Origin of the sequence: Bacillus sp. AFS041924, from assembly GCF_002577195.1 — a bacterium.
Taxonomy (GTDB): Bacteria; Bacillota; Bacilli; order Bacillales; family Bacillaceae_G; genus Gottfriedia.
This window is the reverse complement of record NZ_NULG01000025.1, coordinates 115,343-173,013: the sequence shown is the minus strand read 5'-3', so window position 1 is coordinate 173,013 and position 57,671 is coordinate 115,343. Positions and strand designations below refer to the sequence as shown.

The following is a 57,671-nucleotide window of genomic DNA, read 5'->3' as shown; positions in this document are numbered from 1 at the left end:
CCTACGATCAACAGATTTTACATGGGAACGTAAAGGTAACGAAATCATCATCACTACAAGAGGATTTGGCCATGGAGTAGGAATGAGTCAGTACGGAGCAAATGAACTTGCAAAGCAAGGAAAAACATTCGATGAGATCGTTAAGTATTATTACAAGGGAGTTGACATAAAAAAGCTTAGTAAGAAGGATTATGACACATTAGAGAAGCTATGACTAAAAAACGGACCTCAGGGGGTCTGTTTTTATTTGTATAAGATATAAGAAAATAACTTAAAAACCACTCTAAATTGAACTGAAAATAGTCCATCTTAGAGTGGTTTCTTATTAAATAGAATCACTTATTTGCATTTTCGCTTTATTTAATTGCTGTATTGAAGGTTTATATTGCAGCTCCACTAATTTAATTGCAGTACGAATCTGCAGTTATTCAAGTTAATTTGCAGACGATACAAAAAGATTACTCTGCATTTTCAAACTTCAAATCCTATACTTACTGCTTTTGAGCATACTTATAATAAAAATAACCAACAAATGGACGTACTTTAATGTTTTTTACACTTGGCTTTTGTAAGTACACATATCCAGCTTGGTAGACTGGAGCGATGGCAGCATCATTTAGTAACAGGTCTTCTGCATTATGAAGGAGCAGAGTGCGTTCTGATTCATTTTGTAAGCTAATTGTATTTGCCTTTTTTAAGAATTCGTCATATTGTTTATTTTTAAAGTTTAATACATTTAAAGCTGAATTTGATGTGAATAGTTCTAAGTAAGTCGTTGGGTCTGGATAATCTGCACCCCATGTATCTAAAGAAAGATCATAATTTCCTTGCTGACGTAGTTCAAATTTTTGTTGTGCAGGTTGTACGATAATATTAACCGTTAAGCCTTTTAAGTTTGTTTCTAATTGTGATTTAAGGTATTCACCGATTTTACGTGAAGTATTGCTATCGCTAACTAGTAATGAGATTGTAGCTTTTGATTTGCCACTCTCCGTTAAAGCCTCTTTAAATAGTGTTTCAGCTTCTTCTAGACTTACTGTAGAAGGATGAGTTGTTGATTTAACAAAATCTACACCTTTAGAGTTTTTTACTAATCCTTTTGGAATGATTCGATCAGTAGGGAGAGATCCATCGTTTAAAAGTGTCGTACTAATATCTTCTTTATTAAAGCCATTTGCAATCGCCTTGCGCATTTTTTTGTTTGCTAATAATGGATTCTTTTGATTAAAGCTAATGTAAGACACTATTGGCATGGCTAATTTATTTAATTCTTTATTTCCTTTAAAGCGATCAATCACACTTGAATCAATAATAGCTTGATCAAGTTCGCCAGTTTCAAAGAGATTAACAGCAGTTGTAGTTTCCTTCATTATTTTAACGTCAATTTTATTCACATGTACGTTCTTTTTGTCATAGTATTGTGGATTTTTAGTCATTGTGAAGCCAGCTTCATGATTCCATTTGCTTACAACATAAGGACCGTTATATAAAGTAGTGTTAGCTTCTAAACCATATTTGCGACCTTGTTCTTTAACGAATTTTTCATTTAATGGGAAGTACATTGGTAGACTTGTAAGTTGAATGAAATAGGGTATAGGACGTTCAAGTTTAATTTGTAATGTTTTATCATCTAATGCAGTTACCCCCAATTTATCCACAGCTAGCTTTCCTTGGTTAATTTCTTTTGCATTTTCAATATCATATAAATCGTATGCAAACTGGGCTTTTGTATTTGGATTAACTGCTCGTTTCATTGCAAAAACAAAATCTTTAGCAGTTACTGGATCTCCGTTTGAATATTTAGCATCTCTTAAAGTAAATATGTAAACCTTACCATCAGCACTAACTTTATGTGATAAAGCGGCTGCAGGAACATATTCTCCTTTTTCATTAGGCATATACAGACCTTCCATAACACTATTAAGAGCGTTTAAAGATGGTCCATCTAAAGCTAGTGAACTATCAAGACTTACGATATCTGAAGTATCCATTAAATGTAGGGTATGATCATCTGATTTTCCAGAGGCTTGATTAGATTGTTGTCCACATCCTGCTAGGGCCAATGTAAGTAATATAGTCATTGATACGAATTTTTTCTTAGTAAAAAGCATTCTATTTTCTCTCCTTATTTTTGGGTACAAAAAAAGAGTCCCCGCCTTATAAAAAGGACGAGGACTCCCGTGGTGCCACCTTAATTAGTCTAAAACCGTTTAGACTCACTTTGCAGTATCAAAACAAATGAATTGAACTACCTTGTGACAAAAAGCAGTATCGAAACATTAGTTTGAATACCTGTCTCTTTTATCGGTGAGACGTCCGCCAAAGCCTACTGCATTTTATAAATGGTTCGGTTCGGGTGCTCAGAAGCCCATTCAAAAATATGTCCGTACTGACTTGCACCTACCGTCAGCTCTCTGAAACTTTCATATAATCTACTCTTCTTCATCATCGCAAAAAATATATAATAACCTGAAATAATTTTTTAAGTTTAAGTTTTTAATACATCGTACAAGCTTGTAGTGTGATTATATTTTGTATAAAAGAAAAATGCAAGAAAAATAATTTTTTAAATTCATTAATGGATATATTAACTTATCCACAAATATTGTGTATAAACTTTGTGGAATTGTGGATAAATCGCTTTCATTTGTTAATATTTATCTAGTTTTTTGTGGATTAATGTGAATTTGTTTGAAATTGTGTGGAAAAATAAGAATTTTGTCGAACTAAAATTTTCTAAATTGCGTATATAATTTCCAAAATCTGTTGACAATGATTGCAGAGGTGATAAGGATGAGAGAGGAACAAAACAAAAAAACTTCTCAAAAAGTTATTAAAATGTTAAGAAAGCGTTGGGTAGTACCAGCAATTTATTTAGTGAGTGCAGCGGTAATATTAACAGGTGCGTTATGGTATCAATACAGTAATGCTCCAACTCCAACAAAAACTGGAACTACAGTTGATACGACAAGAGAGCCAGATGCAATTCCAGCTTCACAGCCTGAAGAAAAATTAACATACCCTGTTTCAAAGGATGTAACAGTTCAAGTTAAGAGTCATTATTATGATGATTCAGCTTCAAAAGATGAGCAACAAGCATCTTTAATTCAAACGGATAGTAATACTTTCACGATCAACACTGGAATGGATTTAGTTGATAAAAGTGGAAAAGAATTTGATGTAACAGCTGCTTTAAGTGGTACTGTAACAAAAGCTCAAAAAGATGCTGAGTTAGGTTATGTTGTTGTAGTAGAAAGTGGGAACGGTTTAGTTTCATACTATCAAAGCTTAAAATCAGTAAGTGTTGACCCTGGAACAAAAGTTTCACAAGGACAAGTTCTTGGTACAGCTGGAACGGCTTTAATTGGCAAAGAAAATGGCATTCATGTTCACTACGAATTACGTAAAGATGGTGTAGCAATTAATCCAGAGAAATACCAAGGACAAGAAGTTTCATCGATTATTAGCTCTGTAAATACTAAGAGCGAAACAAAAGAATCTAACACTATGAATACTTCTGGAAGTGTATCAGATGATAACGAAGAGGATTCATCTAATAGTGATACAGATGGAAATAAAATTCAGCAATAATAAATAAGCATTTCACAAAGTGCCCAACACGCGGGATTCATACCCCATATGTGTTGGGCACTTGTTTTTTTCTGATAATTGTGCATAGTTAGAAACTTTCTCTAATACAATGTTATAAACCCATCAAAGAGGTGTTTGAGGTGAGGGATCGTGGATTTTCTACCTAGTCAAAATAAATGTAACTCAGCAGGTCAGTCAGAGCAGGAAAAAAAGCAGCTAAGTCAGTCAAAACGAGTCTCATTTCACGCTTCTCACATCCATTTAGAGGAGGAGAGTAGTGTGCACGATTACATCAAAGAGAGAACGATCAAGATTGGGAAATATATCGTGGAGACGAAGAAAACAGTACGCGTAATAGCTAAAGAGTTTGGAGTATCAAAAAGTACAGTACACAAAGATTTAACAGAACGCCTTCCGGAAATAAATCCAGATTTGGCAAATGAAGTGAAAGAAATATTGGATTATCACAAATCAATTCGTCACTTACGCGGTGGAGAGGCTACAAAGCAAAAGTATCAAAAAGAAGACGTTGAAAAAGTAACGAAATAATGTTTCTGAGCCTTGAAAACAAAATTAGAAATATTTAACCTCCTATTCACAAATAATTAATTACTAAAAGCAGTTGTTTATGGTAAAATTATATTTTGGTATGGAACGTATTCGGGGAACTGCTCATGAGTATAGTGAATAAGGAGGAGCCAAAAGGAATGTTTTCTAAGGATATCGGAATAGATCTTGGTACAGCCAATGTATTAATACATGTTAAAGGTAAGGGAATCGTATTAAACGAGCCTTCTGTAGTTGCAATAGAGCGTAGTAGCGGTAAAGTTTTAGCAGTAGGGGAAGAAGCAAGCCGCATGGTAGGTCGTACACCTGGTAATATCGTTGCAATTCGCCCATTAAAAGATGGTGTAATTGCTGACTTTGATATTACTGAAGCAATGCTACGTCATTTTATAAATAAATTAGATGTAAAAGGTTTTATGTCAAAACCGCGTATTTTGATTTGTTGTCCAACAAACATCACATCTGTTGAACAAAAAGCAATTCGTGAAGCTGCTGAAAAGAGCGGTGGTAAACAAGTTTATCTTGAAGAAGAGCCAAAGGTTGCTGCAATTGGAGCTGGAATGGATATATTCCAACCAAGTGGTAACATGGTAATTGATATTGGCGGTGGGACAACCGATGTCGCAGTCTTATCGATGGGAGATATCGTCACCGCCTCTTCAATTAAAATGGCAGGGGACAAGTTTGATATGGAGATTTTAAACTATATCAAGCGTGAATACAAATTGCTTATTGGAGAACGTACTGCAGAGCAAATTAAAATTGAAGTAGGTACTGTTTTCCCTGGTGCTAGAAATGAATCAATCGATATCCGTGGACGTGATATGGTAACTGGATTACCTCGCACAATTACTGTACAATCTGATGAAGTTCAAAGAGCATTAAATGAACCAGTTTACTTAATTGTACAAGCTGCAAAAACAGTACTAGAACGTACACCACCTGAATTATCAGCTGATATTATTGATCGTGGAGTTATTCTAACTGGGGGCGGAGCGTTACTTCATGGAATAGATACTTTACTTGCAGAAGAGTTAAAAGTACCTGTATTTATCGCTGAAGACCCAATGCAATGTGTTGCAGTTGGTACTGGGATCATGTTAGAAAACATTGATAAGATTCCGAGCCGTTATTTAAAATAAAAATCTAAATCTCAAGCGTAAAGCTTGGGATTTTTTTTTGTCTCTGTATTATTCTTTGAAAGTAAATGTTTAAGTTTTGTAAAGTCACTATTACTCAATCGGTCGAAAGCCAGTAAATCAAATTCCTCAGCTTATTAGTAAATCCTAATAATAAGTTGAAAATTAGATGAACCAAAATTCTGAAACTCTTTTGACGGAAGTATTTAAAAGTTATGAGGACTAACACCCCTTCCACCATAGGCAAAGTACCTAGAGTGTAAACTAAAATATGCTTATATTAAAAGTGAAATTAGGCGTCTTTATAAGACAGCTTTTTTTTTGTTTCATAAAACACTTAGAAAACAATACATTAAATGAAATATTTTGGAAAAAGTATAAGAATATTAAGCCATGATTATGGGGTGGTGGTAAAAGTGTTTAACTACAAAGAAACCAATAGTGCAGCTACAAATAAAAAAATACCATTTCAAAGTAATATATCACGTTCTCTAAGTAAGGATATCTTAGATAATATAAAAAGAATTAAAGATGATTTTGGTGATAGTTCGGATCTTATCATTCGTCATGAAACACTTGGGGAAGGCATGGAGTATTCCTTTGCGACGATTCATATTGACGGAATTTCAAATGAGAAATTAGTCAATGATGGAATCATTTCCAAAATCCTTCAAATTAATGAAGAAAAAAATACAACACTGTCATTGACAGATTTAGAGAATGGACTAAAAAGCGTAATTGCTGTCTCAAGTTTAAAATCACAATCAAGCTATACAAATCTATTATCAGGTTTACTAATTGGAGATACGATTGTCCTTTTAGACCATGATAGTAATTTCTTAGTTGCATGTACAAAAATGGTGCAATCTAGAAGTATTTCAGAGCCCTCAACACAAACCGTAATTAGAGGTCCAAAGGATAGCTTCACAGAAAGCTTACGTACGAATACTTCACTAATCCGTAATAGAATTCAGCATCCAGCGTTACGAATTGAGTCAATGAAAATAGGCGAAGTAACGAGAACTGATGTAGAAATAATGTATATAAAAGGCATTGTAGATGAGGAGCTACTAAAAGAAGTAAAACATCGTTTAGAAGCCATTAATGCTGATGAAATTTTAGAATCGAGCTATATCGAAAACTATATTCAAAACGATCAAAAGACAATTTTCCCTACAATGATTAATTCAGAGAGACCAGATGCTGTAGTAGGTAATTTACTGGAAGGTCGGGTTGCAATTTTCACAGCTGGAACACCATTTGTTTTGATTTTACCAGCTACATTTACGCAGTTCTTTCAATCTCCAGAGGATTATTATCAGAGCTCTTATATTGGTACTTTTTTAAGAATGCTTCGTTATATGTCCTTTTGGACCGCTTTATTTGCACCTGGGATTTTCATTGCGATTACTTCATTTCATCAGGCTGTTATTCCAACGGTATTATTAGTGAGTTTGGCTTCCCAACGTGAAGGTGTACCTTTACCAGCGATTGTTGAAGCTATTGGAATGGAACTAGCTTTCGAGGTATTACGCGAGGCCGGAATTCGAATGCCAAGGGCGGTTGGACAGGCGCTTTCAATTGTAGGAGCCTTAATCTTAGGGCAAGCAGCGGTACAAGCAGGATTTGTATCGTCATCAATGGTAATCATCGTATCAATTACAGCGATTGCTAGCTTTACAATCCCTTATTACAACATGTCAATTTCTGCTAGGATCCTTAGATTTTCCTTATTAATAGCAGCAGCTTATATTGGCTTATTTGGATTGTTGATTGGTGGTTTAATTATTTTATTACATATGTGTAGCTTGCGTTCTTTTGGTGAGCCATACTTTGCACCATTTGCTCCATTCCGTTTAAAAAGTCAGAAAGATACTATTCTAGTTGTACCTAGTCAAGGAAATACAAAAAGCATTAAAGAACAAACTAGTGGGGAATGAGTATGAAAAGAAAATGTATAATCTTAATTCTTATTACAAATTTACTTTTAGTGGGATGTTCAAATTATAAAGAATTAAACAGTTTATCGATTGTGGTGGCAATGGGCGTCGATTATTTACCTGATGAAAATCAATACAATATGATCCTTCAAATCATCAATCCAAGTGCAATTGCTAGCATGACTGGTTCAATAGGTACGCCAATTATTTCTCTAGAAGATAAAGGAAGAACAATTTCAGAGGCAGCTCGAAATGTTACAAAAAAAGTGTCTCGATCAAATATTTACTCTCATGTGGCGCTCGTTGTTATTGGTGAAAACTTAGCAAGAGATAAATCAATGAACTATATATTTGATGTATTTGAGAGGGATTCCAAAATACGCGTTAATATTCCAGTCATTATTGCAAGGGACGATAGTGTCTATAAAATAATGAATAATTTACCGGCACTTGATAAAATACCAGCTAAGTCGATCGTAGGGAAAATTAACAATACGTCCTCTCTTTTAGGAGAAAATCAAGAAATCCAAATGCGACAAGTAATCTCAGCCCTTTCAAGTAGTGGTAGAGAGCCTGTCATTAATGGTGCTACTTTAGAACAATACAGTGAAATATCTGAAACACTTGATAATTTTTCAAAAGTGAAATCGTCTTATAACATGATTAACGGACTAGGTGTTATAAAAAAAGGAAAGCTAGTTGGGTGGTTAGATGGTGCGCCAGCTAAATCGGTACAAATAGTTGATAACGTAATTAAGGAAACAAATGTACAAGTAAAATGCAACAACAAAAACGAATTTGATTCGATGGAACTCACTAGGGTGAAAACAGACACGAAGATTAAAATGAAAAATAAAGTACCAATTATTCACTTAAATGTAAAAGCGATTGGAATTATTGATGAAGTACTTTGCAATGATAATTTCGATAAAGCAAAAACATTAAAAAAATATGAAAAACTAAGTGAGAAAGAAATAAAGAGTACGCTAGAAAAAGGAATTAAAAAAGCACAAGGATACGGGGCAGATATTTTTGGATTCGGCGAAAAATTACATTTATCAGATCCAAAGGTATTTAAAAAATATGAGAAAAATTGGAATAAACAATTTGCAAAAGCAAAAGTGAAAATTGATGTTGATGTCCAAATAAATAATGTAGGTATGAGGAAAAAAGCCTATCCATTTTAGAAAAGAAGGGAATGCTAATGAATCGAAAATTATCAATTGGTGCCTTCCAATTCTTTAGTATCATATTTTTATTTGAGATGGGGAGTGCTACGTTAGTAGGACTTGCATCTGGAGCAATGCAGGATGCATGGATTAGTGTATTAATAGCATTGGCCACTGGATGCCTATTATTTTGTGTTTATATAAAATTATTTGAACTGTATCCAGAATTACCACTTACAAAATATGCTCAGTCTATTTTAGGAAAGTTCATGGGCAAAATACTAGCTATGATTTATATAGTCTATTTTATTTATATTGCAGCACGAGTTCTTAGAGACTTTGAAGAATTAATGGTGATTACACTTTACAATGCCTCTTCTCTTATCTCGATCGGTATTTTATTTATGTTTTTAGTTATGTATGCAATTTTTAAAGGCTATGAAGTATTCGGTAGAGTATGTGAGTTTCTGTTTATCGTAATCATCATGATTATCACAACGATTATAGGTTTTGAAGTAATAGGAGATCTAATAAAAACTGATAATCTAAGACCTGTACTAGAGTCGGGCTGGAAAACTGTCCTAAAAGAAGCTTATCCTTTGACTGTTACATTTCCCTTTGGTGAAATGGTAACATTCACAATGCTATTGCCTTATTTAAAGAAAGCAGAATATGCTTGGAAGGTAGGCATTCCGGGATTAATCTTTGCAGGTTTGGTTTTAACGGTGATCACAATGATAAATATTTGTATTTTAGGCGCAGATACGATGGAAAGATCTACTTATCCTGTGTTAACCTCTATTAGTTATATAAATATTGCCGATTTTATTCAAAGACTTGATTCAATCATTGTTATTGTAATCGCTGTAGGAGGATTTATTAAGATAACGGTTTTTTTCACTTGTGCTATTGTTGGAGCGGGAGAACTATTTGATGTAAAAAAATCTGATACACTTACGTATCCAATTGCTGCGATTATATTAATTAGTTCCGTTTGGATGGCACCTGACTATTTAGAACATTATAAAGAAGGATTAGACATTGTACCTTATTTTTTACACATACCTCTCCAAATCGTCATTCCTCTTGTTCTGTTAGTCATCGCATTGATACAAAAAAAAGTAAAAACAAAAGAGAATGCAGCTTAGAAATTCTGCATTCTCTTTTGTCTTAATTAGAAGTATTTTGCCCTGCATTTTGTTCCTGATTTCGTTTCTTTTTAAGGTTTTCCATATATTGTAAGCCGATTTTTGCAACGCCGAATGGTACTGTAAATAAGAATATCAAAACATAATCTTCGCCTACAAGTTCTGTTTTGCTAAGTTTTATATTCATTAGTAAGTGAGGAAAATGATCTCCATTATATAGATCAATCCCTTCCAGTAAACACATTTCTAGTATAAATAAACAAAGAAATACCAAAAACACCTTCAATGCCAGCACCCCATTTATTATGATTAAGTACAATTATTTTGGTATATGATGGCGGTGATTATGCAAAAAATTAGAGAAATTTCAAAAAATTTCTTTAAGATTTCTCAGGGAAACTAAGTAACGAATAGTCAATTCTTTAGCAATCGATGAACGAATTCCCTGAAACTGACTATTGAAACTATTTTATAGTAACACTGGTACATCAAATGAGCGGTTTCACTAAGGGTTTGCGTTAACTTACAAAATAAGATAGTATTATCTTTATAGAGCATAGAAGCTGGTCTTAAGACTTGCTTCTTTTTTATTAGCATAATGAATTTAACAAATTAGGAGGTCTACATAATATGTTAGATATTAAAGCAATTAAAGAAATTCTTCCTCATCGCTATCCATTTTTGTTAGTTGATCGTATCATCGAGCATGAAGAAGGTAAACGTGCGATTGGCATTAAAAACGTAACGGCTAACGAAGAGTTTTTTAATGGTCACTTCCCTGACTACCCTGTAATGCCGGGAGTACTAATTGTAGAAGCACTAGCACAAGTTGGAGGAGTTGCAGCTTTAAGCCTAGAGCAAAATAAAGGAAAACTAGCATTATTTGCAGGTATCGATAATTGCCGTTTCAAAAGACAAGTAGTACCTGGTGACCAGCTAAGACTAGAAGTTGAACTAGTGAAAATGCGTGGACCAATTGGAAAAGGTAAAGCAGTAGCAACAGTTGACGGACAAATTGCTTGTGAAGCTGAACTTACATTTGCACTTAAATAAACATAGTCTGTAAAAATCCTATTTTAAAAATAGGATTTTTTTATGAAGATTATGAAATTACTTTGGATGGTGAAAGTGCAATTAAATGTGTATTTGTGGACTAAATAATGACCCCAAATCAACCTTGCTCAATTTATTTCATACCTAAATGATAGTAATCTTTATTTACTTTTCTCCACTCAATTGCTTTGCGTTCTACTTCCTTCACAAAAGCATCTTTTCCATCCATATATCCATTAATATCTGTTGGGAATTTTTCTGCTAGCTGGGCTTTTAATTCTCCATATGCTTTCATCTCGTTCTCATGCGCTCTTAAATAAGCTGGAACTGCTAGATGTCTTTCAATTTCCTTTTTATTATCAAACTGATACATATGCATTTGGTGGGTACGATTTTCTCCACCTTTTCGGAAGTATCTTCTACCTGGAAGACCATACTCCCCAAGACCCTCAAAACCAATCTCAGCCAATTTATCGTTATACTTGTCTATATTTTCGATGTTTTTAACAACCGGTAACATATCGATAATCGGTTTAGCTTTTAAATTTGGCACGGATGTACTTCCGATGTGATAAATCTCTACGAGTTCGTCTTTTAAGATTTCTCGTATACTGTTAGCTTCATTTTGAAATAAAATTTCCCAATTTACATCATGGTTTTTAACAATTACGTTCATTCCACTCATATTCTAACCCCCAAAATAAATAGTAAATGGGATTATTCTTACATAATCCCATTTACAATGCATATTAAACACCCAACAACTCAACAAGTTCATCCATCGATAATTCAGTAATCCATTGTTCGCTCGTAATAATTGTATCGTTAAGTGATTGTTTCCGTTGAAGCATTTCATCTATTTTTTCCTCTAGCGTTCCAATCGTAACAAATTTATGAACTTGTACGAACTTGGTTTGTCCGATTCTATATGCTCGGTCAGTTGCTTGATTTTCAACAGCCGGGTTCCACCAGCGGTCAAAGTGCATAACGTGATTTGCTGCTGTTAAGTTTAATCCTGTACCTCCGGCTTTGAGTGAAAGAATAAATACTTTTACATCACCGTTTTGAAAGCGAGAAATCATGTTATCGCGAGCATTTTTAGGAACACTACCGTTTAAAAATAAAACTTCTTCACCAAATTTTGCTTGGATTGCTTCTTTTAGCATATCACCCATTCGAACATATTGAGTAAAGATTAGACAGCTTTCCTTTTGTTCAAGTATTGGGTCTATTAACTCGAATAGTCGTTCAACCTTACTTGAGCGGTCTTCGAATTCAACAAGCTGTGATTCCTTTAAGAATAAAGAAGGATGATCACAAATTTGTTTTAATTTATTTAACATCCACAGGATACGGCCACGACGTTCAATACCTGATAGTGTATCGATCTGTTTTAAGCTGTCTTGAACAACTTGTTCGTATAATGCAGCTTGTTCAACTGATAAAGGACAAAGCATTTTTTGTTCTTGCTTTGGTGGAAGGTTTAATGCGACATCTTCGTCTTGCTTTGTCCGTCTTAGTAAGAATGGTGAAATTAGACGATGGACAGCATTTATTTTTTCTTCATCTCGATCCTTCTCAATAGGGTTTACATAATTACTAGCAAAACGGTTCAGCGAGCCAAGATATCCTCTATTAATGAAATCAAATATAGTCCAAAGCTCTGTTAAGCGGTTTTCCATTGGTGTACCTGTAAGAGCAATACGGTGCTCCGCTTTCAATCCTCGAACGGCGCGAGATTGCTTTGTTGTTGGATTTTTAATGTTTTGAGCTTCATCTAGGATGATACTTTTCCAAACATATTGCTTGAGGTCTTCATAGTCTAACACGCTTAAAGCATAGGAAGTTATGACTATATCGACATCTCTTACTACTGAAAATAAATCTTCTCCTTTTAAGCGATTCCCCCCATAGTGAACATGGACAGTTAAGTCGGGATAAAATAACTCAATTTCTCGCTTCCAGTTGTTGATAACAGAAGTAGGGCAGACAATCAATGATGCTCCAGGCTTTTCTTCATTTTCTTTACGATAAGCCAAGTAACAGATTGATTGAATTGTTTTTCCAAGTCCCATATCGTCAGCAAGTAATGCACCAAACCCCATATTTTTTAAATGAACTAACCATTCAAATCCTTTTTGCTGATATGCACGTAAAGTTGCTTGTAAACCGTGAGGGGCGTTAAGCTCGGGAACTTCTGAAATGGATGTTAATCGTTTTGTTAATTCTCGGAACACATCGTCAACTTCAATTTCAACCTCAGCAAATGGTGAGTGTTCATCCTCAGGTTTTTCAGATCCTTGTAGTAGTTCATGTTGAAGAACTTCATGAAATCTAAGTCCTTGTTTTTCAGCCTTTGCCATCATTTTCTTCATACGTGCAATAAAAGCAGGATCTAATGCAATCCACTGACCATTAAATTGAATTAAACGTCTTTGATTTTCAACGAATTGTTGGAATTGTTGTTCGGATAACTCCATTCCATTTGTAGATATTCGCCAATTGAAATCAACTAATGTTTCCATATTAAAAAATGAAGTACCAGCAGGCTTACCTTTTACACTTGCCTTTAAGGTCATTTTATTTTGTTTTAAAGCTTGCCACCAGCTTGGTAAAAGAACCTGGATATTTGCAGAAAGTACTTTTTCACTATCCTCTGTTAGAAATGTCCAAGCTTCTTGTTCACTTAATACTTGCCTTGGCTTATCATCGTCGATTAAATTTGGTACTAGTAATCCAACACCTTGAAATGTTCGATCCAAATACTCAGCATATGAAGTATGCTTCTTTTGTAGTGATTCATGTCCGGTATATTCGTAAGGTTTTATCGTTTTTCGCTCATCAATTAAATATGTACGTAAATGCCAATCATCATGTTCACTCATCGGTTCTTCAAGTACTAGTCTAATTGAGAACGGAACATCATCATCTCTAAGTCCTATTTTCACATGCCAATCGTCTTCATCAATACTATGTGTGAGTTGCTGTTTTATGTAACTTGGATTGTGATACAAGCCCCTAGCAATATCCCAACGTTTAGAATGAAATGTGTCAATTTCAAACTGCTGCTTGATTGCAGAAGAAACCAATTCCTGTACGGTTGGTTCTAATTGGTCAAATCCATCAATTTTCCATAACTCTTCTCCATTCTGATAATGAGCAAAACTTGGAGAAACATGACCTTCTTTAAAATCTTCATATAACCTTGAGATGATCGCATGAAACTCATTTGCTTCATCTAAATACGTAATTTCTACTAATGAATTTTCTTGATGTTCTTTAAAAAAAGTAAGTGCTTCGATTGGAGTTAAAAGAATTCCTTCAATCTGGCCGACACGGGTCGGTTGCAATAATGTCCCATAATATGAAGGTTCATGCCATTGAAACACTAGATGCTTCCATGCACTTACCGGTAAAATGACACCGTGACTTTGCATTCCATAAATGAGCAATCCTCTTCGCTCTACCCATTTTACGGCAATACTAAGATTTGCTAGTCGCTTCATTGACTAATTTTCCTTTCTTTAATTCCTCTTGAAGTGCACGTAAACGAATAAACTGAGCTTCAATATACTGAATATAATCTTCCCACTCATTTATACGTTTTAATTTTTTATAATTTGTTCTTAGTTTCTTTAAATAACGAACAGCTATTTTATAGTTTACTCGACCTTTTAGTTCGATGTAATAAAGTACTAGGTGATGGTAAATAGGTAATACAGATTGGGGTGAATGCTTATGTACTTCTTGAAGATCATGCTTATCAATATAATCAGGATTGTATGAATATAAGTACATTTGCAATTCGGCCCATCGTTTGTATTCTCGATTATGTATTAAATAGTCGGTGTATTGGGTCACACTATATGGAAGCAATGTTTGATAAACTACCTCCAGCCCCGCTGTTTGATTAGTGTAAAAACTATTGTACTCATAATTAGTAAGGAAATGTTTCGCAAAAGTAGTTTTTGCATATTCATCATCACCATTTTTTAAAAAGTATAAAAGCATTTCATAATAAAAAGGCAAAAATGCTGTCAAACGATCAGTTTCATTGTTTTTTCGAAGACCTTCAATCCAGTAAGTGAAGCTATACAGAGTACGCTCATTAATGCTGTATTGCTTAATAATAGACAGCATTGCTTCATCTTCTTTCAATAAGAAATATAGATGAGCCCTTCCTAGATCTGCGTAATAATTATCTTCTCCTTTTGATAAAGTTTCCAAATCCTTATATAAAATCTTTGGATTATTTAATAGCTCTTTATAAACATGTCGAAAAGAGTTATATCGAGGAATTAAACAAAGGTTTCTCTCTAATAACAAAGCTTGTAACTGCTCACGAAGAACTTCTTCATACTGAGTAGAAACTGAGCCACCAGTCAGATTATGTAATTGCCTACTAACTGCTTCAATTTGATTTTCTAGCATTGTCATTTCACGCGGTAAATGCGCATTGTCATAAACTGTGCTTTGAATCTCTATTTGCCCAACCATTTTATTCATTGTAAAAATTGAGGCAAGTAACTGGTACTGTAGCTTTTCTTTTTCTTGACGAGGTTGTTGATTCAATAATCCATGATAGAACCGTTCATATAATGGATAAACAAAATAAACATCTTGATAAAATGAAGTTCGTTGTTGTTCAATATACTCTTTATACTTTTGCTCAAATAAAGCAACTGTCTCTCTTGGTAAGTCTTGTTCAAACAAATTCATTTGATCAAGTAATTGACGACCAGTCATGATATTCGGGATCTTTTTTAAAGATGACTGTTTAAACTTCCTCATAATATCTCCAACCAAAGAAAATGAAGCGGCAGCATAACACAATAGTGCAATTTGATGCTGGCAAGGAGGAGCCTCGTAGCAATCACATCCATTTTGATCATGGTTTTCAATATGTAAAATCGGCAAATGAATTTGGTCGCCCTCTTCTACAACACCAACAAGCCGACCCTCACGAACCGAGACGTTATATACTTGACCTAGTCTATATAATTGTAGACCTGCTTCAACAAGCTCCGCATCCCTTGAATTTTGGGGAGAAAGCTTTGAAAAAAGTGAATATGATAATTCATAAATAATATCTTTATTTAAATCACGCTGAAGCATTCGCTGCCTCCTAACTCGAAACATTCTTATTGGTAATTATACCCTAAACAAATAAGATACACATAGCCGAAAAGGGAAAAAATGAAAGTTAATAGAGATTATTACTCATAGGTCATCATTAAGATTTTGAATAAATAAAAACAGGCAAATTTTATTTATCCAACAAATTAATTGTATTTATATGTAAAATCCTCATAGTATCAACCAAAATCTATAAAAACATACCTATATTTAAAAGTAAAAAACACAACAGGAATGGGTAAGTGTGTAATACAAATTTAATATGCAAAAAAAGGTTAATATAATAAAATATTAATATACTAGACAATTAAAATAAGCTCCCTTTAAGGGGGCTTTTCGTCTGTTATGAAATTTTTCAATAATAGGAAAACAATTAATTACATATATACAATTGTTTTTAACTAACTGGAGAGGTGAAAGATTTGAAAAAAAGTTTTACTAGTTTAATTGTTTTAGTACTAATGTTTAGTATCTTTAAAGATGTATTTGCAGAAACAACTACACAAGCACAAACGGAAAAATGGGTTGTAACGCTTGGACCTACAGATTTGACGATTCAGAATCCTGAAACCGGCGGAACAACAACTGATGGAACAACCGAGGGGACAACAGATGGAACAACCGAGGGAACAACAGATGGAACAACCGAGGGAACAACAGGTGGAGCAACAGAGGGAACAACAGGTGGAACAACCGAGGGAACAACAGAGGGAATAACAGGTGGAACAACCAAGGAAACAACAGTTGGAGCAACTGGGAGAACAACAGTTGGAACAACTGACGAAAAAACTATCAGAACAGCTGACGGTACAACCGGCGGAACAACTACAATAACAATTCCAGCAAATGTAAAGCTAAAAGTAGAGAAAGAAGAGAATGAACTTTACTATGTTACCTATAAAGAAAATGCAGGAACTATTTTGAAAAGTAAAGTTAGGGATGCAACTCCTTGGGAGATAAACCCTACAGCGACGGTTTTTAAAGTCACTAAAGATACACCTCTATTATTAAATGAAAGTGGAAAATTAGTTAATAGAGGAACAGTAAAGGCAAATACAATTTTTAGTAAAAGTGGTGAAAAGGGTCAGAATTTAATGATCCAATACTCTAATCAAACTGCTTATATCGATAAAAGTAAAACACTTCCTTTATCAAAAGATAAAATGCCAGTGACTAACATTGCAACTAAACCTGTAAAAATTACAGCGAGCGTAGCAGTGCGAAATACTAAAATTGTTTTTCCAAATACTTCAAAAACGACGATGGTTAACGTTCCTGCCAAACAGAAATTAGTGATTGATTCAATCTATTCCACTTATTATGTAGTAAAAATCGGGGGAATTAAGGGACTAATTCCAAAAGCTGATCTTTCACTAAAGATTAATAACTATGTTAACCCAAGTGGCAATTATTCATATGACAAGTTAACTTTGGATTTACAAGAGTTAAATGCTTGGTATCCTGGTTTTACGAAGGTAGAAACGATTGGTAAATCAGTAGATGGTAGAAATTTATATGCTATTAAGTTAGGGACCGGAAAATCAGAAATTAGTATTAACGGTTCGCATCACGCACGTGAGCACATGACGACAAATGTTATTATGGAAATGCTTGATCAATATGCAAGTGCATATGAAAAAAATACGAAAATAAACGGCTTTGATGTTAGAAAGACATTATCACAAACGTCTATCTATTTTGTGCCGATGGTTAATCCCGATGGTGTAATGCTGGTACAAAAAGGTGCAAGTAGTGCGAAAAATCCAAGTCAAGTTATTAAATTGAATAAAGGAAGCAAAAATTTTACAGCTTGGAAGGCGAATGTACGTGGCGTGGATTTAAACCGTCAATATCCAGCAGGCTGGAGCACAATTCCTGGTAATAAATCAAAGCCTGGACCAGATAACTATAAGGGTACAAAGGCTCTAAGTGAACCAGAAGCAAAAGCTCTATATGATTTTACTAATAAACATTCATTCAAAAATACTGTTGCATATCACTCATCTGGAAACATTATTTTCTGGCATTATAATCAAACAGGCAGTCAATTTACTAGAGACAAAGCTATTGCTACAAAATTATCAAAACAAACAGGATATAGTTTGGTTGCTCCCGCAAAAGGCGGAGGCGGAGGATATAAAGACTGGTATGTTGCTGCTAAAAAGAGACCAGGATTTACAATTGAAATTTCTCCTTATGTAGGGAACAAACCAGTTCCAAATAGTTACTTTAATAGCATTATGAAAAAAAACTTACCAGTTGGACTAATATTAGCTAACGAAAAGTAAAAAAATTAATGTAATAATTAAATTAAATCGACTAATTTTAATTATTCTTCGTGCACAATTTGTTTTTCATTTCATTTTGTGTTACGATAAGGACATACTTAATAAGAAATTGGTTAATTCAATTCATGTGTTAAAAGGGACGAATTTTCATCCTGTTCTAATGTGTGTATTTTTTCTTAACAATACTCATTAAGTGTAAAAAAACAGGTATATATGGAGGTTCGTACAATGAACACAGGTACAGTTAAATGGTTTAACGCAGAAAAAGGTTTCGGATTCATCGCTGTTGAAGGTGGAGACGATGTATTCGTACATTTCTCAGCTATCCAAGGCGACGGTTTCAAATCTCTTGAAGAAGGCCAAAAAGTAAGCTTTGAGATCACTCAAGGTAACCGTGGCGCTCAAGCTGAAAACGTAGTTAAATTATAATTTTCACATTTGAGTGAATAAAAGGCTGCTGACATATTTGTTAGCAGTCTTTTTTATTTTTATTTAGGGAAATGGCTGAAGAATGCAACTAAAAATTGGCAAAATGCAATTGAAAATGTCCAAGCCGTAAATAAAAAACAAGAACTGCAATTAAAAGGGTTATTTTTGCAAATAAAAATATAAAAAACTGCAAATCCAATTTTTATTTCACACTAAAATTCATCAAATCAACGAAAAATGGTTAAAAAATACCTCTAAAAAGAGTGGTCATGCGTTAGCAAAGAAACATTCTTCCAATTTCTTTAAAAAACAACAAAAAAAGAGCTCAATTAAGCTCTTTTCTTAAATCCAATTTTATTTTAATGCAGAATCAATTAATTCGGTCGCTTCAAACTGCGTAATGCCTTTAATTAAGCTAAGTTCACCAACAAACATTCGTTTGGCCATGTCTAACATTTCTCTTTCACTAGGGTTTAAAGGTTTTTCCCTACTTTGGAGCGTTAGATCACGAACAACTTGCGCGCCTGCGAGTAATTCTCCAGATTTTAATTTTTTCATGTTTAAATCATATTTTTGTTTCCAATTTAAGGAATCGTCGGGAAGACCATTTGAAAAGTCATCTAACACATTTGCTAAATGTTCATGGTCTTCGACTAAACGAATTTTCGTGTTTGTCATATTCCCTTGAGGGACCATCAGTTTCAAATTATTGGATGGTATGTTAATTATGTAGTACTGTTGTGTTACACCCTGTATAACTTTCTCTTCGATGGAATCAATTACTGCAGCTCCCTGCATTGGGTAAATAATTTGATCGCCAATTTTGAACAATGTACCCACCTCCGAAAATTCTTGTAACAATAGTATAACATTAATAAATCAAATATCAAAATTTATATAATAACATCTGTAAAATAAAATTGTCAATAAGTTTATGTATATTTTTTTGCTTTTTGGGGGAATAGATGAACATGTCATACGGTCGTGGACATAATATGAAGAGAGACTGTAGAAAGGAGGTTTAGTTGCTAATGAATTTTCGTGTAGTTATTTTTATCGTTACAGTACTTACTTTTTTCACTACGACAACTGGATGTAGCCAACAAGAGCAAAGAGAGCTAGAAAAACTTCCTGATGGTGTATTGTTAGCAGCATCTGAGCTTTCTTATGAAGCATTTCTAAGTAAAGAAATAGGCAAAAGCTTAAGAGAACATAAAGGAGTCTCTGGTCCATTACTTACTCAAATTCATAAGAATCTTAGTGATTATAGACTTGTTTCAATGACTTCTGGAAAAATTGGATTTTCGGCAATCGTATTAAAAAATAATAAAAATAATAGTTTGCTATTTGCATTTAGCGGATTAAAAAATATAAATTTACAAGATATTTATCAAAGATTAGTTCGATTTGAGTCCGCAGAAAATGGTTCGCCGGTTGCTGTAGATCAACAAGCCGAAGAAGCCTATGACTGGGTTAAATCAATTTTAAATAAAAAAGAGAATAGTCAATCAAGCGTTTTTGTTACTGGTCATTCATTTGGGGGATATTTGGCTCAATTTGTAGGATATCAACTTAAAAATGATAAAAAATTGAAAAATCATCTATTTGTACAGGGCGTTACATTTAACTCATTAGGTGTACTATTAGATGATGGTTCGAAAAAACTTCATACAAAATCACAAAAAATCCAAAAATCTTATAAACCACTATTCACAAATTATATTGTTAAAGGTGACCCATTGGATTATGCTAATAAAACCTTCTTTAAACAAATTACTGGATACTCGCTCCAGCATCTTGGTAATGTAAAATATATTACAGTTGATGAGAATTATAAAAAATCACTAGAAGCTTTAGAAAAAACAACAGATTTATGGACAAAAGCAAGGTTATTGAAACCACTGTATCCATATCATGATCTAGTTGAGTTTGAAAGTGCATTTTGGAAATAATAAAGATTGTTTTGAAAGCTACTACCAGTATCATCGGTAGTAGCTTTCAGGCTGTTGACAAACGCTCGCTTTCTTCGTTGCTTCGTCTGCCTGCGGTGCTCATTACCGTTTAGGGTAACTCCGCTCCTCATCAGGCTTCGCGCCTCGAAAGACAAGCGCTTGCAATCAGTCTGAAAATCAAACTTAATGGACTTTGTCTACACTCATCGGTAGTAGCTTTTTAAATAGTTTATTTACTTATACTGTATATCATCTCTTAATGCCTCTACCTTTGTTATGGCCTGGTCAATATCTGATTCGGTGACGCCAAAGTGAGCTAGTGCATCATGGAGATGTGTAGCGATTGCATTGAAATGTTCAGGTTGAATATTCATACCTTCGTGAGCCTTTGACATGGATTTGCCAGTATATTGGTTAGGTCCACCTAATGCGAAGCTAATAAATTTTGTTTGGTGGCGACGTTGTTTGTCCATATCAGTCTTTTCAAAGAAATGATTAACAGTTTCGTCTTTTAGGACAAGTTCATCATAAAAATAATCGACTACCTTTCCTACTGTTTCTTCTCCACCGTATTTTTCATAAAGTGTTTGTTCCATATAATAGCTTCCTTTCAATATTAAGATAAAACTAGATTCCCCTTAAAACGTTGAAATATAACTAGAATTTTAAATGCTTTATAAATTCATTCCGATTTGAAAAGTATTCACTGTGGCAATTGTAAAATTAATCTTTATTGTTTTTTGAAAGTAAAAAAGAACTAATTATTTCTAATTTATTTCCAGCCTTGAGACATATAATGAATATTGTTTAATAAATTAAAAGTGAAAGTACATTTGATTATGAATCGGTAGGGTGTGAGAAAATGAGATATAAAAAACAAAGACAATTAGGGATTTTCTTTGTTATTTTTGGAGTTTTAGTTTTGTTCGTTAGTTCATTAGCCTACTTTAAATTTTCTTCCACTATTAGCACTGACCCATACACAATCGTACGGTTAGACTTATCAAATAAAGGAACAAAAAAGACAACGGATTTAATCTATTTAAAACAAAATGAAAAAAACGGAATACCCATTGAAATTAAACATAGCTTAAAGAATATCGGAAATAGAGACATAGCTAAAATTACTTTGGATAGTCAACTTCGACAAAAAAGTGGTCGAAATGAAGGGCAGTATATTTGTATTCGATCTATCAAATATGGAGATCAACTTTATACATTAAAATCTTTAAAATTTTTAGGTCTGGATTTAAATAAAGATGGAAAAATTTCATTAGTTGAATTTTCGAGGCGTCCTTTTCAACTAGGGAGCTTAAATAAAGGGAAAGAACGAGAGTTTGTTCTTAATGGAGAATTTAGAAAGGGTTTGGCACCATTTACTCGTGATAATCAGTCGGCAAGAGTAATTTTAGATATATCATATAAGATAGAATAGGAAGTGTGTTTAGCTAACCGTGCAGAACACTCTTTTTGTTTATATTAGCTGTCTATTTTGCCATAATATGAACAAGTTAGTCGTCATAGCATAGGATATTAGGACAGGCGGTAATCAAGATTTCGCTGCATTAAGAATGCTAGTTTTAGCAGAAAGAAGAAGGATGATGAGAGTATTTGGTAGGTTTATAAATATTCTTTTAGTTATCATACTGCTAATTTTAAGTTATAAAATATTGCAAAGTAAGTTAGACGGAAAACCTCCAACATTTTTTGGCCATCAAGTTTACTATGTGGTATCTGGCTCAATGGAACCGACACTTCCAACTGGATCAATAATAATTGTAAAAAATATTACACGAGAAACGAAACTGAGCCTAGGTGATATTATTACTTTCAAAATGCCATACAATGAAGATATTCTTGTGACGCACCGAATAAATGAGGTTATTAATGAAAATGGACAATTAGTATATCGAACAAAAGGTGATGCAAACATGGTTCAAGACCCATGGATCATAGAGAGAAAGAGTATTGTTTCGGTATATAGCGGTGTTAAGCTTCCAGTAGTAGGATATATTTATAAAGAGGTTCATAAGAGTTTTAGTCTATTTTTACTATTAACTATACTAGGGCTAATTCTAGTATCACACGGGTTAAAACTGATTAATAAAAAAGAGTAAAAACCGTTTCATTTAGAGGTGGCGTTTACTCTTTTTATTCTACTAGTTAGTATTAATTTGCTGTTTTCTAATCACTGGTTTACTGATTTTTTGTCAAAATTTGATGAGATTGAAAATGAACTTCTTCGATCAGCTAATCCTCTACCTATTTGCATACAAGGTACTTCAACAAACTTCCAAGAAATGTATGCTATTCCTATAGAAAAGATGAACAAAGCTTAATAGAACTAATGGGTGATATTAGTATAAACTAAATATTTTTCTAACAAAATAAATAGTCCTATACATTAGTACTTTTTCAGCTTTTGTTGATCCAATCTTCCCTAATATCAATGGTTTCCAGAAATATATTCTTTACCCGAGAATCAGCTTCCTCTTAAATAAAATTTTGTTAGAAATTTTTAATTTATTAAGAAGGTTTCGATTAAGAAAAATGGAATTAAACTAAGTACTTTTTAATATATTTAATTGGTAGATGAATGGATAAAAATTAAATAATTTTATATATTTCGTAATTTTTTTAAAATTTCAAAAATAATAATGAGGGGGTGATTGACTTGTTCGTTATAAAGAATTATCATGTTTACATATAATATTTACATATGAATAATGCACTAATTTATTTATTTTATGGTAAATTTTTCCTGTGTAGTTCTTTAATAAGAACGGAAATATTAGAAGAGGTGGAAAACTTGGAAAATGAGTTAAGTGTAAAAAGGATTTTTGAGCTTATGAAAAAACGTGTCTGGTTAATAGCTGTCGTTTCGATCTTGTTTTCTGCATTATGTGGAATCTATAGTTTTTATTTTACAAAGACACAATATGAAACATCCTCTAAATTAATCGTAAATGCAACTACACCAGAAATGATGAATACTCTTTTAGTTATGATTAAAGAACCAACTTTATTAGAAAACGTTGTTAAGGAACTAAATTTAAATATATCTCCAGAAGAGTTAAGTAATAGCATAACTCCTGAAAATGTAGCAGGTTCGCAACTTGTAGAAATAAAAGTTATTGATACAAATCCTCGTATAGCGAAAGAAATTGCGGATTCAACGGCTAAAGTATTCATGAGTCAAATACCAAATATTCTAGGATTTAAAGATACAAAAATTTATTCTTATGCTCAAGTTAATGAGCAACCTACAAACAATGATTATTTGAAGAAAGCCCTACTTGGCTTTGTCGTAGGAATTATTGTAGGTATCGGATTTATATTTTTATTAGATTTTTTAGACGATACTGTAAAATCTGAGGAAAACACTGAATTATTATTAGGTATACCAGTATTTGGGTCAATTTCAAAGTTCAATAAAAAAAATACAATACTTGAAAAGAATGAAATGTTAAGACTTGAAGAAAGGGGAGAAACGTATGGGAATAGTGAACAAAAGGTTATCTCACTCAACTAAACCTTTAAATATAGTAACGGCAACCTATAAAAATAGTAAGATATCAGAGGAATATCGGACAGTTCGTACGAATTTTCTTTCGTCTATTAATATACAAGAACATCAGGCATTAATCATCACTTCTCCAAATCAGGGAGAAGGAAAGTCGACTACTATTGCAAACTTTGCAATTTCATTAGCACATTCAGGAAAAAAAGTTCTTTTAATTGATGCAAATCTTAGGAGGCCAACATTACATACCACATTTAATGCGAGTAATTATGTTGGATTAAGTAGTGTTCTTTTAGGCAAAACAGTTCTCGAGGATATCGTTATAGAAACAGAGATTAGTGGGTTGAAGTTATTACCAGGTGGCCCAGTACCGTATAGCCCAGCTGATTTATTAGAGTTACCTACAATGAAGAATTTAATAAATAAGGTTACAGGGGAGTATGATGTAGTACTAATTGATAGCCCACCTGCACTTGAATTTGCAGATGCAAAAATTATAGCTAGTAATTGTGATGGGTTAATACTAGTAGCCCAGTGGGGTAAAACAAAGAATAAGGAGATCGTATTTGCTCAAAGAAAATTATTAAACAGTATAAAAATACTAGGTGTTATTATAAATGAAAAAAAATAAAAAGGTATTTAAACGATTAATTTTCAGTTTCATATAGCTTGGTGTTCATTATAATGAACGTACGGTGATGTCTTCTAACCTTTATCAATGAAGGCACTCGGTCATGCTGTGGGTTGAAAAACCTTAGACGCCAGTCGTCGGAAGTGTGATGTGAGGACAGGTTAGATGCCTAACTTTTTTAAATTCTTTAGCTATGATGTTTTCTTTAAAAGACAGCATAGTTAAGGAATTTAATTTGGAGCTATGATTATGTTTAGTGTTGATCGTTACTAAAAGTAAGTTTTGAGTTGAATATCTACTAGACTATTACAGTGAAATGAGTCATATAAAAAGAGAATAGTTTTATAACAAACTCAACCTTCTTTTTTACAAAAACTGTATTATACACATAAATTTTTTATAGCTGACAAAATAGAAGGGAAGGGTTTTATGACTTATAGGCAGAGAATTTCTTTTATTATTTTTGTAGATTCTTTTATTGTTTTGACAACTGTTTTTTTTAGTCGCTTTTTAGTGAATGCGACGATCAATGTTATGACAATTCCAATCGTTATCAGTTCGATTACATTGTTGTTAAGCCATCATTTCTTTTCCTTTATATTCAAGCTATATAAGAAGGCATGGGAGTACGCGAGTATAGGAGAACTAATAATCATTACAAAATCGATTACATATTCAATTGTTTGTACTGCAGTAGTTCAAGAGCTTTTGATGAAAGATACGTATTTTCGTCTTTTATTTGTAACATGGTTTTTACATATTGTATTAATTGGCGGAGCACGTTTATTTTGGAGAGTTTATCGCGACTTATCATATAAGAAAGCTGAAAATAAAAAACGTACGTTAATAATTGGTGCTGGAGCTGCCGGTACAATGGTCGCTAAACAATTATTAAAAAATTCGGATTCAGAATTACATCCTGTTGCATTTATAGATGATAATTTAAAAAAACAAAATCTCCATATTTTAGGAATTCCAGTAGTAGGTGGGGTTAGTAAAATTGAATTTTTTGTAAAAGAATTGAACATAGACAATATAGTCATCGCAATTCCTTCCCTTCGTAGAAAAGAATTAAATAAGATTTTTAAGGAATGTACAAAAACAAAAGCAAAGACACAAATTCTTCCTATGTTAGAAGACCTTGTTACAGGAAAAGTATCTGTTAATCAATTCCGTGAAGTAAAGGTTGATGATCTGTTAGGAAGAGAAGCAATTCTTTTAGACATTGAAAAAATTTCAAGTTCAATTACAAATAATGTTGTGTTAGTAACTGGAGCTGGTGGTTCAATTGGATCTGAAATTTGTCGCCAAGTTTCAAGATTCAATCCTAAAATGCTAGTACTGTTAGGACATGGTGAAAACAGTATTTATAATATTGAAATGGAATTGAAGGAGTATTTTGGAACGGGCCAAATTGATTTTGTTACGGAAATTGCGGATTTACAAGATGAAGTAAAAATGAAATCAGTTATGGAGAAATATCGACCGAATGTGGTTTATCATACTGCTGCTCATAAGCATGTGCCTTTAATGGAGCGTAATCCAGAGGAGGCGGTTAAAAATAATATTATTGGGACAGTAAATGTTGCGAATGCAGCCAACTTATTTGGAGTAGAAACCTTTGTTATGATTTCGACTGATAAGGCTGTAAATCCAACAAGTGTAATGGGGGCAACGAAAAGACTGGCGGAAATGATGATTCAAAATATGAATAAAAACAGTACGACAAAATTTGTTGCGGTACGTTTTGGTAATGTATTAGGGAGCCGTGGAAGTGTCATCCCGCTTTTCAAAAAACAAATTGAGAAGGGAGGCCCTGTTACTGTTACACATCCTGATATGGTTAGATATTTTATGACGATTCCAGAAGCATCAAGGCTGGTGATCCAAGCTGGTGCATTAGCTGAAGGAGGAGAGATTTTTGTTCTCGATATGGGGGAACCAGTAAAAATTGTGGATCTCGCTAAAAATTTAATTAAGTTATCTGGAAATACTGTTGATGAAATTGGAATAGAATTTTCAGGAATCCGACCTGGAGAAAAGCTTTTTGAAGAATTATTAAATGAAGAGGAAATCTACGAAAAGCAAGTTCATCCAAAAATTTATATCGGTAAAACATCGAATTTATTGATCGAAGAAATTAACGAAATCATGTTAACTTATTCTACCTATGATAAAAAACCTCTAAGAGATAAGTTGTTAGAAATTGCGAATAATCGAATGGAGCCAAAGGAATTAGTTCCAATTTCTTAGATAGCGGGGGATCATTATTAAAATCCTATATATTACAACTTTGAGTAGAACGATTAATGCATTTTTAGTTCCACATATTAAAAAGCTGATTAAAGCGGGAAATACGGTCGATTGTGCATGCTCAATCGATATGGAAATCAATCGTACACTTAAGAATGAGGGAGTTAGGATTTTCGATATACCATTTAAAAGAAATCCATTGCATCCTATCAATATAAAGGCTTTAATGAAGCTTATTAAAATTCAGGAAGAGTTTGATTATGATATTGTTCATGTACATACTCCTATAGCTGCCTTATATGGTAGGCTCCTAAAAGTAAAGTTCCCTAAGCTGAAAACAATTTACACTGTTCATGGATTTCATTTTTATAAAGGAGCCCCAATTGTTAATTGGGGTATTTATTATCCAATCGAAAGATTTATGGTTAATTTCACTGACAAAATGATCACAATGAACTCAGAAGATTACGAAAGAGCTCAAAAATTTAAAGTGAAAGAAACATACAAATTAAATGGGGTGGGTCTTGAACTAGATATTTATAACCCTAGTTTAGTAGAAAAGAATGAGATTAGAAGTAGACTAAATTTAGATAAAGATGATTTTGTTGTTCTTATGATTGCCGAAATTAATCAAAATAAAAATCATAAACAAGTGATTAATGCGATAGAGATTCTTAAAAATAAAGAAATTGATATCAAATTGATTTGTGCCGGTGATGGCCCGTTACTCCTTAATTTAGAGAAAGACATTATTGAAAGGGGTCTAAAAGAAAATATTCAACTACTAGGTTTTCGAAATGATATTAATGAGTTGATTTTAGCGTGCGATGTCGGAATTCTTACTTCATTTAGGGAAGGACTACCTAGAAATATTATGGAATTAATGGCCTGTAAAAAGCCAGTCATTGGGACGAATATTAGGGGAGTAAAAGACTTAGTAATTGATTCTGTTAATGGATTTTTAGTTAACGTAAATGATGCCGAAGAAACTGCTAAAAAAATTGAAGTTTTATTTAATAAAAGAGATTTACTAAACAACATGGGTTCTAACGCTTATGAATTTATTTTAGATTATGATGTAGAACATGTGATTGAAGACCTTATAGAAGTATACGGGTAATAAAAAATACGATATTACAGGTGTTCTTATGAAAAATAATATTACGCTACAAAGAGATATTACTTTTAATTTACAACATATTTTTATTTTAATTATGATCCTATTTTTTGGCTTTACTACTTTAAGAATCGGTCTGTTTGGAATCGGAGAGGCGATTTTACTAGTTTTTTGCATAACACAATTAATTAGTCAACGAGACATTTATTTATCGGCCGAGAAGCATTTGTTTACAATTTTTTGGTTTTATTATATTGGTGTCATCATAATTGGCTATGCAGTAAATACTTTCTTAGCAATTAATCCACAATTTATTAAGTTTGATCTTATGTCTTATACGGTAATCTTATTTCTATGTTTTACGTTTGAATTAGCTTTTAAGAAAAGTAGTTATTTCAATTTATATAAGCTACTCCGTTTTATCTATTTCGGAGGAATTATTGTAGTTGGAGCTTTGTACTTTATTTATCTAAAAGGAATTTATAGCTTATTTGGTTTTCCATTAACATATGCAGGCTCTGGTATTTTTTCTCCATTTGCAAATGACTATCACCAGTTTGCTTATTTTGTTGCTCCATTACCCTTTGTTGGACTTTATATTATGGGCAAAGAGCGTAATCTACTTTTTAAAATTGTAGCGCTACTTGGCACCGTATTATGTATAAAAATTGGAATGGCTACAACGTCTTCTACGTTAGAGTCTTCTTGGGTTATAACAACTATATTATTCTGCGTGTTGAAGGTTTTAGAGATTTTAAAAGGGCTAGGTCGATCAAAAAGTATTATTATCGTATTCTTTTGTTTCGTTAGTTTAATGATAATCCTCAATTACGAAAACATATTATCGTTTATTAATGACTTCTTTAAGGGAGATACAAATGGTGAGAATAGGCTAATCATATGGAGCAACGCTATAAAAGCTTGGAAGCACTCCCCTATATTTGGTTTAGGGCCGGGCTCATTTAGCGGACAAGAGGTGTTTTTTGGTTATGAAGCGCATAATACTTTTCTCCAAATATTAACACAAGGAGGTATTATGGGAGGGATTGCTTATATCATTTTAGTAAGAAAATTAACTAAAATGGCATCCGTAAATGTTTATATTTTATGTGCCGTTGTTTCTCTAATTGCATACGGTCTTGGTATAAATGATTTACGAAGAACAGTTTTATGGTTTTATTTTATTTTGTTTTATTTTCTCAGTTTAAAGAGTAAAGGAGATAAAAGTAATGAAGCCACCATTATTAACGATAATAGTACCGGTATACAACGCTGAGAAAACTATTGGCCGAGCAATCAATAGTGTCTTAAATCAAACCTTCCAGGATTTTGAATTAATTCTTATAAATGATGGATCGATGGATAAAAGTTTACAAATTATGAATGAAATCGCAAAGGATGTTCCTCATATTAAAGTTTTTGATATTCCGAACTCGGGAGTTAGCAATGCAAGAAACTATGGAATTAATCATGCAAGCGGAAGGTATACAACATTTTTAGATGCTGATGATTACTATATTGAAAATGCCTTAAGTGAAGCTTTAGGAGATATTAGTGAAGAGACTCAATTAATCATATTTGGTTATAATGTTGAATCAGATCATAAGATTTCCGTAAGTAGAATTCCAAATAAAGAAACGACACAATTCCCAAATGAAAAGCAATTTAGGAGCTTTGTCATTTCGTTAATAAAGAATGAAATGATTAATGCCCCGTGGAATAAGGTTTATCTAACTAGTTATTTAAAGGTAAATAAGATTCTATTTGATCCTACTTTAAATATTGGGGAGGATTTAAAATTTAATTTATCCGTAATTAGGGACATTAAACATGTTAAGGTTATAAATAAAGCTTTAATAAACTATTGTGTAATAAAAGGTGAAGGACTTGTTTCTCGATTTAGAATAAATCGATTTGATCTAAGGTATAACATGATCAATGATATAAAGGAATTATTATCTTATTGGGAGTTATATACCGAAAATAAACCCGTGATAGACCAAATGTTGATTAGGGATATCATGGGTTATTTTATGGACTTTTACAAATCTAGCTGCGATCTTTCTTATAGCGAAAAGCTTGAAAGAGTTAATGAGATTATTAATAGAAATGAAATAAGAGAAGTAATGATCATAAACAAGAATAAGGATTTTGTTACAAATCTAATAAAACGAATACTTAGAACAAAAAATAGTATGTTTATTTTATTATCGGCAAAAATTTTTCATTCAAAGCGAGCGGTAAGATGAAGATAAGTATTATAGTTGCGGCGTATAATGTTGAGAATTATATTGAAAAATGTCTAAAATCTGTTACCGAACAAACATATAAACAGCTTGAAATTATAGTAGTAAATGATGGCTCTACAGATTATACACTCGAGGTTATTCAAAATATCTCAAAGACTGACAAAAGAATCGTAATTGTAAATAAATCAAATGGAGGACTTAGTTCTGCTAGGAACGCTGGGCTGGATCGAGCTACTGGGGATTATATAGGTTTTGTTGATGGTGATGATAATATTGCAGCTGATATGTACGAAGGTCTTTTAGAAGAAATGCAAAAACATAAGTGTGAGATTGCAATGTGTGGCGTCTTAAAGGTTTATAACGATTACACTGAACACGATAGTTTAATAGATCACTCAGTCGTTCTAAATAAAGTTGAAGCTTTGGACGCATTAATTGAGGAGAAATATATTAAACACTATGCAGTTAATAAACTATATAAATCTACCCTATTTCAGGGAGTTCGATATCCAGAAGGTAGGTTATATGAAGATATTTTTACAACCTATAAGTTATTTGCTCAAGCGAATCGTATAGTATATTCCAATAAAATAGGCTATTACTATATTCAAAGAGAAGGAAGTATTTTAAGGTCAAAATATAACGTAAGAAAATTAGATTGTATACTGGCTTTTAGTGAGTTTAAGGCCTATATTGATACAGATTTCCCAGAACTTAGTCAGAAAATATTGTGGCGTATAAATTTATCTAAAATGAACTCATTGTTGGATATGTTAAAGTCCGAGTCTTTATATGAAAACTGCGAGTTTATTGAACTTGGATCAAGTCTAACAAAAGAGATTAGAAAAAATAGCTTCTTCTTTATGAAGGGCTCCGGCGTACCAACTACATTTAGAATACTAGCTCCGTTTAGCTATGGAGGTTACCCATTTATGAGGATGCTATTTAAAACTACTATCGTTAAAAATTTTGTTCAACAAAGATCTTTAAAGTTGTTATAGGAGCGACCCTTTATGAAAAAAGTATTATTCGTAGTAGATAGGATGGTATTAGGAGGAGCTGAAAAAGTATTAGTAGATATCATAAATAATTTACCAAAAAGTAAATATGAAATTACTATTTTTGCACTATTTGATGGAGGTGAACTGAGTAACCAAATACATAATGGTGTAAATAGAATTATCTGGTTTAAAAAACAATATAAAGGAATTTACAGAGTTATTAAGTATATGAATCCTGAAAAAATTTATAAAGACAATATTAAAGAAGAATATGATATCGAAATCTCCTTTAAAACTGGTATGCCGGAAAAAATAGTAGCCGCTTCACCTAATAAAAATTCATTAAAAATTGCTTGGATACACGGAGATATGACGTTTCAAAATTATGGACTTGAGAGTCATAGAACGAAGAAGAGACAATTAGATTGTTATTCAAAGTTTAATCGCATAGTATTTGTCTCAGAAAAATGTGTTGAAGGCTTTAAAGAAGTGATCGGGGACTTAAACATATTTAGTGTAATCCATAATGGCGTAGATTTAGATAAAGTACGCTTATTATCAAATGAACAGAAAGATATAAATTATTCTTCCGAGAAAATTATATTTTCAACTATTTCTAGGCTGAATTATGAAAAAGGGATTGATCGTTTAATTTTTGCTGTTGAAAAGCTAGTTAAAGAAAAGACGTTAAACTTCCACATTTATATTGTTGGTGATGGAAAATTAAAAAAAGAGCTTCAAGAAATGATTAATGAAAATAACTTAAATAATTTTATTACACTTCTTGGTGCTAAACGTAATCCGTTTAAATACATAAGTGGAAGTGATGCATTTATTTTAGCATCAAGAAGTGAAGCATTATGTATTTCTGTAATTGAATCAATGGCTTTAGAGCTCCCAGTTATCTCGACAAAATGTGGTGGAGTTACAGAAATAATTGGAGATTCTGAGTTTGGAATATTAGTAGAGAATAGTCAAGATGGCATTTATGACGGACTTAGTCAGTTTATTCGAAAAAAACTAACATTAAAGGAGACCTATGCAAAAAAAGGATTGGAACGAAGTAAAGATTTTAGTTTGTACGCCATGATTACTAAAATTGAGGTGTTATTTGAAAATGCCTAATATACCCGTAGTTAGCTTAATAATTCCTATTTTTAATGCCGAAAAATTTTTAAATGAAACGATAAAGAGTGTCTTAAATCAGACCTATGAAAATATTGAAGTAATATTAGTCAATGATGGATCAACTGATAAAAGCGCTTCGATATGTGAAGCTTTCTCAAAAATTGATAGTAGAATCCAAGTACATCATATCCAAAACAGCGGACCAGGAAATGCAAGGAATCTTGGGCTTTCTCTTGCAAAGGGCGATTATATACAGTTTGTCGATAGTGATGATTTGATAGAGGCTAATATGGTTGAACAATTATTGAATTGCATGATAAGTGAGAACGCAGAAGTAGTTATATGTGGATTAAAGAGAAGAAATCCTGTTAAACATGAGACTATTAATTTCCATCCAACAAAGCTCTCAATAGAAAATGAAATTCAAAATGATTTTGTTCAGCTTCTTAAATTAGGTCTAGCTTATTCGCCGGTTAATAAGTTGTATAGAAAATCAGTTATTAGTAGGCATAACATTAAGTTTAATCATGATATATCAGTTGGAGAAGATGCTTTGTTCAATATTGAATATATTTCGAAATGCAAGAGAGTTTTTATATATGAAAAGCCACTATACATTTACTATCAAAGGTCGGGAAGTTTAACAACAACGTTTTATAAAGAAAAAGAGTGTACCCAAATTTTGTTATATCAAAAGTTGAAAGAATTTTTAGGGGATAAACTGGATTCAGTTACGTTAAGAGAACTAAATTCATACTACCTTATGGAATTTAGTTTTATCATCTATCAAAATAGCATGGGAATAAAAAGTATAGGTGATTTTATGAAAAGAGTTAAAGATACTAAAAAATTTATTAATCGCCCCGAGTTTAAGGCTGTGGCTAAAAACAATTACTACTATAGTTCTCTCCAACGACTAGTATTATTGCTTTCAAAAATGAAGTGTGAATCGATACTCTTGTTATTTTTATACTGTCATAACAGATTCTACAAAAAGCCATTACCTTTATAAGTCGAGCAAAAAATAAAATTGGAGGGTAAATTTTAAATGGCACTTATTTCGGTAATAATCCCAGTGTATAATGTTGAAAAATATTTAAGTACTTGCTTAGATTCAGTCTTAGCACAAACAATGATTGATTTTGAAGTATTGCTCATTAATGATGGCTCAACAGATGGATCAAAAAATATATGTGACCACTATTCAAATAAAGATAAAAGAATAAAAGTCTATCACAAAAAGAACTCGGGACCCAGTTGTGCTAGAAATTTTGGAATTCAAGAGGCATCTGGAGAATATATTATGTTTATTGATGCCGATGATTATATTGAACAAGATACTTTTAAAATCGTTAACTTAGAAGTAGAGAGATTTGGTGCAGATATCGTGGTATTTCCTATGTTTGAAAAAAAGGGTGAAGTAATTCAAATTCTTAATATTGCTGAGTGTTATTTTGATGATGAAGAAAGTAAAAAGAATTTTTTAAAAGAAGTTTGGCTTAAATCGGATTTATTAGCTTCACCTGTTAATAAACTATACAAAGCAGAGATTATTAAAAAAAATAATATTTTGTTTAATGAGGAGTTTTGTATAGCAGAAGATTATTTATTTAATATGGCGTATATAGATGCTGCCAGGAAAGGCCTTAGCATAAAAACACCTTTGTATTATTATGTTAGACACGAAAATAGTATTTCAACGAGGGTTTTTTATAACAAACTCGATATTGCATTAACTGTTTATAGAGAATCTTTAAGGCTCTTAAGTAGATATAGTATTAAAGAGGTTGAGTATATAAATAAAATTCACACAGAATTTGCTACAGGATTAATTCGAGCTATGTATGAGGCAACTAGGCGGGGGTATAAGAGGAGCCTATTTAAGAAGCTAAAAGAAATTAAGAAATGTATGGCTAGTAATGAAACAAGGGCACTTTTTACTGGCTCTCTAGACTTTTCTACCTTCAATAATTTCGTTATTTTTTGTTTAAGGTATAAACAGAGTTTTATATTTTATTTAGTGTTTAAATTAAAAAACATATTTTTTGAATAAAATTTAACTTTATAGAAACTTTAGATTTCCGGTACCAATTTTATGGAGCGGACTTTTTTTATTTGGCGATATTTAAAAAGTAACTTAGAAAAAGACTCTAGGAATTGGCAAGAAGACAAGTCTAAAAAGTGTCTTGTTTTAGTAAGTTTGTAAGTGAGGGGTATATTTGATTTCAATTAATCTGACACAGGAGCAACTATTTGAAATTATGGAGACTATTTTTAAAAAAGGTAATGAATTAAATGATCTAGAAACAAAGGATGCAGTAAACGAAATTAAACAGAGTATTCTTACGGTGTGTGCTACGAATTCCGAGGATAAAAAATAATTATTCATTATAGGAGATGGGAACATGAAAAGAGTAATCGATTTAATTATTTCTCTAACGCTATTAATCTTATTATTTCCAATTTTAATAGTAGTGGCCATCGTAATAAGATTAAAAATGGGCTCCCCTATATTGTTTACTCAACAGAGGCCTGGCCTATTTGGTAAGCCATTTTCTCTTTATAAATTTCGTACAATGAGTAATTTATATGATGAACAAGGTAATTTACTCTCAGATGAAAAAAGATTATCCGTCCTCGGAAAATTTATAAGAAAATATAGTTTAGATGAATTTCCACAGTTACTAAACATTTTAAAAGGGGAAATGAGTCTAGTAGGGCCAAGGCCCTTCTTAATGGAGTATTTATCTCTTTATACGAAAGATCAAATGTCAAGACATAATGTTAAGCCAGGGATAACTGGATGGGCTCAAGTGAATGGTAGAAATGAAATTACTTGGGAGGAGAAGTTTAAATTGGATATTTGGTATGTCGAAAATCATAATACAATGCTAGATTTGAAAATTCTCTTCTTAACTTTTTTAAAAGTTATAAAAAGGGAAGGTATTAGTCAGCAAGGGCATGTAACGATGGAAAAATTTAAAGGTTCAAATGAAGTGATGTAGCATGAAGATCATTATATTAGGTAATGGTGGCCATAGTAAAGTTATTCAAGATATCATTTCTTCATTAAAGAACCATAAAATTATTGCTATTTTAGATGAAAAATACGAATGTGAAAAAAGCGAAAACGGTATAATTCATGCACCGTTTTCTTCAATTAAAAATCTAATGGGAAATGATGTAAGGACTGTTATTGCAATAGGTGACAATTCTACTAGAAAAAAAATTGTTAGTAAATTAAAACTAAGGGATGAACAATATATTTCAATTATTCACCCTTCCGCAATAATAAGTGAGTCGGCTACTATAGGAAATGGTACGGTTGTTATGCCAAAATCAGTTATTAACGCGGATGCTAAAATTGGTAGTCATTGTATTATTAATACGGGTTCAATTGTTGAACATGACAATATGATTGGGGATTATTCTCATGTTTCACCTAATTCAACATTAACGGGATACGTTACATTATGTGAAGGTGTCCATATTGGTGCATCCGTAACATTAATTCCCGGAATTAGGGTGGGGGAATGGTCTGTAATCGGAGCTGGTTCGACCGTGATTCAAAATATTCCCTCATATAGTAAAGCTGTAGGGAGCCCAACAAGAATTATCAATCATAATTTTGAGATGAAACTTTTATAAAAGGGGGGAATTTTGTGACTTCTTCTAGAATTTATTTATCTCCACCTCATATGAGTGGCAATGAGCAAAAATATTTACAGGAAGCATTTGATTCGAATTGGATTGCACCTCTTGGACCAAATGTAGATGAATTTGAAAGAGAAATAGCATCTTATGTAGGAGCCGGTGAAGCAATGGTCGTAAGTTCAGGTACGGCAGCAATTCATTTGGCTCTTTCTTTATTAAATATAACAAATGGAGATAATGTATTTTGTTCAGCATTTACGTTTATAGCTAGCGCAAACCCAATTCTTTATCAAGGTGCTGAGCCGGTCTTTATTGATTCGGAACCAGAAACTTGGAATATGTCACCGCAGGCACTTGAACATGCACTGCGAGATGCATATTTAGAGAATAAATTACCGAAAGCAGTAATTGTAGTCAATTTATACGGTCAAAGCGCAAAGATGGATGAAATTATTTCTTTATGTAGTCAGTATGATGTTCCAATTGTAGAAGATGCAGCTGAGTCTCTAGGATCTACATATAAGGGCAAGGCTAGTGGTACCTTTGGAAAATTTGGTATTTATTCTTTTAATGGAAATAAAATTATTACAACTTCTGGTGGAGGAGCTTTAGTATCAGATAACGTAGATCTGATAAAGAAAGCTCGATTCCTAGCAACTCAAGCCCGCGACCTGGCCCCATATTATCAACATTCTGTGAGCGGATATAACTATCGAATGAGTAATTTACTAGCTGGCGTAGGAAGAGCTCAGCTTCAGGTATTAGAAGATAGAGTTAATACGAGAAGACAAATATTCAATCGATATTTTGATGAACTATCTCATATTCCTGGAATTAAGTTTATGCCCGAATTAGCAAATACACAAAGTAATCGCTGGCTAACTACTTTGACTATAAATGAAGCGGAAACGGGAATTTCTTCTAAAACATTAATTGAAATATTGAATAAAAACAATATCGAATCTCGCCATGTTTGGAAACCACTTCATTTACAACCAATCTTTGAAAATACTAAATACTACCCCCATACAGACCATGAAAATATAGCCGAGCAATTATTTGAAGTAGGTATGTGTCTCCCATCAGGATCAAGTCTATCAGAGGATGAACAAAATAAGGTCATCAATTGTCTAAAACAAAATATTTATGAGAGCTTGAATAAGTTAACAGCGAGATAACCGAAAAAAGAGGTGATAAATAATGATTGGGAGAAATATTCATAACATCCGTAAAAAAAGGGGACTTACTTTAACACAACTAGCAGAACAAGCAAATATTTCTAAATCTTACTTAAGTAATATCGAACGTGAAATTAATGATAATCCCTCGATTCACGTAATGGAGAAAATCTCTTCAGTATTAGGGGTAGAGCTAAAAAGCCTGTTAGATGTAAAGCCTGATCATGCAATTACCCCAGAAGTTGAATGGCTTGAATTAGCTAAGGAATTAAAAGAATCCGGGATTGAAATCGATGTACTTCGCGAATATAAATCAGTTTTTGAATTTGTAAAATGGAAAAATACAAAGATTGACTTTTAGAGAGAGTTATTTTTTAAATTGTTAATCTAAGAAAGAAAAGGTGTGAATGAATTGGTAGATACTACGAAAAAATTGCTTCTGTTATTTGACAAAGGGGAAAAGAAAAAATTACTTCTATTATTTTTTATGATGATCATTGCCGCACTTTTTGAAACTTTTGGAATAGGAGTGATTGTACCTTTCGTAGGAATTGTAACAAACCCTTCCATTATTAAAGAACATACTACCATCAATTTTTTATATAATTTATTCAACTTCCAATCTACTACATCGTTCTTAATATTTTCGGTGTTTGTCTTACTATTAATTTTTATTGTTAAGAATGTCTATATTCTACTTTTCCAATACGCGCAAAATCGAATTATTTTAAATCAACAGGTTAAGCTGTCTAGAAGATTATTTGAGGAGTATTTATCAAAGCCTTACATATTTCATATTCAAAGAAACACTTCAGATTTACTCAGGAATGTAAATATTGAGGTGCAGAATATATTTCAAGGAATTATTATGTCGGCATTTTTGTTAGTAACAGAAATGCTTGTGATTGCTTGCATAATAGGATTACTACTTTATACAAACACACTATCAACTCTTGTAGCTTCTATTTTGTTAGGAGGAAGTGTGTATCTATTTTTTAAAGTTTTTCGAAAGAAAACGAACGAACTTGCAAAAGAGCAACAGGCTGTTAATGGGACGATGATAAAATGGGTCAATCAAGGATTAGGGGCAAGTAAAGAAGTAAAAGTTTCTGGCAAAGAAAGCTTTTTTGTTGATGAATATACTGGCAAAAGTCAGATAAATTCAAATATCAAACGATATAGAATTATGCTAGAACAATCCCCTCGTCTTTTTATTGAAACTATTTTAGTAATGATTGTATTAGTAATGGTTCTGGTCATTATCTTACAAGGAAAAAACACATCTAATATAGTATCCACAATGGCATTATTCGCCATGGCAGCATTTCGATTAATGCCTTCAATTAATCGTGTTATCGCAGCAATAACTAGTATTCGCTTCAGTAAACCAGCTTTATCTGTAGTTTACGATGATTTATTTACGAATAAAGAAACTTATTCAACTCAAGAATTTGAAGAAGCTGATTCAAATGTGAATGGAATTAGAGCATTTTCAGATTCAATAGAATTAAAAAATGTGTCGTTTCGGTATCCAAACCAACAAGAATATTCCTTAAAGGATATTTCACTATCAATTCAAATAGGACATTCAGTAGCGTTTATTGGTGAATCTGGTGCAGGTAAAACAACATTGGTGGATATGATTTTAGGATTATTCGAACCAGAAAAAGGGAGCATTTTAATAGATGGTCAGAACATGGTTGAATTAAAATCCTTATGGCAAAAGAAGATTGGTTATATCCCACAATCAATATTCTTAACCGATGATTCAATTAGAGAAAATGTAGCATTTGGAATTCAAAAAGATCAGATCAATGATCAAGCAGTGTGGATGGCATTAGAACAAGCGCAGTTAAAAGGATTTGTAAAAAGCTTGCCAAATGGATTGGATACACCAGTTGGAGAACGAGGAATCAGGCTTTCAGGAGGGCAACGCCAACGGATCGGAATTGCTAGGGCTCTCTATCATAACCCAGAGATTATTTTTATGGATGAAGCAACTTCAGCACTAGATACTGATACTGAAAAAGATATTATGACAGCAATTGATGGTTTAAAAGGGGAAAAGACTTTGATTATTATTGCTCATAGATTAAGTACAATTAAAAATTGCGATACAGTCTTTAAAATGAGTAACGGTAGATTAGTATCAATAGAAAATAAGCTTGGAATGTCAGTGATATAGAATTGTTCATTAAATAAAAAAAATTGTGGGGTATCAAATGAAGAAACTAAATAAAGAAACTCTAAGAGACATTATTTCAATGTATTACAAAAGAAAATTTTGGAGGAGGTTAATTTCAGATATTAAAAGCCACAATACCAAATCCAGTAAATCACAAAGTAAAGAGCGAAATATTCCATATGTTAATAAACCTGGTATAGCATTTTCATTTGATGATAGCTTTAGAGTAAATGATTGGTATGAGTACGGAAAAGATCTGTTTGGGTACTATGATGTAAAAGTGACATTTAACATAAATGCATTTCACCATTATGAAGGGCAAAGGGAGCATACACAAGAAGAAATAGACCAAATTATTGAGATGCAGGCAATGGGGCATGAAATAGCACATCATGGATTTAGGCATAAAAATGCTGCTAATTACGTAGATGAAAATGGGTTATGTACATGGATTGATGAAGAAATAAAGACTTTGTTTAATTGGGTTGAAAATCAAACCCATTCAGAAACAAAAGAAAAATTAAAGAAACCTGTTACATTCGCTTTTCCATTCTCTAGCTATACAGAACAAATTGTTTCAGAAATTACGCCAAAATATTTTAAGTGTGTAAGAGGAGAATTGAATAGTACAAATCTAGTGGAATTCAATCATACAGGATTTGTACCATCTATTTGTATTGATCAAGTAAAGCTAGATGATGTTAATTCTATTAAGAAAATACTTAAAATAGCAAAAGATACAGGGAAAAATGTACTCTTTATGTGCCATTCTATTCTACCTAATGATGTAGACTGGAATGATTTTGGTTGGGGGAAGGAATCAGAAGAAAGTGGTAAATGGAGAATATCAACAGATACAATAAAATCGATTATCGATGAAGCTAAAAAACTTGATTTAGCGTTTTACACTACAGCAGAAATTGGTGGCGTTGCTACCTTTATTGATAAGAATATGGAGAAAGCAATACGAGAAAAGATGCCAAATCCTTTTGAACAATGGATTTCTATTTCAAAACTAAGTGAGATGACTGAATTGGATCTAAGTGGAAAAAATATAAGTAATTTAGATGGAATACAATACTTTATGAATTTAGAAAAGCTTAATCTAAGTCACAATCATATTACTGATTTTAGACTTTTAGATAAACTCCCTAAATTAAAGAAACTAGATGTTACTAATAATCCAATAAATGAGGAGCAATATTACTCTAAAAACATTGCAAAATGGTAATTAAATGAGGAGCTAAATTTAGGGGTGAATGATCGTGATGCTCAAAGAAGCACTATGTAAAAATAAATTTACATATTTTTTTATTTACCATATAAGTCGAACTAAAACGAAGCTGCTTAATCATGTTTTACCTAGAAGCATTTTTAATTTAAATAAAATCTCTAGAGTAATTGGATTAAATAAAAATAGCCATTTTGAACAGTTAAAATTGTTAAAGAATACACATAATGGTCAGAGATGTTTTATTGTAGCTACCGGTCCTAGCTTAACCGTTGCTGATCTTGAAGCCATAAAAGGGGAAGTAACACTAAGTATGAATTCGATTTGTTTAGTATTCGATGAGACAGATTGGAGACCAACATACTATGGTATTCAGGATGTAGGTGTATTTGATTTGCTACAGCCTTCTATTGAAAAATATGATATTAAATATAAATTTATAAGTAATGTAATTTCGAAACAAAAGAACGTATCGGAAGGATATTTTGTGTTTCCACTAAATTTGTTAAATCATATGACCTTTCATAAAAATTATAAAACAAAGTTTAGTGATGATGTTTCTAAAGTTGTATACGATGGATACTCTATTACTTACTCAATGCTTCAATTAGCAGTTTATATGGGATTTAGTGAAATCTATTTATTAGGTGTAGATTGTAACTATTCTCTTACTAGCCCACAGCATTTTAAGGATTATGGGTATAAGGAAACTTCATCAGAGGCAGTAATTAGAATGATTAGTGCATATAAAGAAGCAAAGAAATATGCAGAACGCAATCAAGTTAAAATCTACAATGCTACAAGAGGTGGCATGCTTGAAGTGTTTGAAAGAGTAAATCTCGATGTCATTTTAAATAAGAATGGTGAATCATCTTTAGTAAGTAAAAAATCCATTTAGTTTGTAAAAAAAACTGTTCTTTATTATGAACGTGTTAGTTTGTTTTACTCGAAAGTTGACTTTAAATTTAAGATCATTTCGTTCGTTATAAGAAACGTATCTTCATATAATTAGGAGGAGAGTTCTATGAAAATAATTGGAGTGATTCCAGCTAGATTTAATTCTTCGAGATTTAAAGGTAAACCTTTAGCGGATATATGCGGGAAACCAATGATATGGTGGGTACACCAACAAGTAAAATTGGTAGAAGAACTTAGTGAAGTATATGTAGCGACAGATGATATAAGGATTCAAACGGTTTGTGAGGAATATGGTATTAAAACAATAATGACTTCAGAAAGTCATAAAACGCATTTAGATCGACTCTATGAAGTTTCTACTAAGATAGATGCCGACTTTTATGTAAATGTAAACGGAGACGAACCATTAATCGAATCTCAAGCTATTTTAAAAATATTACCGAAAGATGCTGACCCAAGTTCAATCTATGTAGCAAACCTTATGACAGTATTAAAAAACCCTTTAGAGGCAGTCGACTTTTCAAAAATTAAAGTTGCAACAGATGTATTCGGACATGCATTGTATATGGCTAGAAGTCCAATTCCATATCCTAAAGGTACATATGAATTTAATTATAAAAAATTTGTTGGAGTACAATGTTTTACTAAAAGTGCATTGGAGTTCTGTTATAACTCTAAAAGAGGGCCTATTGAAGAAGCAGAAGATATCGATGAGTTTAGATTTTTAGAAAACGGAGAAAAAATTAAATTTATCGAGGCTGAAGTTACTACATTATCCGTTGATACGCCAAAGGATCTAGAGAAAGTGAGAATGATCATTAAAAATCGATTGGAATGCGTGGTGTAAATATGAATAATATTAGGTTACTCGACTGTACCTTACGCGATGGAGGGTATATAAATAACTGGAATTTTGGGCAAAAGAGTATAAAGAAAATAATTGAGAAATTAGTAAAGTCAAATATTGATATTATAGAGTGTGGATTTGTTAGAGATGTTGATTTTGTTAAGAATATATCAATTTTTAATGATGTAGAAAGTATTAAAGAATTTATTAGCCCAAAGAATAAGAACCTTACCTATGTAGGTATGATCGATCAACCTTATATTTCAATCGATAAAATTAAAGATCATGATGGTACATCCATTGATGGTTTTCGCTTAACATTCCATGAGAGTGAAAAAGAAATTGAAGAAGCTTTAGTTTATGGTCAAATGTTAATGGATAAAGGATATAAAGTTTTTATTCAACCAATTGGCACGACCAGCTATTCTGATGAAAAGCTTCTGGACCTTATTAAAAAAGTAAATAAGTTAAAGCCATATGCATTTTATCTAGTCGATACGCTTGGCATTATGTATAAAAATAATTTGTTAAGAATGTATCACCTAATTGATCATAACTTGGATGAATCAATAAGTATTGGATTTCATTCACATAATAATCTCCAACTATCCTTTTCAAATGCTCAAGAACTATTAACTCTCCATACAAAGCGCAATATTATTATTGATTCTTCGGTATTTGGAATGGGGAGAGGGGCTGGCAATCTCTGCACTGAGCTCGTAACCCAGTATATTAACGAAAATATAGAAGAGAAGTATAATGTTGTACCTTTATTAGAAATTGTTGACGAGCATTTAAGTAAGTTTTCTACCGGATCTCAGTGGGGGTACTCAGTTCCGTACTATATTGCAGCCATAAATAATTGTCATCCGAATTACGCTTCATTCTTAATAAATAAACAGACTATCTCAGTAAAATCTATTAACACTATTTTAAAACAGCTTCCGATGAAGAAAAGGGATATTTATGATGAGTTATATATAGAAGACTTATATATTAATTATCAAATTCATTTGGTTGATGATTCATACGACCTAGAGGCTTTAAACAAAAGAATAGTCAATAAAAAGGTATTAATCATCGCTCCTGGAAAATCTATTGAAACAGAAGCAGAAAAAATTTCTAATTTTATTAAAAATGAAGATCCTTACATTTTTAGCGTGAATTTTATTCCCGAGCAGTATCAAATTGATGCTATTTTTATGAGTAATATAAAAAGATTTAATAGTATGCTAGATTCTATTAAAGCGTTAAAAGAGTCGACCTCAATTATAACTACTTCAAATATTCCTAATTTACTAGATTCGGATACATTAGTCGTTAATTATTCTGACTTACTCGTTGATAAGATAACAATATCCGATAACGCGGGCTTAATGTTATTAAACTTATTAAATCGTTTATCGGTAAATACAGTTTATCTTGCTGGCTTTGATGGCTTTACTTTAGATAAGCTGACAAATTATTTTTCCACCGAATTGATTTACAATATAGAGATGGAAGAGCTTGTAAAGAAGAATGCAGATATAAAAAAGCAATTAGCATTACTTGAGAAAACAATGAAGATAAACTTTTTAACGAGCACTATATATAGTGAAATGGGCTTGCTTAGTAGGACATAACCGTTAAAACCTGGAGGTAAAATGAAATATTCTACTATTATTTTTGACTTAGATGGAACTTTATTAGACACTTCAGAAGGAATTATGGTAGGTGCCAGTTATACAGCAAATAAAATGGGTGGTCCAAATTTAACCTTAGCACAACAAAAAAGCTTTATTGGTCCATCTCCTTTTTATTCCTTTATACGAGAATGTGGCTATACTGAAAGCGAAGCGAGAGAGGCTGTAGAAATTTATCGAAATAGATACAAGAAAAAAGGACAATTTGAAGCAAAACATTATGATTTTATTCAAGAGCTATTAGTTACACTAAAAGAGAAAGAATTTAAAACGGCTGTAGCAACTCTCAAAAGAGACGACTTAGCTAAGGAAATCTTATTAAATTTTGAGTTGCTGACATATTTTGATTCAATTAACGGAATAGACGAGATGGATACACTTAGTAAAGCAGACATTATTTTGATGTGTCTAAAAGATTTACAACAGAATGACCTTTCAGAGGTTGTTTTAATTGGTGATAGTATACATGATGCTGTTGGAGCTGAAAATGTTGGAATTGATTTTATTGCAGTAACATACGGATACGGCTTTAAAAGTAGAGAAGAAGTTATCAATAGTACGAATGTTTTTATAGCAGAAAACGTAAAAGATATTATCAAATACTTGGATTTATAAGCTTATTCCATCTTCTTGTAATGAAGCTCCAATTAAGGTGGATTATACGAAACACAACTAACTATTTTGTTCATAAACAAAAATATCACCGACGTGTGAAAAGGTGCATTTTATTGTCTATGAACTTTAAGGGGAAAGTAATTGTGATGTGGAAAAAGATCCTTTTAAGACTTGGTTTCACTTTTATTGGCTTAGTAGTAGTCGCTAGTTTGACTGGTTTTTACATATATCATCAAGTAGAAAGTACGGGTAAGGTTATTTATCAGCCAATAAAAAAAACAACTAGAAGACCTGAGCCAGTTAATGTCATTAAAAAAGACCCATTTTCAGTTTTATTACTAGGTGTCGATAAACGTGAGGGAGACAGAGGACGTTCTGATTCATTAATGATTCTAACAGTGAATCCAAATACGAACACAACAAAAATAATTAGTATCCCTAGAGATACTCGCACCGTAATCGTTGGAAAAAACAAAGTAGATAAAATCAATCATGCCTATGCTTTTGGCGGAGTTCAAATGTCGATAAATACAGTAGAAAAATTCTTAAATATTCCAATAGACTATTATATGGAAGTAAATATGGAAGGTTTTAAGGATGTCGTCGATGCAATTGGTGGAGTAAGTGTTGATAATGCATTAGACTTTTGGAATGATGGAGTTCATTTTAAAAAGGGGTCTATATCACTTGATGGGCAAGATGCACTTAGCTTTACACGTATGAGGCATGATGATCCTAGAGGTGACTTTGGTAGGGAAGAAAGACAGAGACAGATTATTGAAGCGGTTATCCACCAAGGAGCAAGAATTGAAAACTTAGTTGCCTATAATGATATTTTAAAATCAATTCAAAATAATTTAGTAACGAATTTTACGATACAAGAAATATTTAACATTCAAAAAGATTACCGTCAAGCTGGAACAAATATTGAACAAGAACAACTTCAGGGAAGCGGAGAAATGATTAAAGGAATCTATTATTATCAAGTACCTGAAAAGAATCGCTTAGCCCTCTCAAGTGAATTACGTAAACAGCTTGAATTGAAGTAAAAGTATAGATAAAAAAAGCGAGACTAGTAATCTCGCTTTTTTAGCTTGTCCAAATTATCATTAGTTGAAGATATTATTTTGAACAAAAGGAAGTAAAACTTTTGGGACAGTAATTTTATTAACCGCATTACCGGTCAATGTGTTATTAATAATGGAGACATTTGTTGGAGGAGTGGTGTTTTGATCAAGTTCAATCGCTGCGCCAATGTGCCATGCATCACCTTTATCCGTAGTGTAGGAAATATGATTTCCTGAAATAATTAATCCTGATAATGAGCCTTTTTTTCCACTAGCCGTTTGATAAATACCATTTTTACCAGAGGAAATAGTATTGTTTGTTATTTTTACACTAGACATAGGCCCATCCTGAACAATGATCGAAACACCAGAAACTCCTGTGAAAGTATTTTGGTCTACTGTGACATTTTTCGTTGTTCCTTTAATATTTACCCCATAAGAGTTAATATTTTTAAAAGTATTGCCCTGAATGATTAGTCCGTCTACTTTTAGAACATCGTAAACATTATAATCAGTGACAATTCCGGTATCAAAATTCGTAAACGTATTATTAATAAAAGAAGTATTTTTTATATCCGTCACGGATGCAAAAGTGTAAACGGCTGCGCCAGTACCATTACCAGTGAAAGAATTTCTCATAAATTTAGTACCTTCTGCCCCAGCAACAATCGTAACTGCATTCTGATTTGTAGAGACCACATTATCGTAAACTTGAGTATTGATTGAATTGATCCCCCAAGTGCCTTCTACTCTAAAACCTTCCTCAGTATGAATTGTATTATTGTACACTTCTAGATCTTTGTTTTTTATCCAAATAAAGAATTGTTCAACATTTATATCATTATCGTGAATTTTTGCGCCATTTGTTTCCATTACTAAAAATCCACCAGTCGTACAAGTCACCTTATTATGATTGAATTCTACATGATTGAAGTAGTTGTTATCATTTTTCCCACCTTCAAGCTGAATACAGTATGCCCCATCTGTTGCATTCGATGAAAAGGTATTGTTGTATATTTTTGCATCATCAAAATTCATTTCTTCCCACGGTTCAAAGTGTAAAGCAGGACGACCAATTGTGCTTGTACTAATGTTATTAAAGATTTTCAAATGATTTGCCTGTTCGATTACTATATTTGAACGACCATTATTTTCTAAAATATTATTTGAAATTGTTACATCATCACTTGCAAGTGTTGAACCTGAAATTGAAATTCCATCTGCAACAGCATTAATTAATCGATTATTATCAATTACAATACGATCTGCATCAAATGCAAAAATACAATGCATATGCTCAATGCCATCCGGATGCTTTTTGGCATTTCCGTCACAAGTGATATTTTGTATTTTTGTATCATTTGCCATTGTTATGACACGATAATACCCTGACCCACTTGTATCGGATAATTTTAAAGTAACAGTGTCACGATTTTCGCCAACTATGCTTACAAATGGTTTTAAAAAGATTGGTTTCAAGCTATAAGTGCCTGCAGGAACAAATACAGTACCTCCACCTCTTTTGCCGAGATAATCAATTGCTGACTGAAAAGCTGCTGTGTCATCCGTTGTACCATTACCAACTGCGCCAAAATTTTTAACACTAACTTGTCCAGTTTGGTTTGAGACGTTTACTAGAATTGATTGGGTTAAGCCACCGAAGCTAGCGGTAATAGTAGTTGATCCTGCAGTAGTAGTCGTTACAACACCTGAAGTATTTACAGTTGCTACGTTTTGGTTAGATGAGGAGAATGCACTTTGAGAGGTTACGTTAACAACTGATTGATCTGAATAGTTAGCTTGTACGACAAGTGACTTAGATTGGTTTGTAGCTAGATCAAGACTACTTGGAACAATATTTAAAGAAACTAATGTTTTAACAGGAGGGACGGCAGTATTAACCGTAATAGTAGTAGTTGCAACTACACCATTCAGATTAGCCGTTAAAGTGGTCGTCCCATTACCTATAGACTTTATTAGACCAGTATTACTAATTGATGCTACTAACTTGTTTGAGACCGTATATTTAACTGAATTTGTGACGTCCTTTTTAGTTTGATTTGAATAAGTAGCTATGACTTTTACTTGTTGAGTTTTATTAATTTTGGTAAATGCGTAGTTTGATGAATTAAATGATAGAGACTTAAGGCTAACTACATTTGCTTGGGGTGTTTTAGCAACGCTTTGGATCGAGTTCTGTGGATTTTTAGTTGCAACAACATTACCTATTACGATAGCAAGCAATAATATTGCACCAATAAATAGAAATAATGTTTTTTTCAATAATTTAACATCTCCAATTGCTTTTAATTTATGTAATATATTATGGCTCTAATCTATTATGGTGATAGTAGATTAGTGGAAATTATCTAATTGCAGGTCTATAGCAATTGAATAGTATTGGCTATTTATGTCTTACAAGTAGACTATTTTAATAGGATTAACGGTATAATTGTTTGTTATTCAACTTCAATAAACTTTCTTAGAACTTAATTACGTTAACTATTTATTTTATATAGCTACCTGCAACACAATTTGTAGCGAAAAAACCACAAGAGGCTGTGTGGTTCTTTCAATTTGAGATTTCATAATATAGCTCTATATTTTTATACATAAACTATATATATTACAAAAACAGATGAGGACGTAAAAGGGATTTTGTATATAAGTGAAACTTTTAAGGGTGTGTATATATTCCTATATTTTTAGTGAAGTCCTCGCATTTTGAATTTTATATTTTTTGATTATCCAAAAATAGGAAAATAATCAGTGTAGTTAGTGGGTATGAATAACTAGTTTGATTAGGTACAAAGTAATGAATGGCAGAATAATAGACAAAAAGATACGTTTTAACTTCAGATAGCGACAATATACATTAAAAATAAACAATTATCGATATAAAAAGACAAGGAATATGTCGAATTTAAAAGAAAAAACAGTTTATTTAAGTGTTTAGCGTAATTGTTAGATTATTTGGTCTTTTGTATAGTTAAGTTGTATTCGTTCTTACTGAAGAACAAATTACAATCCATATATATACTAAGGAGAGAGAAAGAAATGAAAAAGGTTAAGAGTAAAGTAGTAATTGGTATAGTATCTGCTGGTTTAGTAATTTCTGGGGGAATTGCATTTGCTAGTACTAATGCAGGTGAGTTATTAACGAACTGGGCTAACGGGAAAACTACTGACGCAAAATCAGAGCTTTCTACATCATATAAATCAAATTATGATTCTTCTGTTGCGGATATGAAAACAAATGTAAATAACTATAAAGTTGACGCTGCAAACAATATCGAATTAGTAGGGGAAGCTCAAACAAAGTTCGCAAATCAGCAAATTAGTGCAGCACTAAACGAGCATCTTACTGCAATTTCTGATGCATTAGCTGCTTTAAACATGAGCATTCCAGCTGATTTTGCTAACTATACTTCAACAACAAATGATAAAACGACATCTGATTTAAATGCATTAGCAGATACTTTAAATAGTAGCTTTAACGCACAACTTTCAGCGGTTGCTAAAGGTGCAGATTCAAAACTTCAATCTAATTTAAATTCGTCTCGTACTACAGCTGTGAACACTTTAACACAAAAAATCCAAGATGCAAAAGCAGAAATCAATACATTAATTAGTACTCAAGCATCAGATTCTGAGAAAGTTGTTCTAGAACACTTATCTTCGGAAATTAATCGTATTGAAACTTCATTAAAAGCTGAAATTAATGCGCAAAAAGAAGCTGCAATCAAAACTTTAGAAGATACACAAACAAAAACTATTAACGATGCAACGAAAGAAATGAAAGATTTAGTAGACGCTATTAATAAATAAAAATATTAATATTGTTTAAAAGTGACCTTTATATTACAAATATTAAAAAGTTTGTTTTTTTCATGTAGTCATTAGGAGGTAAATTATGCAGAATCGTACTGAAAAAACAGAAAAACAAACATGGATCTCCAAAAAATTTAAAAAGCTTTTAATTGGATCTGTTACGTTAAGTGGTGGATTACTCCTCGCAACAACGTTCTCATTTGCCGATACGAATTTACCTGCAGCAATGACTGCATGGACAAGCCAACAAACTAAACAAGCAAGTGATTATATTATTGGAATGACGGAAGCGGAATCTACTAAGCAAAAAGCACGCTTAATCCAAGAAGTGCAAAAGAATGCGAAGGAATCAGCTGAAGAAATACAAAAATATGCAACACAAAAAAGCTTAGAATCACAAGAAGAGCTTCAAAAATATGGAGATCAATTAATTCAGCAAATAGATAGTAAGAATGAAAAAGATGTACAAGAAGCAAAAGCGAAAATTGATAAAATTATACAAAACGCCGAGGAACGAGCAAAAGAAGAAATGAATCAGCAAGTTCCTAAAGTGAACTCAAATAATACGAATAAAAATGAAACATCAAACTCGAAAAATGATGATTCACAAGATACAAACAACCAAGGTCAGGCTAGCGAGGAAGGTCAACAGTAATGAATGCTTCAAAAGTTGAAGAACCAAAAACATTGGATGATAAAAATGCAAAAACTTTTAGTCAGTCGCTAATTGAATGGATGAAGTTCTTTCTAATTTTAAGTGTTCTTTTAGTCATTTTACTAAATACGGTTGGACTTACTAAAGTAAGGGGATTTTCAATGTACCCTACTTTAAATGATGGGGATATAGTCTTCGTGAATAAATTAGCTCGTTTTACTCATGATCCTGAACTTGGAGATGTAGCGATTATGAAGTTAAAAGAGGAAGGGTTCGATGTTGTAAAACGAATAATTGGACTTCCAGGGGACACAGTTTTTATAAAGAATGGAATTATTTATGTGAATAATCAGCCAGTTCCTGAAATTTCGACGAACGGGACTTCTGAAGATATGGAAAAAATAAAGGTTCCTAAAAACAACTTGTTTGTTGTTGGTGATAATCGAGAACCGGGAATCAGCTTCGATAGTCGAAGTAAAGATTTTGGATTTATACCTATTGAAGATATTAAAGGATATGTTCTTATTTCAATACTACCTATTCATAAAATTGCAAAACCACTTAAAGTGTAATCTGTCTAATGGAGGCACGAAGGAAAATGAAAAAAAAGTCTATTAAAAAGAAAATTGCAGTTGGATTACTAACTGCTGGAATCGTAACATCGTCGGGTTTGGCATTTGCATCTACTAATGCCGGGGAATTATTTACAAACTATGCCTCTCAATTATTAAATGATGCAAAGTCATCTATAAGCAGTACTTTAGGTACTAAAACTGCAGATGCAGTTGGTGCATTAAAGAATAACTTAAATGCATTAGTTTCTGATACTGAAAATGGCGTGAATAATAAGCAAAGTGAACTAGAGCAAACTGGTGTTAATACAATTAATGGTCAATCAGATGAGCATATACAAGCGATCAACAATGCTTTACCTGGTATTAAACAAAATACACCTGGTCAATTTTCACAGTTAGTAGCACAATTAAATTCACAAACAACTGCTGGAGTAGAAGGTGAAGTTAACGGATTAAAACCAGACTTCAGTTCGCAAGTCTCTAATGGACAACAAAAAATTACAGCTGAGCAAGCTAAAGCGCTTGATGATTTAGAAGAAGCAATTAATGCTGCTAAAGTAACTTTAGGTCAATTAATTGATATGCAAAAAACGTCAGCTGATCAACAAGTAAAAGCTTACTTACAAGATCAAATTGATAAGGTAACACAAATCATCAATGATGCAACTAGTGAATTAGAATTTAAAAAATCGAAAGCATTAGCTACTAAAGCTACAAATATTAAAAACGATACACTTAATGACTTAGATGCTTTAGCAGGTGGATTATATACTGCGCAAAATAGTTATCTAGCAGACTTTGAAAGTGCGAACTCACCATTTTCAATTACTGGTGACTGGGAAAGAATTAATTCAAAAGTAGATGGCCAAACTGACTATTACTTAATCAGCAATAATATTTCTCATGGCCAAACTTCTACTGCAACAGTTGCAATTGATGTTCCGGAAAATGCATATAATGCATTCTTATCTTTTGATTATTTAGTTCTTTCACAACTAAATAAAGATGTTTTAACAATTTCATTAGATGGCAATGTACTAGTTAATGAATCAGGTACAGATAACCATTGGACAAATGAAAAACTTGCAATTCAACCAGGTAAACACGTATTAAAACTGACATATTCTAAAGATAAGTCTGGAAGTGGAAGTAAAGATGCTGGTTATATTGACAATATTTCATTAAAATATGACTTAAAAAAATAATTACAAAAATGGGTGTTCTAGAATTAGGACGCTCATTTTTTTGTAGTAAAAAACCTTTAGATTAAAATGAAAGCATTTTAATCTGAAGGTTTATTTTCCTTGCTTATACTTATTAAATTCAATAAATTTTAATAACTCATCTTTCGGAATACCTGAGTTAATTGCTTCTTGAAGGATCGCCATCCATTCAGAATCAATCATCTTTGTTGGGTCAATATCTTCTTTCAGGAGGCTTTCTGCCGTTGTATTGAAGACGCCAGCAATTTTTTCAAGTACTTGAATTGAAGGATTGCTCTGTAGATTTCGTTCAATCGAACTTATGTAAGATTTAGCGATACCAGCACGTTCTGCAAGTTCTGTAAGTGACATTCCATGTTGTAAACGTAGTTTTTTAATTCGTTCTCCAATCATATAAGCTACTCCATATCTATTTGACTATTACAAAAAGTATATCATAGTGTGGAGTAGTTCTCCTAGTTTTGACATGAATCTTTAACGCAATTGTAAAGAAATGACCGGACTTCGTCGGGACTAATGCCTACTTCAATGCATTCTAGTAATAAGTCGATCCAGTTTAGTTCGGCAGTATTGCTTTCTAATTCACTGTACATGGAATATAGCCTCCTATAATTAAGGTATAAAATACCTAGGTAACCCTGCTATCTTAGTTCATTCAATAGTCAATAATACAGTAAACTAGTGCCTTTTCACTACTTATACGACTAAGAACAGTGGTTTTGCGTTCTAATCTCTCAATTGTTTTGTCCTTTTCAAGTTGTGTTTAATAATTATTTATTATAATATTTTAAAAATTTATACAACAATTATATAACGAATTTAGTTTATCGTTTGTAGGAATTTGTAATAGTAAAAAAAACAACTATATTAGTATTGTTTCAATTGTGTTAAAAAAATTAGGAAAATCAAGGTTTTTTTTTACAATTGAAATAAATGAAAAAATTACCAGTAAAATTATTTCGACAAATGCTAAAAAAATGTCGAAACACAGAAAAATAATTGGTAAAATATTTAAATTTTAATATAATGATTTTGATAATAGAAAGCTAGAGTGAATTTAAAATAGGTTAAATAATGTATTTCAAATGACGCATTTTTTAATGTGAAACGAGTAGGATAAAAGTTGTGGTTACAAAGAGGTTTCAAAGATAGAAGAACAAAAAACGTAGAAGTAATCGTTTAATAGATTACTTCTCCATTTTTCTTAATCTATTTTGACTCCCTTAATCTTTTCAATGCATAACGATAACTAGATCGTACACTAGATTCGTACATTTTTAGACAATTTGCTATTTGATAAAACTCATGATTGTAATAAAAACGCCTAATTAAAATTCGTTTCTGTAGAGGGGAAATCCCTTCAAGTAAGCTTACAAAATCCTCAATTTGAAATGACTCATCACAATAGATTACGTCTTTAATATTTTGTTCAACAACTACATTGTGCTCGTCATATTTAATAGCCTTAGATAACTCGTTCAGTAAATACCCTCTAACTGTAAAAAATGCATAACTGGAAAAGTTCCCTTTTTCACTTCGATACTGTTGATAAGCCATCCATAATGCTATTTGTCCAATTTGGTAATATTCATCGAAATCTTTATAAATATGTAGCTTCTTCATGAGGTTTTTAATCATACGAGAATATTGATTTAAGCATTCCTCAAATGTATTTGGCTTTGTTTTTCCTGAAAAAGTTTGAAAATTTACATGTTCTTCACTACGATTCATTATAATTGCCTTTCTAAAAAGGCATGCCCTTACACTTATTCCGCGGTGAAGTAACTATATAAAAATAAAAGAAATATATCATATAATGAAAAATCAATTATGATTAAACAAAACTAAGTAAAATTTGATTATTGAATTTAAAACTTTAAATTTACCTAAAATGAACTAATTAAATTTTACGTATTACCATTTTTTTAAGTAGTAAAATTTACTAAAATAGTAGTTTACGGTCATAGAAGTTTCAAATAAATGGAAAGATAATTTTGATATAATCTAGATGTAAAAATCCCTATGGAGGCGTATATGTCAAAATTAGATTATGTTATATCATATGAAACAATGCTGATTGAAGCTGCTAACCACCCAGAATATTTAACAAAAATTATTGATAAAAACAAAGGAGTGATCTTTTCGAAAAGGCCAATGAAGGCAATCTTAAAAGAATCCGCCCTTTATCATAATCAATCAATTAAAGGTCACCTTGAAGTCGTAAAAAGCAAATATCCAACTATGAAAAAGATTCCTCTTATGATCAATCCCACTTTATCAATCATTATGATCCCAACATCTTCGCAAAATAACATATGTTGCAAATGGCTAAACTTTATCCAAATCAATAAATATATGAAAGAAAAAAGAAAAACAAAAGTACAGTTTAGGAATGGAGAAGAGAGAACCCTACCAATTTCTTATTACATTTTTGATAAGCAAATCAGTAAGGCAACAAAGATTATTAGTATGTATTTAAGTCAAAAAGTAGAATACAAACTAAAATCAGATGAAGAGAAGATAATGATGATCAAAGAATTAATAGATGGATATACACTTGATGAATAGGTTAAAAGCAAAAAAAGGGGGGAATACAAAAAGAAGGGCAACGATCACCTTCGACCATTGCCCTGTTTTTTCTTTATCCATTAGTCAAATTGCCTACCTTAAACTACTTCTTGTTCTGGTATTCTGATTGTCCATTGTGTGAACGTTTTTACTTCAACAAGTTCTTGTGGGAAGATAAATGTCCATGGTTTACTCGTGTTTGCTTGGATTGTTAATGGTGGTAGAGTGAATAAACCCTTAGCAATTATTTCGCCATTTTCATTTAACATTTCTAAAGGTAATAACTCTAGATTAACTGCTTGTGTTGAACCATTTCGAACTAAAATATCAACTGCAAGGTTTCCATCGTCATTATAGTTTGCTCGTAAAGCATGTAAGCTTACTTCATTTATACGTAATTTAGGTAAAGTACCGACAAGATTGCTTAGTTCTGTGATTTGTTCTTCAGTAAGTCGGCCTTCCCATGTTGGATCTATATCTAATCTGTGAATAGTTTTTGATAAATCAAATGCTAACTCAAATCCTTTTTCAGGCAAGTCCTCTTTTAGTAAAAACTCTCGCTCGAATACAAAGCGCCATGGGCGGCTACTACATGGAGGCATTTCGCCAAGCTCTTCTAATCTAAATCCTTTTTTTGCTAATAGCTCGCCTTCTTCACTAATCAATAATAGAATAGCATCTTCTAAACGAACTGATTTTGGTAAACTGTTACGAACGAATGATGTAACTGTTGCACTACCATCTTCATTTACTTCAAGTTCGATTGCAGACAATGATAATTGATTTGGCTTTAAAGGTGAAAGCTCATTATTTAAAAACTGATAAACATAACGCTTTTCATCTTCAATGTGCATTAATGGGTGAAATGATATTTTTGGGAAAATTTCATTCACTTCATTTTCTTCAACTTGAACTGCTTGATCAGTAGATGATTGTTGTAATAAATCACTCGATGAAACTGTAGAATCTTTCCCCTTTTGTAATAAACGCTTAATCGACGATAACATTTTGTTCTTCTACCCCCTGTGGACAAGATAATTCTTGAAATGTTGAAGCAAGACTTGCTGATATTTCCTGTTGAATAGAGTTGTAAGTATGTTCAAACAGAGTAAATCCATCAAATTCATATAATCGAATTGGATCTTCTTGTTGATACTGTCTTAAGTGTATCCCTTCTATCAATTGTTGTAAATGCTCTAAATGTTCAGACCAATATAAATCGATCGTACTTAATGATATACATCTTAAAATACTTATTAACTCTGCTATTTTCTCTACTTCCATCCCACGTAATACACTTTTATAAACTGAAAGAGCTTCTTTTACATGACCCCAAATCTCTTGTTCGTTTTGAAAATGTTCAACATCAATACGAAGTGGAGGAATAAGTTGTTCTAATACTGTTTTCCCTTCTAATGGATCCCAGTCTTCAGGAGTACTATCTTTTGGATAAAATTGATTTACTAGTTTAACAATTGTCTCCTCAACATGAATGATAAACCAATCTAATTCAATTTCATTTTGTAATAACTGATTCCTTAACTTATAAATTATACGGCGATGTTCATTTGCAACGCCATCTAGTTTCAGCTGCCATTCACGTATAGAAGACTGATTTCCTTCACATAGCTTTTGGGTTGATGAAACAAAAGCTTGAATTGTTGAGTTTAGTACCTTTCCAAATTGATCAACATGGAGGTTCTTGTGTAATTTCTCAAGCTTTTCTGGATTATATCTTACAAATAATTCATCCTCTAATGAGAGATAGAATTGAGATGAGCCTGCATCTCCTTGTCGTCCTGCACGTCCTTTTAATTGTAAATCAATACGCTCACTTTCATGACGTTCGGTTCCAATTACATGAAGACCACCTAATTCAGAAACACCTTCAGCTAATAAAATATCGGTTCCTCGACCTGCCATATTGGTCGAAATGGTAACCATTCCCTTTTGACCCGCCAAGGCAATCATCTCAGCTTCCTTTTCAACATTTTTTGCATTTAATAACTGAAATTTTATTGCCTCATTTTCTAATAATTCTGCAACAATTTCAGACTGACGTATGGAGGTTGTTCCAATCAGAATGGGTTGTCCCTTTTTATGACGTAATTTTACATCATCCAGAACCGCTCTAAGCTTTTGTCCAGTATTTTGAAACACTATATCTTCATGATCAATACGAATAACCGATTTATTCGTAGGAATACGAATGACTTCCATGTTGTAAACCTGTAAAAATTCTTTTTCTTCTGTCTTCGCCGTCCCAGTCATGCCAGAAAGTATTGGATACATACGGAAGTAATTTTGTATTGTTACAGAAGCTACAGTGTGATTTTCATTCGTTAACATTAATCCTTCTTTTGCTTCAATTGCTTGATGAAGTCCGTTGCTTAATGAACGGCCTTCCATTATACGACCAGTAAATAAATCAATTAATTGAATTTCACCTTCTTGAATGATGTAATCAACATCACGTTGGAATAATACTTCAGCTCGCAAGGCGTTATGAACGTAATGGAAAAGTGTTTTATGTTCTAAGTCAAATAAATTCTCAATCATAAAAGCCTTTTCAATCTTTGAAATACCTTCTTCAGTTAAAGAAATCGCTTTGGTTTCTTCGTCTAATAAATAATCTATAGCTTTTTTAAACGTATGAATAAAGCGTGCACATAGCGAGTATAAATGTGACTGCGCAGTTTTTTTACCTGCAATAATTAAAGGTGTTTTTGCTTCATCTATTAAAATAGAGTCCACTTCATCAATAATTGCATAATGGTATGAACGTTGAACTTTTTCAATTGAAGAGGTAATCATATTATCACGTAAATAATCAAAACCGAATTCTGTTCCGATTCCATAAGTAATATCTGCATTATAAGCAACTTTTTTATCTTCCAAAGTTAAATTAGGAATATTCAATCCTACTGTAAGACCTAAAAATTCGTGGATTTGACCAATTTGTTCGGCATCACGACGTGCTAAATATTCGTTCACAGTAATAATATGTACGCCCTTTTCTTCAAGCGCACGAGTAAAAGCAGGTAAAGATGAAACTAATGTTTTTCCTTCCCCTGTTGGCATCTCAGCAATATTTCCATCTAATAATGCAAGTCCACCAATTAATTGAA

53 protein-coding genes, 1 riboswitch and 1 other annotated feature (2 of these 55 running past the window's edge) are annotated in these 57,671 nt (G+C 32.4%); of the genes, 40 read left to right on the top strand and 13 right to left on the bottom strand.

Going from position 1 to position 57,671, the window contains the following annotated elements; all coding sequences use genetic code 11:
- Nucleotides 1-214, top strand: the end of a protein-coding gene (gene spoIID / locus COC46_RS09520) for a stage II sporulation protein D (RefSeq protein WP_098809473.1). Its footprint begins 800 nt before the window's first position; only the last 214 of its 1,014 coding nucleotides appear in the window; the start codon falls outside the window, past its left edge; its stop codon occupies nt 212-214.
- A 277-nt stretch (nt 215-491) separates the two neighbouring features.
- Here spoIID and COC46_RS09515 read toward each other — a convergent pair whose 3' ends face one another.
- On the bottom strand, nt 492-2,111 hold the full coding sequence (locus tag COC46_RS09515; protein ID WP_098809472.1) for a peptide ABC transporter substrate-binding protein: 1,620 nt from the start codon (nt 2,109-2,111) through the stop codon (nt 492-494).
- A 50-nt stretch (nt 2,112-2,161) separates the two neighbouring features.
- Nucleotides 2,162-2,458 (bottom strand) — a binding site (T-box leader).
- A gap of 335 nt (nt 2,459-2,793) precedes the next feature.
- Here COC46_RS09515 and spoIIQ point away from each other — a divergent pair.
- The 6 genes from spoIIQ (at nt 2,794) to COC46_RS09485 (ending at nt 9,554) form a co-directional block, all read left to right on the top strand.
- Nucleotides 2,794-3,591, top strand: coding sequence for a stage II sporulation protein SpoIIQ (gene spoIIQ / locus COC46_RS09510; protein ID WP_176545114.1), 798 nt, complete (start codon nt 2,794-2,796; stop codon nt 3,589-3,591).
- A gap of 279 nt (nt 3,592-3,870) precedes the next feature.
- Nucleotides 3,871-4,140, top strand: a complete 270-nt coding sequence (spoIIID, locus tag COC46_RS09505; RefSeq protein ID WP_025569002.1) for a sporulation transcriptional regulator SpoIIID — start codon at nt 3,871-3,873, stop codon at nt 4,138-4,140.
- A gap of 158 nt (nt 4,141-4,298) precedes the next feature.
- Nucleotides 4,299-5,300 carry a rod shape-determining protein gene (gene mreB, locus COC46_RS09500; RefSeq protein ID WP_098809470.1) on the top strand — a complete coding sequence of 334 codons (1,002 nt, stop codon included), beginning with the start codon at nt 4,299-4,301 and terminating at the stop codon, nt 5,298-5,300.
- 413 nt (nt 5,301-5,713) lie between these two features.
- Entirely contained in the window at nt 5,714-7,237 is a 1,524-nt protein-coding gene (locus COC46_RS09495; RefSeq protein ID WP_255294858.1) for a spore germination protein, read from the top strand.
- Nucleotides 7,238-7,239: 2 nt separating this feature from the next.
- A complete protein-coding gene (locus COC46_RS09490; protein ID WP_176545113.1) occupies nt 7,240-8,424 on the top strand; it encodes a Ger(x)C family spore germination protein in 1,185 nt (394 codons plus the stop codon).
- 17 nt (nt 8,425-8,441) lie between these two features.
- The gene (locus COC46_RS09485) at nt 8,442-9,554 is read left to right on the top strand and encodes a GerAB/ArcD/ProY family transporter (protein WP_176545112.1); all 1,113 of its coding nucleotides are present in this window, start codon (nt 8,442-8,444) and stop codon (nt 9,552-9,554) included.
- A 22-nt stretch (nt 9,555-9,576) separates the two neighbouring features.
- On the opposite strand, the gene COC46_RS09480 is transcribed toward COC46_RS09485, so the two are convergent.
- Nucleotides 9,577-9,840 (bottom strand): hypothetical protein, encoded by a 264-nt coding sequence (locus tag COC46_RS09480; RefSeq protein ID WP_098809466.1) that lies wholly within the window; start codon nt 9,838-9,840, stop codon nt 9,577-9,579.
- A gap of 344 nt (nt 9,841-10,184) precedes the next feature.
- On the opposite strand from COC46_RS09480, the gene fabZ reads away from it, so the two are divergent.
- On the top strand, nt 10,185-10,607 hold the full coding sequence (gene fabZ, locus COC46_RS09475) for a 3-hydroxyacyl-ACP dehydratase FabZ (RefSeq protein ID WP_056469377.1): 423 nt from the start codon (nt 10,185-10,187) through the stop codon (nt 10,605-10,607).
- A 133-nt stretch (nt 10,608-10,740) separates the two neighbouring features.
- Here the strand turns inward: fabZ and COC46_RS09470 are convergent, their stop codons facing one another.
- The 3 genes from COC46_RS09470 to COC46_RS09460 all read right to left on the bottom strand — a co-directional run bounded on the left by COC46_RS09470 (nt 10,741) and on the right by COC46_RS09460 (nt 15,722).
- A complete protein-coding gene (locus COC46_RS09470; protein WP_369700039.1) occupies nt 10,741-11,292 on the bottom strand; it encodes a GrpB family protein in 552 nt (183 codons plus the stop codon).
- A gap of 64 nt (nt 11,293-11,356) precedes the next feature.
- Nucleotides 11,357-14,113 carry a DEAD/DEAH box helicase gene (locus tag COC46_RS09465; RefSeq protein ID WP_098809465.1) on the bottom strand — a complete coding sequence of 919 codons (2,757 nt, stop codon included), beginning with the start codon at nt 14,111-14,113 and terminating at the stop codon, nt 11,357-11,359.
- Nucleotides 14,091-15,722: a hypothetical protein gene (locus tag COC46_RS09460; protein ID WP_098809464.1), complete on the bottom strand. Its 1,632-nt coding sequence runs from the start codon at nt 15,720-15,722 to the stop codon at nt 14,091-14,093. The genes COC46_RS09465 and COC46_RS09460 overlap by 23 nt, the downstream gene beginning before the upstream one ends.
- A 443-nt stretch (nt 15,723-16,165) precedes the next feature.
- On the opposite strand from COC46_RS09460, the gene COC46_RS09455 reads away from it, so the two are divergent.
- Both COC46_RS09455 and cspD read left to right on the top strand, forming a co-directional pair.
- On the top strand, nt 16,166-18,031 hold the full coding sequence (locus COC46_RS09455) for a M14 family metallopeptidase (protein WP_098809463.1): 1,866 nt from the start codon (nt 16,166-16,168) through the stop codon (nt 18,029-18,031).
- A 228-nt stretch (nt 18,032-18,259) separates the two neighbouring features.
- Entirely contained in the window at nt 18,260-18,460 is a 201-nt protein-coding gene (gene cspD, locus COC46_RS09450; RefSeq protein ID WP_025568675.1) for a cold-shock protein CspD, read from the top strand.
- Between the two features lie 354 nt (nt 18,461-18,814).
- Here the strand turns inward: cspD and COC46_RS09445 are convergent, their stop codons facing one another.
- On the bottom strand, nt 18,815-19,300 hold the full coding sequence (locus COC46_RS09445) for a CarD family transcriptional regulator (protein WP_255294857.1): 486 nt from the start codon (nt 19,298-19,300) through the stop codon (nt 18,815-18,817).
- 191 nt (nt 19,301-19,491) lie between these two features.
- On the opposite strand from COC46_RS09445, the gene COC46_RS09440 reads away from it, so the two are divergent.
- A complete protein-coding gene (locus COC46_RS09440) occupies nt 19,492-20,412 on the top strand; it encodes a lipase family protein (RefSeq protein ID WP_098809462.1) in 921 nt (306 codons plus the stop codon).
- A 233-nt stretch (nt 20,413-20,645) separates the two neighbouring features.
- Here COC46_RS09440 and COC46_RS09435 read toward each other — a convergent pair whose 3' ends face one another.
- A complete protein-coding gene (locus COC46_RS09435; RefSeq protein WP_098809461.1) occupies nt 20,646-21,008 on the bottom strand; it encodes a group I truncated hemoglobin in 363 nt (120 codons plus the stop codon).
- 266 nt (nt 21,009-21,274) lie between these two features.
- Between COC46_RS09435 and COC46_RS09430 the strand changes: the two genes are divergently transcribed.
- From COC46_RS09430 to COC46_RS09320, 24 genes are all read left to right on the top strand, one after another.
- A complete protein-coding gene (locus COC46_RS09430; protein ID WP_098809460.1) occupies nt 21,275-21,847 on the top strand; it encodes a hypothetical protein in 573 nt (190 codons plus the stop codon).
- 163 nt (nt 21,848-22,010) lie between these two features.
- Nucleotides 22,011-22,529: a signal peptidase I gene (locus COC46_RS09425; RefSeq protein WP_218012454.1), complete on the top strand. Its 519-nt coding sequence runs from the start codon at nt 22,011-22,013 to the stop codon at nt 22,527-22,529.
- 692 nt (nt 22,530-23,221) lie between these two features.
- Complete coding sequence (locus tag COC46_RS09420) at nt 23,222-23,944, top strand: YveK family protein (protein WP_176545110.1); 723 nt, start codon at nt 23,222-23,224, stop codon at nt 23,942-23,944.
- Nucleotides 23,907-24,566, top strand: coding sequence for a CpsD/CapB family tyrosine-protein kinase (locus COC46_RS09415; protein WP_098809457.1), 660 nt, complete (start codon nt 23,907-23,909; stop codon nt 24,564-24,566). The genes COC46_RS09420 and COC46_RS09415 overlap by 38 nt, the downstream gene beginning before the upstream one ends.
- Before the next feature lie 429 nt (nt 24,567-24,995).
- Entirely contained in the window at nt 24,996-26,819 is a 1,824-nt protein-coding gene (locus COC46_RS09410) for a polysaccharide biosynthesis protein (RefSeq protein WP_098809456.1), read from the top strand.
- Nucleotides 26,820-26,829: 10 nt separating this feature from the next.
- Nucleotides 26,830-27,939 (top strand): glycosyltransferase family 4 protein, encoded by a 1,110-nt coding sequence (locus COC46_RS09405; RefSeq protein ID WP_369700041.1) that lies wholly within the window; start codon nt 26,830-26,832, stop codon nt 27,937-27,939.
- A gap of 28 nt (nt 27,940-27,967) precedes the next feature.
- On the top strand, nt 27,968-29,212 hold the full coding sequence (locus COC46_RS09400) for an O-antigen ligase family protein (protein WP_098809454.1): 1,245 nt from the start codon (nt 27,968-27,970) through the stop codon (nt 29,210-29,212).
- Nucleotides 29,166-30,185, top strand: a complete 1,020-nt coding sequence (locus COC46_RS09395) for a glycosyltransferase family 2 protein (RefSeq protein ID WP_098809453.1) — start codon at nt 29,166-29,168, stop codon at nt 30,183-30,185. Before COC46_RS09400 ends, COC46_RS09395 begins: the two co-directional genes overlap by 47 nt.
- Nucleotides 30,182-31,186 carry a glycosyltransferase family 2 protein gene (locus COC46_RS09390; RefSeq protein ID WP_098809452.1) on the top strand — a complete coding sequence of 335 codons (1,005 nt, stop codon included), beginning with the start codon at nt 30,182-30,184 and terminating at the stop codon, nt 31,184-31,186. The genes COC46_RS09395 and COC46_RS09390 overlap by 4 nt, the downstream gene beginning before the upstream one ends.
- A 12-nt stretch (nt 31,187-31,198) precedes the next feature.
- Complete coding sequence (locus tag COC46_RS09385) at nt 31,199-32,311, top strand: glycosyltransferase (RefSeq protein WP_098809451.1); 1,113 nt, start codon at nt 31,199-31,201, stop codon at nt 32,309-32,311.
- Complete coding sequence (locus COC46_RS09380; protein ID WP_098809450.1) at nt 32,304-33,326, top strand: glycosyltransferase family 2 protein; 1,023 nt, start codon at nt 32,304-32,306, stop codon at nt 33,324-33,326. The genes COC46_RS09385 and COC46_RS09380 overlap by 8 nt, the downstream gene beginning before the upstream one ends.
- 36 nt (nt 33,327-33,362) lie before the next feature.
- Nucleotides 33,363-34,367 carry a glycosyltransferase family 2 protein gene (locus tag COC46_RS09375; protein ID WP_098809449.1) on the top strand — a complete coding sequence of 335 codons (1,005 nt, stop codon included), beginning with the start codon at nt 33,363-33,365 and terminating at the stop codon, nt 34,365-34,367.
- Between the two features lie 166 nt (nt 34,368-34,533).
- The gene (locus COC46_RS22155) at nt 34,534-34,695 is read left to right on the top strand and encodes a YwzD family small protein (RefSeq protein WP_176545109.1); all 162 of its coding nucleotides are present in this window, start codon (nt 34,534-34,536) and stop codon (nt 34,693-34,695) included.
- A gap of 24 nt (nt 34,696-34,719) precedes the next feature.
- The gene (locus COC46_RS09370) at nt 34,720-35,319 is read left to right on the top strand and encodes a sugar transferase (RefSeq protein ID WP_098809448.1); all 600 of its coding nucleotides are present in this window, start codon (nt 34,720-34,722) and stop codon (nt 35,317-35,319) included.
- A gap of 1 nt (nt 35,320) precedes the next feature.
- Nucleotides 35,321-35,962 carry an acetyltransferase gene (locus COC46_RS09365; RefSeq protein ID WP_098809447.1) on the top strand — a complete coding sequence of 214 codons (642 nt, stop codon included), beginning with the start codon at nt 35,321-35,323 and terminating at the stop codon, nt 35,960-35,962.
- Between the two features lie 50 nt (nt 35,963-36,012).
- Nucleotides 36,013-37,146 (top strand): aminotransferase class I/II-fold pyridoxal phosphate-dependent enzyme, encoded by a 1,134-nt coding sequence (locus COC46_RS09360; protein WP_098809528.1) that lies wholly within the window; start codon nt 36,013-36,015, stop codon nt 37,144-37,146.
- Between the two features lie 22 nt (nt 37,147-37,168).
- Nucleotides 37,169-37,507: a helix-turn-helix domain-containing protein gene (locus COC46_RS09355; RefSeq protein ID WP_098809446.1), complete on the top strand. Its 339-nt coding sequence runs from the start codon at nt 37,169-37,171 to the stop codon at nt 37,505-37,507.
- A 42-nt stretch (nt 37,508-37,549) separates the two neighbouring features.
- Nucleotides 37,550-39,331, top strand: coding sequence for an ABC transporter ATP-binding protein (locus COC46_RS09350; protein WP_369700038.1), 1,782 nt, complete (start codon nt 37,550-37,552; stop codon nt 39,329-39,331).
- 37 nt (nt 39,332-39,368) lie between these two features.
- Nucleotides 39,369-40,562, top strand: a complete 1,194-nt coding sequence (locus tag COC46_RS09345) for a leucine-rich repeat domain-containing protein (RefSeq protein WP_098809444.1) — start codon at nt 39,369-39,371, stop codon at nt 40,560-40,562.
- 37 nt (nt 40,563-40,599) lie between these two features.
- Nucleotides 40,600-41,460 carry a 6-hydroxymethylpterin diphosphokinase MptE-like protein gene (locus COC46_RS09340; protein ID WP_255294861.1) on the top strand — a complete coding sequence of 287 codons (861 nt, stop codon included), beginning with the start codon at nt 40,600-40,602 and terminating at the stop codon, nt 41,458-41,460.
- Between the two features lie 126 nt (nt 41,461-41,586).
- Entirely contained in the window at nt 41,587-42,327 is a 741-nt protein-coding gene (locus tag COC46_RS09335) for a 3-deoxy-manno-octulosonate cytidylyltransferase (protein WP_098809442.1), read from the top strand.
- Between the two features lie 2 nt (nt 42,328-42,329).
- Nucleotides 42,330-43,949: an aldolase catalytic domain-containing protein gene (locus COC46_RS09330; protein WP_176545108.1), complete on the top strand. Its 1,620-nt coding sequence runs from the start codon at nt 42,330-42,332 to the stop codon at nt 43,947-43,949.
- A 21-nt stretch (nt 43,950-43,970) separates the two neighbouring features.
- Nucleotides 43,971-44,624, top strand: a complete 654-nt coding sequence (locus tag COC46_RS09325) for an HAD hydrolase-like protein (RefSeq protein ID WP_098809440.1) — start codon at nt 43,971-43,973, stop codon at nt 44,622-44,624.
- A 146-nt stretch (nt 44,625-44,770) separates the two neighbouring features.
- The gene (locus COC46_RS09320; RefSeq protein WP_098809439.1) at nt 44,771-45,673 is read left to right on the top strand and encodes an LCP family glycopolymer transferase; all 903 of its coding nucleotides are present in this window, start codon (nt 44,771-44,773) and stop codon (nt 45,671-45,673) included.
- 60 nt (nt 45,674-45,733) lie between these two features.
- On the opposite strand, the gene COC46_RS09315 is transcribed toward COC46_RS09320, so the two are convergent.
- On the bottom strand, nt 45,734-47,974 hold the full coding sequence (locus tag COC46_RS09315) for a right-handed parallel beta-helix repeat-containing protein (RefSeq protein WP_098809438.1): 2,241 nt from the start codon (nt 47,972-47,974) through the stop codon (nt 45,734-45,736).
- Between the two features lie 774 nt (nt 47,975-48,748).
- Here COC46_RS09315 and COC46_RS09310 point away from each other — a divergent pair.
- From COC46_RS09310 to COC46_RS09295, 4 genes are all read left to right on the top strand, one after another.
- Nucleotides 48,749-49,519, top strand: a complete 771-nt coding sequence (locus COC46_RS09310; protein ID WP_098809437.1) for a hypothetical protein — start codon at nt 48,749-48,751, stop codon at nt 49,517-49,519.
- Nucleotides 49,520-49,604: 85 nt separating this feature from the next.
- Nucleotides 49,605-50,177, top strand: a complete 573-nt coding sequence (locus COC46_RS09305) for a hypothetical protein (protein ID WP_098809436.1) — start codon at nt 49,605-49,607, stop codon at nt 50,175-50,177.
- Nucleotides 50,177-50,749: a signal peptidase I gene (gene lepB, locus COC46_RS09300; protein ID WP_098809435.1), complete on the top strand. Its 573-nt coding sequence runs from the start codon at nt 50,177-50,179 to the stop codon at nt 50,747-50,749. The genes COC46_RS09305 and lepB overlap by 1 nt, the downstream gene beginning before the upstream one ends.
- Nucleotides 50,750-50,775: 26 nt before the next feature.
- Nucleotides 50,776-51,957, top strand: a complete 1,182-nt coding sequence (locus COC46_RS09295; protein ID WP_098809434.1) for a hypothetical protein — start codon at nt 50,776-50,778, stop codon at nt 51,955-51,957.
- Nucleotides 51,958-52,047: 90 nt separating this feature from the next.
- Here the strand turns inward: COC46_RS09295 and COC46_RS09290 are convergent, their stop codons facing one another.
- The 3 genes from COC46_RS09290 to COC46_RS09285 all read right to left on the bottom strand — a co-directional run bounded on the left by COC46_RS09290 (nt 52,048) and on the right by COC46_RS09285 (nt 53,706).
- Entirely contained in the window at nt 52,048-52,368 is a 321-nt protein-coding gene (locus tag COC46_RS09290; protein WP_098809433.1) for a helix-turn-helix domain-containing protein, read from the bottom strand.
- A gap of 62 nt (nt 52,369-52,430) precedes the next feature.
- Nucleotides 52,431-52,568: an anti-repressor SinI family protein gene (locus tag COC46_RS22150; protein ID WP_176545107.1), complete on the bottom strand. Its 138-nt coding sequence runs from the start codon at nt 52,566-52,568 to the stop codon at nt 52,431-52,433.
- Nucleotides 52,569-52,603: 35 nt separating this feature from the next.
- Nucleotides 52,604-52,733: riboswitch (cyclic di-GMP riboswitch) on the bottom strand.
- A gap of 451 nt (nt 52,734-53,184) precedes the next feature.
- Nucleotides 53,185-53,706: a sigma-70 family RNA polymerase sigma factor gene (locus COC46_RS09285; protein ID WP_098809432.1), complete on the bottom strand. Its 522-nt coding sequence runs from the start codon at nt 53,704-53,706 to the stop codon at nt 53,185-53,187.
- Between the two features lie 303 nt (nt 53,707-54,009).
- Here COC46_RS09285 and COC46_RS09280 point away from each other — a divergent pair, with 303 nt between their 5' ends.
- Nucleotides 54,010-54,543, top strand: a complete 534-nt coding sequence (locus COC46_RS09280) for a competence protein ComK (protein ID WP_176545106.1) — start codon at nt 54,010-54,012, stop codon at nt 54,541-54,543.
- A gap of 98 nt (nt 54,544-54,641) precedes the next feature.
- On the opposite strand, the gene COC46_RS09275 is transcribed toward COC46_RS09280, so the two are convergent.
- Together COC46_RS09275 and secA2 are read right to left on the bottom strand one after the other, a co-directional pair.
- Entirely contained in the window at nt 54,642-55,550 is a 909-nt protein-coding gene (locus COC46_RS09275; RefSeq protein ID WP_098809430.1) for an accessory Sec system S-layer assembly protein, read from the bottom strand.
- Nucleotides 55,534-57,671: the 3' portion of an accessory Sec system translocase SecA2 gene (gene secA2 / locus COC46_RS09270; RefSeq protein ID WP_098809429.1), read on the bottom strand. The gene runs 247 nt beyond the window's last position; only the last 2,138 of its 2,385 coding nucleotides appear in the window; its start codon lies off the right edge, out of view; it ends in the stop codon at nt 55,534-55,536. Before secA2 ends, COC46_RS09275 begins: the two co-directional genes overlap by 17 nt.

What these genes read in the sequence shown, in the direction of transcription:
- COC46_RS09515 (WP_098809472.1), bottom strand. Translation starts at nt 2,111, where the DNA reads ATGCTTTTTACTAAGAAAAAATTCGTATCAATGACTATATTACTTACA.
- spoIIQ (WP_176545114.1), top strand. Translation starts at nt 2,794, where the DNA reads ATGAGAGAGGAACAAAACAAAAAAACTTCTCAAAAAGTTATTAAAATG.
- mreB (WP_098809470.1), top strand. Translation starts at nt 4,299, where the DNA reads ATGTTTTCTAAGGATATCGGAATAGATCTTGGTACAGCCAATGTATTA.
- COC46_RS09490 (WP_176545113.1), top strand. Translation starts at nt 7,240, where the DNA reads ATGAAAAGAAAATGTATAATCTTAATTCTTATTACAAATTTACTTTTA.
- COC46_RS09485 (WP_176545112.1), top strand. Translation starts at nt 8,442, where the DNA reads ATGAATCGAAAATTATCAATTGGTGCCTTCCAATTCTTTAGTATCATA.
- fabZ (WP_056469377.1), top strand. Translation starts at nt 10,185, where the DNA reads ATGTTAGATATTAAAGCAATTAAAGAAATTCTTCCTCATCGCTATCCA.
- COC46_RS09470 (WP_369700039.1), bottom strand. Translation starts at nt 11,292, where the DNA reads ATGAGTGGAATGAACGTAATTGTTAAAAACCATGATGTAAATTGGGAA.
- COC46_RS09465 (WP_098809465.1), bottom strand. Translation starts at nt 14,113, where the DNA reads ATGAAGCGACTAGCAAATCTTAGTATTGCCGTAAAATGGGTAGAGCGA.
- COC46_RS09460 (WP_098809464.1), bottom strand. Translation starts at nt 15,722, where the DNA reads ATGCTTCAGCGTGATTTAAATAAAGATATTATTTATGAATTATCATAT.
- cspD (WP_025568675.1), top strand. Translation starts at nt 18,260, where the DNA reads ATGAACACAGGTACAGTTAAATGGTTTAACGCAGAAAAAGGTTTCGGA.
- COC46_RS09440 (WP_098809462.1), top strand. Translation starts at nt 19,492, where the DNA reads ATGAATTTTCGTGTAGTTATTTTTATCGTTACAGTACTTACTTTTTTC.
- COC46_RS09435 (WP_098809461.1), bottom strand. Translation starts at nt 21,008, where the DNA reads ATGGAACAAACACTTTATGAAAAATACGGTGGAGAAGAAACAGTAGGA.
- COC46_RS09430 (WP_098809460.1), top strand. Translation starts at nt 21,275, where the DNA reads ATGAGATATAAAAAACAAAGACAATTAGGGATTTTCTTTGTTATTTTT.
- COC46_RS09425 (WP_218012454.1), top strand. Translation starts at nt 22,011, where the DNA reads ATGATGAGAGTATTTGGTAGGTTTATAAATATTCTTTTAGTTATCATA.
- COC46_RS09415 (WP_098809457.1), top strand. Translation starts at nt 23,907, where the DNA reads ATGGGAATAGTGAACAAAAGGTTATCTCACTCAACTAAACCTTTAAAT.
- COC46_RS09410 (WP_098809456.1), top strand. Translation starts at nt 24,996, where the DNA reads ATGACTTATAGGCAGAGAATTTCTTTTATTATTTTTGTAGATTCTTTT.
- COC46_RS09400 (WP_098809454.1), top strand. Translation starts at nt 27,968, where the DNA reads ATGAAAAATAATATTACGCTACAAAGAGATATTACTTTTAATTTACAA.
- COC46_RS09395 (WP_098809453.1), top strand. Translation starts at nt 29,166, where the DNA reads ATGAAGCCACCATTATTAACGATAATAGTACCGGTATACAACGCTGAG.
- COC46_RS09390 (WP_098809452.1), top strand. Translation starts at nt 30,182, where the DNA reads ATGAAGATAAGTATTATAGTTGCGGCGTATAATGTTGAGAATTATATT.
- COC46_RS09385 (WP_098809451.1), top strand. Translation starts at nt 31,199, where the DNA reads ATGAAAAAAGTATTATTCGTAGTAGATAGGATGGTATTAGGAGGAGCT.
- COC46_RS09380 (WP_098809450.1), top strand. Translation starts at nt 32,304, where the DNA reads ATGCCTAATATACCCGTAGTTAGCTTAATAATTCCTATTTTTAATGCC.
- COC46_RS09375 (WP_098809449.1), top strand. Translation starts at nt 33,363, where the DNA reads ATGGCACTTATTTCGGTAATAATCCCAGTGTATAATGTTGAAAAATAT.
- COC46_RS09370 (WP_098809448.1), top strand. Translation starts at nt 34,720, where the DNA reads ATGAAAAGAGTAATCGATTTAATTATTTCTCTAACGCTATTAATCTTA.
- COC46_RS09365 (WP_098809447.1), top strand. Translation starts at nt 35,321, where the DNA reads ATGAAGATCATTATATTAGGTAATGGTGGCCATAGTAAAGTTATTCAA.
- COC46_RS09360 (WP_098809528.1), top strand. Translation starts at nt 36,013, where the DNA reads ATGAGTGGCAATGAGCAAAAATATTTACAGGAAGCATTTGATTCGAAT.
- COC46_RS09355 (WP_098809446.1), top strand. Translation starts at nt 37,169, where the DNA reads ATGATTGGGAGAAATATTCATAACATCCGTAAAAAAAGGGGACTTACT.
- COC46_RS09345 (WP_098809444.1), top strand. Translation starts at nt 39,369, where the DNA reads ATGAAGAAACTAAATAAAGAAACTCTAAGAGACATTATTTCAATGTAT.
- COC46_RS09340 (WP_255294861.1), top strand. Translation starts at nt 40,600, where the DNA reads ATGCTCAAAGAAGCACTATGTAAAAATAAATTTACATATTTTTTTATT.
- COC46_RS09335 (WP_098809442.1), top strand. Translation starts at nt 41,587, where the DNA reads ATGAAAATAATTGGAGTGATTCCAGCTAGATTTAATTCTTCGAGATTT.
- COC46_RS09330 (WP_176545108.1), top strand. Translation starts at nt 42,330, where the DNA reads ATGAATAATATTAGGTTACTCGACTGTACCTTACGCGATGGAGGGTAT.
- COC46_RS09325 (WP_098809440.1), top strand. Translation starts at nt 43,971, where the DNA reads ATGAAATATTCTACTATTATTTTTGACTTAGATGGAACTTTATTAGAC.
- COC46_RS09320 (WP_098809439.1), top strand. Translation starts at nt 44,771, where the DNA reads ATGTGGAAAAAGATCCTTTTAAGACTTGGTTTCACTTTTATTGGCTTA.
- COC46_RS09310 (WP_098809437.1), top strand. Translation starts at nt 48,749, where the DNA reads ATGAAAAAGGTTAAGAGTAAAGTAGTAATTGGTATAGTATCTGCTGGT.
- COC46_RS09305 (WP_098809436.1), top strand. Translation starts at nt 49,605, where the DNA reads ATGCAGAATCGTACTGAAAAAACAGAAAAACAAACATGGATCTCCAAA.
- lepB (WP_098809435.1), top strand. Translation starts at nt 50,177, where the DNA reads ATGAATGCTTCAAAAGTTGAAGAACCAAAAACATTGGATGATAAAAAT.
- COC46_RS09295 (WP_098809434.1), top strand. Translation starts at nt 50,776, where the DNA reads ATGAAAAAAAAGTCTATTAAAAAGAAAATTGCAGTTGGATTACTAACT.
- COC46_RS09290 (WP_098809433.1), bottom strand. Translation starts at nt 52,368, where the DNA reads ATGATTGGAGAACGAATTAAAAAACTACGTTTACAACATGGAATGTCA.
- COC46_RS22150 (WP_176545107.1), bottom strand. Translation starts at nt 52,568, where the DNA reads ATGTACAGTGAATTAGAAAGCAATACTGCCGAACTAAACTGGATCGAC.
- COC46_RS09285 (WP_098809432.1), bottom strand. Translation starts at nt 53,706, where the DNA reads ATGAATCGTAGTGAAGAACATGTAAATTTTCAAACTTTTTCAGGAAAA.
- COC46_RS09280 (WP_176545106.1), top strand. Translation starts at nt 54,010, where the DNA reads ATGTCAAAATTAGATTATGTTATATCATATGAAACAATGCTGATTGAA.
- COC46_RS09275 (WP_098809430.1), bottom strand. Translation starts at nt 55,550, where the DNA reads ATGTTATCGTCGATTAAGCGTTTATTACAAAAGGGGAAAGATTCTACA.